Here is a 57,341-nt window from a genome sequence, read left to right on the forward strand (position 1 = left end):
GGCTACCAGGTCACCAACGTCGAGGCCTCCATGTCCTCGCCGTCGTCCCTGCTGCACTGGACCCGGCGCATGATCGAGATCCGCAAGCAGAATCCCGCCTTCGGACTGGGGTCCTACAGCGAACTGCAGTCCTCCAACCCGGCGGTCCTCGCCTTCCTCCGCGAGTACGAGGACGACCTGGTTCTCTGCGTGCACAACTTCTCCCGCTTCGCGCAGCCCACCGAGCTCGATCTGAGGGCCTACGACGGCCGGCATCCGGTCGAGCTGATCGGCGGGGTGCGGTTCCCCGCCATCGGTGAACTGCCGTATCTGCTCACCCTCGCGGGGCACGGCTTCTACTGGTTCCGGCTCTCCCGAGTCGCCTCCCGCATCGGCCGTCGGCGCTGAGCGTGCGGAGCCGAGGAAAGGACGCGTCAACGATGACGAAGACCGTTGAGCTGCCCCGGAGCACGGCGGCCGGACTCGACCGGCCACTGGTCTCGCTGGGCGGGCTGCTGCGCGACTGGCTGCCGCGGCAGCGCTGGTTCGCGGGCAAGGACCGGCCCGTCACCGAGCTGTCCGTGCTGTCCATGACCGAACTCTTCCCCGGCTGCCTGCACCTGCTGGTCCACGCCGACCACTCCCCCCACGGCGGCACCACCCCGTCCGGTGACTGCTACCAGCTCCTGCTCGGCGTCCGCGAACACCGCGCGCCCAGACTGGAGCGGGCCTACATAGGCCGGGCCGAGGAGGGCCCGCTGGCCGGACTCGCGGTCTACGACGCCCTGCACGACCCGCGCGCGGCCGAACTGCTACTGGAACGGCTGCGCATACCCGGCACGGCCGGCCCGCTGCGCTTCGAGACCGCCCCTCACGCCCGGATACCCGGCGGACTCGCGCCGCGCCTGCTGGACGCCGAGCAGTCCAACTCCTCCCTGGTGTACGGCGACTCCTACATCCTCAAGGTGTTCCGGCGGATACAGCCCGGCGTCAACCCGGACCTGGAGGTCCCCGGCGCGCTGGCCGCGCAGGGCTGTGCGCGGGTGCCGGCGCCGCTTGCCTGGTTCCGCACCACCGAGCCGAGCCCGGCCACCCTCGGGGTGCTGCAGCCCTTCCTGCCGGGCGCGGCCGACGGCTGGACCCTGGCCCTGCGGGCGCTCGCGGGCGGGGACGAGTTCACCACCGAGGCGCACGAGCTGGGGCGGGCCACCGCGGACGTGCATCTCGCGCTCGCCGCCGCCTTCCCGGCCGCCGTCCACGACGAACACAGCCGCACGGCCGATGCGATGTCGGCGCGGCTGGCCGAGGCCGCGGACGCGGTGCCGGTCCTGCGGCCCTTCGTCCCCGGGCTGCGCGGCGCCTTCGAGGCGCTCACCACCTGTGACGCCGGGCCGCTCGCCCAGCGGATCCACGGCGATCTCCATCTGGGGCAGGTGCTGCGGGCGGACCACGAATGGTTCGTCATCGACTTCGAGGGCGAGCCGTCCCGGCCGCTCGCCGAGCGGCGCAGCACCCAGTCTCCGGTACGGGACGTCGCCGGGATGCTGCGCTCCTTCGACTATGCGGCCCGCCAGCGCCGTCCCTGGCGCCCGGAGTGGGCCCGCCGCTGCCGGGAGGCCTACTGCGCGGGTTACGCTGCCCGGGCCGGCTGGGACCCGCGCAAGAAGCACGCACTGCTGCGCGCCCACGAGACGGACCGCGCGGTGTACGAGGTGGTGTACGAAGCCCGGCACCGGCCGGCCTGGCTTCCGGTTCCGATGGCCGCGATCGAGCGGCTCGCCCGCTGGAGAGGCTGACGTCATGGCACTGCGCGATTCCTCGCTCCCGGAGCCCTCCGGCCCCTCCCTTTCCACGGCCCCGGCCCTGGACGCCGCGGACCGCGGGCGCCTGCTCGCGGGCGCCCACCACGATCCGCACGCCCTGCTCGGCGCCCGCCCGGTGGAGGGCGGCACCCTCTTCCGCGCGCTGCGCCCGCACGCCCGTTCCGTGAGCGTGCTCGTCGACGGGGTGCGCAGCCCCCTGGCACCGGAGGACGACGGGCTCTTCGCGGCCGTGCTGCCCTACGCCGAGGTCCCGTCGTACACCCTGCTCGTCGAGTACGAGGACGGGGAGCACGAGGTCCACGACCCGTACCGGTTCCTGCCCGCTCTCGGTGAGTTCGACCTGCATCTGATCCGAGAGGGGCGGCACGAGCAGCTGTGGAAGGCGCTCGGGGCCGAGCCGATGACCCATGACGGCGTGGCCGGCACCCGGTTCACGGTGTGGGCGCCCAACGCCCAGGGGGTTCGGGTGGCCGGGGACTTCACGTGCTGGGACGGCACGCAGTTCCCGATGCGTTCGCTGGGCGCGGCCGGGGTGTGGGAGCTGTTCCTGCCGGAGGTGGGCGAGGGCGCCAGGTACAAGTTCGAGATCACCTCCCGCTACGGCGGCCGCTTCCTCAAGGCGGACCCGATGGCCCGGCGGACGGAGGTGCCCCCCGCGACCGCGTCGATCGTCACGGTGTCCCGGTACGAGTGGACCGACGCGGAGTGGATGGCGCACCGGGGCGACGTCCCGGTGCACGAGGCGCCCTTCTCGGTGTACGAGGTGCACCTGCCGTCCTGGCGGCCGGGCCTGAGCTACCGGCAGCTGGCCGAGGAACTGCCCGCGTACGTCAGCGACCTGGGCTTCACGCACGTCGAGTTCATGCCGGTCGCCGAGCATCCCTTCGGCGGCTCCTGGGGCTACCAGGTCACCGGCTTCTACGCGCCGACGGCCCGGCTCGGCACCCCCGACGACTTCAGGTTCCTGGTCGACGCGCTGCACCGGGCCGGCATCGGCGTGATCATGGACTGGGTGCCGGCCCACTTCCCGAAGGACGACTGGGCGCTGGCCCGCTTCGACGGCGACCCGCTGTACGAACCCGGGGACGAGCGGCGGGCCGAGCATCCGGACTGGGGGACCTACGAGTTCGACCTCGGCCGGGTGGAGGTGCGCAACTTCCTGGTCGCCAACGCCGTGTACTGGTGCGAGGAGTTCCACGTCGACGGGCTGCGGGTGGACGCGGTCGCCTCGATGCTCTACCTCGACTACTCGCGGGACTCCGGGCAGTGGACGCCGAACGTGTTCGGCGGGCGCGAGGACCTGGACGCGGTGGCGTTCCTCCAGGAGATGAACGCGACCGTCTACCGCCGGGCGCCCGGGGTGGTGACCATCGCCGAGGAGTCCACCGCGTGGGGCGGGGTGACCCGGCCGACCGACAGCGGCGGGCTGGGCTTCGGGCTGAAGTGGAACATGGGCTGGATGCACGACTCGCTGGAGTACATCCAGCACGAACCCGTGCACCGCAAGTACCACCACGACGAGATGACCTTCTCGATGGTCTACGCGTACAGCGAGAACTACGTCCTGCCCGTCTCCCACGACGAGGTCGTCCACGGGAAGCGGTCCCTGGTGTCCAAGATGCCCGGCGACTGGTGGCAGCAGCGTGCCAACCACCGCGCGTATCTGGCCTTCATGTGGGCCCATCCGGGCAAGCAACTGCTCTTCATGGGGCAGGAGTTCGCCCAGGGCGGCGAGTGGTCCCACGCCGACGGCCCCGACTGGTGGCTGCTCGACCCGGAGTACGGGGCCGAGGCCGATCACCGGGGTGTCCGGGATCTGGTCCGCGATCTCAACTCCGGGTACCGCGCGCACCCCGCGCTGTGGCAGCGGGACACCGATCCGGCGGGTTTCCAGTGGGTCGTGGGGGACGCGGCCGAGGACAACGTCTTCGCCTTCCTGAGGTTCGATGCCGAGGCCCGGCCGCTGCTGGCGGTCTCCAACCTCTCCCCCGTGGTCCGTCCCGGCTACCGGCTGGGCGTGCCCAAGGGGGCGCCGGTCTGGCAGGAGATCCTCAACACGGACAGTGCCCGGTACGGCGGCGGGGACGTCGTCAGCCGGGGGCCGCTGCTCGCCGACGACGGGGTTCTGCGGCTCACGCTGCCCCCGCTCGCCACGGTGTGGCTGGAGCCTGTCGCCCCGTAGCCCGCCGCGGACGGCGGCACGTGTTTACGCGGCCGGGTCCGGGCAGTCCGGGATGAAAGACCCCGCCGCGACCGGTCGCGGCCCGGCCGGAGGGCGGTTCCCCGTGCTGCGTACCGTCGGAGTGGAGGAAGAACTTCTGCTGGTCCACCCGGACAGCGGGGAGCCGATGCCCCGGTCGGCCGCCGTCGTCGACCGGGCCGCCCTGGACGATCCCGGGCAGGCCGTGTTCCAGACCGAACTGTTCGGGCAGATGCTGGAGCTCGCGACCAGTCCGCACCGGGACATGGCGGAACTCGGCGCCGAGATCGTCGGCTGCCGCAAGGAGGCGGGCCGGCTGGCCGGCGAGTTCGGCTGCGCGGTAGCGGCGCTCGCCACCTGCCCGCTGCCGGTCGACCCGGCGCTCACCCGGCACGAGCGGTACCACTGGATGGCCGGGCGGTACGGCGCCGCCATGGTGGACTGGTTCGTCTGCGGCTGCCACGTGCACGTGTCGGTGGAGTCCGACGAGGAGGGCGTCGCCGTCCTCGACCGGATCCGGCCCTGGCTCCCGGTGCTGCGCGCGCTGAGCGTCAACTCGCCGTTCTGGCAGGGCCGGGACTCCGGTTACGCCAGCTTCCGCAGCCGGCTGTGGGCGCGCGGCCCGTCGGCGGGGCCGACCGAGCTGTTCGGCTCGCCCGAGGGGTACCGGCGGCGGGTCGCGGACATGGTGGCCAGCGGGGTCATCCTCGACGCGGGCATGGTCTACTTCGACGCCCGCCTGTCCACGCGCTACCCGACGGTGGAGGTCCGGGTGGCCGACGTGTGCCTGCGGGCGGACACCACCGTCCTCCTCGCCACGCTGATCCGCGCGCTGGTGGAGACGGCCGCGCGTGACTGGCGGGCCGGGCGGCCGCCGCTCGACACCGGTGTGAGCATGCTGAGGCTGGCCTCCTGGCAGGCCGCGCGCCTCGGCCTGGAGCAGGATCTCCTCGACCCGGTGACCATGCGGCCGCGGCCCGCCGTGGAGGTGGTCCGGGCGCTGCTCGCGCACACCGCGGAGGCGCTCGCCGACAGCGGTGACACGGTGGGTGTCGAGGAGGCCGTCGCACAGTTGCTGCACAGGGGTACCGGCGCCCGCGAGCAGCGGTCTTTCCTGGAGCGCACCGGGAGTCTGCGGGACGTCGTCGTGGAGTGCGTGCGCCGCACCCAGGGCTGAACTCTGGGCTGAGCTTTGTCATCAGGTGGAAACGAGTTGACCGTTCCCGACACGAGCCGCACTCCCCTGGGCTAGATTCGACCCGCGTCGACAACAGTACCGATCGGGAGGGTAACCCTCCGTACATCCAGGAGCAGCGCATGCGCGACTACGCCCTCGCTCCGACGACCGCTTCGACCCTGGCCGGCGGGCTCGCCGACAGCGTCTTCGAGACGGCGGACCGGAACCCCACCCTGCCGGTGCTGGCGCGCCGGCCCGAGGGCGCCGCCGCGGGCTGGGAGGAGGTCACCGCGGTCGAACTGCGGGACGAGGTGGTCGACCTGGCCAAGGGGCTGATCGCGTCGGGGATCTCGCCCGGGCAGCGGGTGGCCGTGATGGCGCGGACGCGCTACGAGTGGACGGTGTTCGGCCTCGCGCTGTGGTCGGTGGGGGCGGAGGTCGTCCCGATCCACCCGACGTCCTCCCGGGACCAGGTCGAGTGGATCCTGCGGGACGCCCGTTGCGTGGCCGTGGTGGTCGAGGACGAGCAGGCGGTGATGACCGTCGGCACCGTGTGCGAGGGGCTGCCGGGGCTCAAGCACGTGTGGCAGCTGGACGCGGGGGCGCTGCCCGCGCTGGTGCAGAAGGGCACGTTCGTCCCGCTGACCACGGTGGAGTCGCTGCGCCGGATCGTGATGCCCGACTCGACGGCGGCCATCACCTACACCTCGGGCACCTCGGGGCGTCCGCTGGGCTGCGCGCTGAGCCACCGCGGGCTCGCCTACCCGTGCGACACCCTGCTGGCGGGCTGGGGGCACACCGCGGCACGCCCCGGCGAGCAGGCCTCCGTCCTGGCCTTCCTGCCGTTCTCGCACGTGTACGGCCTGATGATCATGGTGATCTGTCTGCGCGGCGGCATCCTGATGGGCCACGAGCCGGAGATGACCGAGGCCGCGCTGGCCACGGCGCTGGCCACGTTCCGGCCGACCTATCTGTACGCCGTGCCTTCGGTGCTGGAGAAGCTGTACAAGACTTTCCTGCGCACCTCCCAGCAGCACGGCCGGGGTGCCCTGTTCGAGCGGGCCGCGGAGACCGCGCGGGACTTCGCCGCGGCCACGGAGCGGCAGCGGCTGGGCACCGGGGCGGGCCCGGGCTTCGACCTGCGGCTGCAGCACGCCCTGTACGAGCGGACGGTGTACCGCAAGCTGCGCGGTGCACTCGGCGGGCGGGTGCTGCGAGCCACGTCCGGCGGCTCCTCGCTCAGCCGTGAACTCACCCTCTTCTACGAGGGCATCGGCATGTACGTCCATGACGGGTACGGCCTGACCGAGTCCAGCGGCGGGATCACCATGCAGCCGCTGGGCCGGGAGAAGTCGGGCACGGTCGGCCAGGCTCTGCCGGGCACCCAGATCCAGGTGGCCGACGACGGCGAGATCCTGGTGCGCGGTCCGTCGGTGTTCCAGGGGTACGTCGGCGACGACTACGCGACCCGGGCCGCGCTGCGCGGCGGCTGGCTGGCCACCGGGGACATCGGCCGGCTGGACCCGGAGGGCTATCTGACCATCACGGGCCGCAAGAAGGACATCATCATCACGAGCAGCGGCAAGAGCGTGGCCCCGGCCCCGCTGGAGCAGCGGCTGCGGATGCACCCGCTGGTGCACCAGGCGGTGGTCGTCGGGGACGACCGGCCCTGTGTGGGCGCGCTGATCACCCTGGACCCGGACTTCCTCGCGCACTGGCGGGGGGCGCTGGCGGTGCCGGGCGACTCGCCCGGGCGGGAGGCGCGCGAGGAGAACGCGCTGCGCGAGGAGATCGCCCGCGCCATCGCGTCCGCCAACAGCGTGGTCTCCCGCGCCGAGTCGATCCGGGTCTACCGGGTGCTCCAGGAACCGTTCGCCCCGGGCAACGGCATGCTGACACCGTCGATGAAGCTGCGCCGGGACGCGATAGCACGCCACTACGCGGCCGAGATCGACGCCATGTACCAGGCCCGCTCGCAGGCGGTACGCCGCCCGGGCCAGCCGGAACCGGCCGACTGGGACGATTCGGACAACGTGTTCCGGTGAACGGATCACGCTTATCCGCTGCCATGGTGGGAACTCGCCGCGAAGAAGAAGAGACCAGCGCGACGAGGACACCCTTTCGGGACTGAGAGAGACGAGATGGGGACCGGACCACGGCGGGACGACGGACGATCCGCGCAGGAGACCGACGGATGCACGGTCCCCTTCCCGGGCCGGCTGAGCGATGTGACCGGTGCGCGGCTCGCCGCCGACGGCTACCTGGCCGGTATCGCCCGCACCTCGCCGCCCACGCATCCGGACTGCTGGAACGACATTCTGCTGGTCGTGACGGAACTGGCCGCCAACGTCGTCCAGTATGCGCCGGGCCCCTTCGAACTGCGCATGCGCCGCACGTACGACGGCGTCCATGTCACGATGCACGACTCCAGCCGGGTCCGGCCCGAGCCGCGGCCCTTCCACCCGGACGGGGGCGGGGGCGGCGTCGGCTGGCACCTGCTGCACACGCTGTGCGACCAGGTCAGTGTGGTCGTCACCGCGGACGGCAAGGACGTCCACGCCTTTCTGCCCTGGTGAGGGCGGCCCGGTGCGGGCGGGTGCGGTCACCCGGGCAGGTGCGCGACCACCCCGAACATCGTCACCGACATGTGCACCGCGCCCCGCTCGGCCGCCTCGGCGAGATCGGCGTACAGGGTGTCACGCTGTTCCCCGGTGACGGCGCCGGTGCGCACGGCGGCCTCGGCGAGCATGCGGATCAGCGGCCAGGCGACCGAATCGTGGTCCTGGAGCAGGGCCTGCGACCCGCGGTCGTCCACCACGAACCCGGCCGCGCTCAGCTGGCCGACCAGGCGGCGCCCCGAGTAGGGGTTGGCGCCGTTGAGTGCGGCCCCGGTCAGGGCGCGTACCACCGCCGGGTCCCCGGGGTGCAGGAGGGTGGTCCCCCAGTCGGTGTCGAGCAGGGCCACCCGGCCGCCGGGACGCAGCACCCTGGCCATCTCGGCGATCGCCCGGTCGGGCTCGTGGAGGTGCTGGAGGACCCGCTCGCACCACACGACGTCCATCGAGCCGTCCGGCACGGGCAGCGCCTCCGCCTCGCCCTGCAGGAAGCGGGCCCTGCTGTCGGCGGACCGCTCCTCGGCGACCGCGCGCAGACTCGGGTTGACCTCCACGCCGACGGCGACACCGTCCGGGCCGAGGGCTGCGGCCAGTGCCCGGGTCTGCGAGCCGGTGCCGGACCCGACGTCGACGAGCCGCTCGCCGGGCCGCAGCGCCAGCGCCTCCTCGGCCCACGCGCGCAGCCGCCGTACCCCGGGGTTGGCGTCCTGGGAGTCCAGGGCGGCCACCAGCGGGGTGACGCGGTCGGGGTCGATGTGCCGCTTCTGGAAGCCCGTTCCGGGCTGGGTCTGCGCCATGGCGGGCACTCTACTGGCGCATGTGATCGCCGTGGGACGGCCTTTGACCGGACGGAAGTCCGGCGCATATCTGTGCGACGGCCGGTTTCTCCGTGTGATCCAGGGGCATGCTGGAGCCCACGCGTTCGTCTGCCTGCTCCGCCCGGCTGGCGGAACGGCGTCGGGCACGGTGGGATCGATGTGGTGCGAAGCAAGCGTTCCTGGGCACGCGGACGGCGTCGAGCCGAACGGCCTGGAGCAGCGGAAAGGGAAACACCGTGACACGACCCAGGATCCTGGTGGTGGGCGCAGGCTTCGCCGGAGTGGAGTGCGTGCGCCGCCTGGAGCGGAAACTCGCCCCCGACGAGGCCGACGTCACCCTGGTCTCGCCGACCTCCTACCAGCTCTATCTGCCCCTGCTGCCACAGGTCGCCTCGGGCGTGCTGACGCCCCAGTCGATCGCCGTCTCACTGCGCCGCAGCAAGCGGTACCGCACCCGCATCATCCCGGGCGGCGCCATCGGCGTGGACCTGAAGTCCAAGGTGTGCGTCGTCCGCACCATAACCGACCAGCTCGTCAACGAGCGGTACGACTACATCGTGCTGGCCCCGGGCAGCGTCACCCGCACTTTCGACATTCCCGGCCTGACCGACCACGCGTTCGGTATGAAGACCCTCGCCGAGGCCGCCTACATCCGCGACCACGTCATCGCCCAGCTCGATCTCGCCGACGCCAGCGACGACCCGGCCGAACGCGCCGCGCGGCTGCAGTTCGTGGTGGTCGGCGGCGGCTACGCGGGCACCGAGACCGCGGCCTGTCTGCAGAAGCTCACACACGCGGCCCTGACCCGCTACCCGAACCTGGACCCGAAGCTGATCAAGTGGCACCTGATCGACATCGCGCCGAAGCTGATGCCGGAGCTCGGCGACAAGCTCGGCCGCAGCGCCCAGGAGGTGCTGCGCCGCCGCGGCGTGGACGTCTCGCTCGGGGTGTCCATCGAGAAGGCGGGCCCCGAGGAGGTCACCTTCACCGACGGCCGGGTGGTGCCCACCCACACGCTGATCTGGACGGCCGGGGTGGTGGCCAGCCCGCTGATCGCCACCATGGGCGCCGAGACGGTACGGGGGCGGCTCGCGGTCACCGCCGAGATGACCCTGCCCGGCCACGACGGGGTGTTCGCGCTCGGCGACGCGGCGGCCGTACCGGACAAGGCGAAGGACGAGCCGGGCGCGGTCTGCCCACCGACCGCCCAGCACGCCATGCGGCAGGGCAAGGTGGTCGCCGACAACGTCATCGCGGCGCTGCGCGGCCAGGCGCTCCGCCCGTACGTGCACAAGGACCTGGGGCTCGTGGTGGACCTCGGCGGCAAGGACGCGGTCTCCAAGCCGCTCGGCATCGAGCTGCGCGGTCTGCCCGCCCAGGCGGTGGCCCGCGGCTACCACTGGTCGGCGCTGCGCACCAACGTGGCCAAGACCCGGGTCGCCACCAACTGGCTGCTGAACGCGCTGGCCGGTGACGATTTCGTGCGCACGGGGTTCCAGTCGCGCAAGCCGGCCCGGCTCAAGGACTTCGAGTACACGGACACCTATCTGACGCCCGAGCAGGTGCGGGCGCGCGCCGAGGGACCCGAGGACCCCGGCAGTTCGCCGGCGTGACGCAGAGCGCGGCGGGGTGAGCACGGCGGGGCGGTCGGCGTGGGCGGAGCTCAGGGGGCGGCTCTCGGCGGCCGACCCCGGCCTGCTCCGGTTCACCGCCGGTCTGCGCACCGTCACGTCGATCGCGCTCACGCTCGCCGTGCTGGCGGCGCTGCGGACCGGCGTGACCCATCTGGTCGCCGGGGCCATCACGGCGATGGTGGCCACCTTCGCGATCCGGGAGAAGGGGCGGCCGGAGCAGGCCGTCACGCTCGCGCTCGGCCTGCCGGTGGCGCTCGCCTCGATGTCGCTGGGCGCGTTGCTCAACACGCGGGTGGTGGCGGGCGACCTCTTCTTCGTGGCGCTCATCTTCTGCGCCGTCTACAGCCGCCGCTTCGGCGACCGGGGCACGGCGCTGGGGCTGATCGGCTTCCAGATCTACTTCGCCTCGCTGTTCGTGCACGCGACCGTGGCCGCGCTGCCCGGCCTGTACCTCACGATCACGGTGGCGTTCGGCTGTGCCGCCGTGGCGCGTTTCGTGCTGGTGCGGGAGACCGCCGCGGGCATCCTGGACCGGCTGCGGCGGGCCTTCCGGGCCCGGCTCGCCCAGCTGGTGTCCGCACAGGCCGAGCTGCTCGACGCCGGACCGGACGAGCTGGACAAGGCGGTGGAGGAGGTCCGGGTCAGGACCGCCCGGCTGCACGAGACCGCGCTGCTGATCCAGGGGCGGCTCGCGGACGGCACCTCCGACGAGGCGGTGGCGAGGCTGGTGCAGCGCCGGATCGCGGACGCGGAGATCGCCGCCGAGCGGCTCGGGCTGCTGCTGCTCACCGCGCGCGGCACCGAGCGGGCGGACACGCTCACCCTCCATCTGCCCGGTGCCCCGCTGCCGTCGGCCCTCGGGGAGCCGGTGCGGGACGAGGCGATGGAGCGGCTGCGGCTGGACCTGGAGGCGCTGCGGCTGCTGGTGCTGCGGCCGGGCGGCCCCGGGAAGGGGACCGCGCTGGCCGGGCTCCGCAACCGGCTGCTCGGCTACCGCGAGGGGGAGAACCTGCCGGCCGCCTCCCCCGCCGTCCAGGACGTCTTCCGGGGCATCGGCGAGGCCGGGCGGGCGGTGCTGGGCCTGCGAATCGCCCTGGACGGGCCGCAGGACGAGTCCGACGACACCCCGGCCACCTCCCGGTCCCGGGAGGAACTGGACGCCGAGGACGCGGCCATCGAGGGCGTCGGGGAGACCGACCGGCAGACGGTGGAGGCGACCGGGCTGCGCCGGCCCACCACGCGGGCGGCGGTGCAGGTGGCGGTCGGCTCGTCGCTGGCCGTCGTGGGCGGCGAGTTCCTGTCCGCCCAGCGCTGGTACTGGGCGGTGCTGACCTGCTGGATCGTGTTCCTCAACACCGCGTCCACCGGCGAGATCCTGGTCAAGGGCTACCGCCGGCTGCTCGGCACGGTGCTCGGCGTGGTGGCGGGCATCCTGCTCGCGGGACTGGTCGGGCACCACACGTGGACGGCGTTCGGGCTGGTGCTGCTCTTCATCTTCGCGATGTTCTACTCGGCGCCGATCTCGTACACCCTCATGTCGTTCTTCGTGACGGCGATGCTGGGTCTGCTGTACACGCTGCTCAACACCTACAGCCTGGACGTCCTGGTGCTGCGGGTGGCGGAGACGGCGCTCGGTGCCGTGTGCGGCGTGATCGCGGCCGCGGTGGTGCTGCCGGTACACACCGACCGCCGTACCGACGACCTGCTCGTGACGACGCTGGACCGGTTGGCCGACGTGACCCGGGCCGCCGCCGACCAGCTGGCCGGGGCGCCGCCGGTCGACCTGGTGGAGAAGGCCCGTGCCCTGGACCAGGCGCTGGCCGACCTGGCGGCGGCCGTCCAGCCGCTGACCCATCCGATCACCCCGCTGCGCTCCCGCCGGGACACCGCCCGCTACCTGGTGGCGCTCCTGGAGACCTGCGCCTACCACGCGCGGTCGCTGGCGGCCACGGCGGAGTTGCTGCCCACCCATCCGGCCATCGCGGCGGATCCCCGGCTGCGCGGGGCGGGACGGCGGATCGTGCACAACATCGAGACGATCGCCGCCCATGTCGCCGGCGGCGGGGCGGACGCGGGAATCGAGACCGGCCCCAGCATCGCCTCGATTCTGGAACCGGGCACGCTCCGCGCCCCGCGCTACGGCAGGGTGACCGACCGCGTGCTGCGCCACCTCCAGCGCCTGGACGAGTCGGTGACGGGCCTGGCCCGCCCCTTGGGCGTCCCCGTCCGGCAGCCCGCCCCCTGAGGCCGGGTCACTCCGCCACCGCGAGGGGGACGGACGCGCGCTCGCGCGCGTCCCCCAGAACCCCCGTGGCCGGTGCCGGAACGGTGGGCGTGGCGGGGATGGTGACGGGCGGCAGGCCGGCCGTCGCGTCGGCGGCCAGAAGGTGGCGGGCCTTCGCCAGGGCCGATGCGATGTCGCGGGTTCCGGTGATCACGCAGAGCGTGTAGGCCAGGTCGCCCGCTGCGGGGCCCGGTGCCGTCTCCGCGGCGCGTGCACGCTCGTAGTCGTCCACGAGCCGGCGCAGTGTGGCGGGGTGGGGCATCAGCACGGCTTCACTCCTCGGTCGGTCGGAAGTGGTTCCACGGCGGCCATGGGGGTTGTGGGGGTCATTCGGCGTTCCGGCCCAGCGCCTCGGCGCGGACACGGGCGCAGCTGCGGCTGATGAGCCGGGATACGTGCATCTGGGAGATGCCGAGCTTGTCGGCGATCCGGCTCTGGGTCATGTCCTCGAAGAAGCGCATGTAGAGGATGGCCCGCTCCCGTTCGGGCAGCCGGCGCAGCCCTTCCTTGGCCGCCTCGCGGTCCACGACGACCTCGTAGGAGCCGTCGGCCTCCCCGAGGGTGTCGGCGAGGCTGTAGCCGTCCTCTCCGGTGGAGAGTTCGGCGTCGAGCGAGAGGGTGCTGAAGCTCTCCAGGGCCTCCATCCCGGCGCTGACCTCGTCCTCGGTCAGCCCGGTATGGGCGGCGAGTTCGGCGACCGTGGGCTCGGCGGAGCCCGGGTTCTGGGTGAGTTCGCGGCGGGCCACCCGTACCCGGTTGCGCAGTTCCTGCACCCGGCGCGGGACGCGCAGCGCCCACATCCGGTCGCGGAAGTGCCGCTTGACCTCGCCGGTGATGGTGGGCACCGCGTAGCTCTCGAACGCGCCGCGCGAGGGGTCGTAGCGGTCGACGGCCTTGACCAGGCCCAGGGCCGCGACCTGGCGCAGGTCCTCGACGGACTCGCCGCGGTCGCGGAAACGGCCGGCGATCCGGTGCGCCATCGGCAGCCAGGCGGCGACCAGTTCGTCGCGCAGGACGTCCCGCTCGGGGCCGTCGTCCAGCAGGGCGAGGCGGGCGAACAGGGCCGCCGTGTCGGGGGCGTCGTCGTGAGTCCGGCGGGGCGCCGTACGGGTGGTTTCGGGCGTGTGGGAACGGCTGGTCGGCAAGTCGGTGGGCATGCGGATTCGCTCCTGAACTGTGGGTTTCAGGGCGTCGCCGGAACGTCGTCCCGGGACTGGGCCCGAACTGCGATGTCAGGGTTGCCGCGGAAGCACCACCCGGACCGCTCTGCGGGCCCGGGGGCTGTCGTACGACTGCTCCCACTGGCGCGCGCCTCCGGTCCGAAGCACGACACTCCGCCTGCCCCTTCGATCCGGGCCCAAACAACGTTGCCGGAACCGGTTCGTCCGCGAGCTCAGTTCAGGGGCACGACCGCGGTGATCCGCTTGCCTCCGCAGGGCAGTCCGGCGACCTCGACGTCCCGGGCCAGCCGGCAGACGATGGGCCAGCCCCGGCCGCCGGCCCGCCACCGGTGCCGTTCGTCGACGGCCCGTTCGGCTACGGGTACTTCGTCGCTGCGGTCGCTGACGGACACCCGTACCGCGCACCCCTCGACGTCGACGGCGAAGCTGGTGATCCCGCCGCCGTGCAGGATCGCGTTGGTGGCCAGCTCCGAGGTGACGAGCAGGGCGTCGTCGAGGGCTTCGGCGGGGCACGGCAGGGCTCGTCGCGCGACCGCGCCGCGTACCGCTCTGCGGGCGTCGGCCGGCCGCAGCGGCGGCCGGCGGGTCTCGGGTGGTGCCATGGTTGACTCGGTCCGGTACTTGTCGTACATCCTTTCGCTCCCTGGGTGGTGGACCGGTGGGTTGGCTCGGTCCCGTCCGTACGGGGCTCTTCCTTTCGGCTCACCGGTCCGTGCGCGGTCAAACCCGTTCGGTGGCGACAAGGGGCTCCCCAAAGTGAAACGGGTCACGTACCCTGTTCACGGCTACGTGAAATCGCACTGGATGGTTTATCGTTCATCCATAAGTGGTCGAGGAGTTGACAACAGGTCCTCCCGCGCCACCTCTGACGGCCCTGGCTGGCCTCCCCCGTCCAGCCAGGGCTTTTTCACGTCCGGACCGGTTCGCGACGGCGATTCTCACCTTCTTCGAGGTGCCTGGCGGGGCGGCAGCGGCTGAAATGGGCGTAGGGAAAGCACCCCGTACCCTCGCCGGCGAGGAGTCCCGTGCCATGACCAAAGCCATCAAACTGCTCACCGCCCTGCCCCAGGCCCAGCGCGAGCGCCTCATGGAACTGGCTCACGAGGTGTCCTTCCCCGAGGACTCCAGGATCTTCGAGGCCGGCGGCACCGCCGACCGGTTCTGGGTGATCCGCTCGGGCGCGGTCAACCTGGACCAGGAGGTGACGTCGCACAAGCGGGTCACCGTCGCCACCCTGGGCGCCGGCGACCTGCTCGGCTGGTCCTGGCTGTTCCCGCCGTACACCTGGGACTTCGGGGCGGTGGCCTTCAGCCAGGTGCGGGCCTACGAGTACGACGCCTCGGCCGTCCTCGCGCTGTGCGTGGAGGACCCGCTGCTCGGCCTGTCGCTGGTGCGGACCGTCGCCGAGATCCTCGCCAGCCGGCTTGAGGTCACCCGGGGCAAGCTGCTCGACGCGTACGTCGGGCGACGGCCCGCGTAGCCGCGCAGCCCGGTCAGACGCGGTAGCGGCGCAGGGCCGGGACGGCGACGGCCAGGGCCAGCATCACCGCGACCACCAGCAGCCCGCCGCCCGCGACCGCCGCACGCGGCCCGAAGACCGAGCCCGCGGTGCCGTGCAGCACGTCGGCCAGGCGCGGGCCGCCCGCGACCACCACGGTGAACACGCCCTGCATCCGGCCCCGCATCTCGTCGGTCGCCGCGGACAGCAGGATCGCGCCGCGGAAGACCATCGAGACCATGTCGGCGACCCCGGCGGCGGCCAGGAAGGCCACGGCGACCCAGAGGTTGCGGCTCAGCCCGAACCCGGCGACGGCAGCTCCCCAGCCGACCACCGCGCCGATCACCATCAGGCCGTGCCGGCGGGCCCGCGAGAAGGTGCCCGAGAGGAGCCCGCCGAGGACCGCGCCGACCGGGATCGCGGCGAACAGCAGGCCGAGCGCGAGCCCCTCGCCGTAGGGGGCGTAGGTCTGCGCGGCGAGCTGCGGGAACAGGGCGCGGGGCATGCCGAAGACCATCGCGATGATGTCCGCGAGGAACGACAGCAGCAGCACCTTGTGCAGGGAGATGTACCGGAAGCCCGCCACGATCTCGCGCACCCCGGCCCGGCGCGCCGTCGCGCCCGCGAGCGGCGGCAGCGCGGGCAGCCGGTAGACCGCCCACACCGTCACGCACAGCGCCAGCGCGTCGATCAGGTACAGCTCGGGCAGCCCGATGACGGGGATCAGGGCACCCGCGAGCAGCGGACCCACGACCTGCCCGGTCTGCATGACGGTCGACCCGAGGGCGTTCGCGGCGGGCAGCTGGGCCTCGGGGACCAGCCGCGCGATGGACGCGGTACGGGCGGGCGCGTTCAGCCCCCAGAACGCCTGCTGCATCGCGAGCAGCACCATCAGCGCGGCCACGGACTTCATCCCGGTGGCCGCCTGGACGAAGAACAGCAGCGAGGTCACGCCGATACCGATGTTGGTGATCAGCAGGAGCCTGCGGCGGTCCATGGTGTCGGCGACCGCGCCGCCCCACAGCGCGAACACGATCAGCGGCAGCAGTCCGGCGAGGCTGGCCGCGCCGACCCAGGCGGACGACCCGGTGATGTCGAAGATCTGCTTGGGCACGGCGACGGCGGTCAGCTGGCTGCCGACCGAGGTGACGATGGTCGACGTCCACAGCCTGCGGTAGGCCGGGATGCGCAGCGGGCGGGTGTCCATCGCCCAGCGCCGCCAGCCGCTCCGGGGCGGGGCGGCCGTGGTGTCGTCGGGGGTCTGTATGTCGGACTGGGTGCCGCTCTCGCTGGTGTCCACGGAGTTCCTGGTGTCCTGCTCTTCTCGATGCCCGCTACATCTTTTCTGTTGCAGGTTCACTATCGCAGCAACTTCGGCGGCTGCCGAACCGGTTGTCTCAGGATGCGGCACCGCGGGGATCCGGGCGCCTCAGGATCCCGCCACCAGCATGAGGCCGAGCCCGATCATGGTGAGCGCCACCAGCCCGTCCAGCACCCGCCAGGCGGCGGGCCCGGCGAGGTACCGGCCGAGCAGCCGGGCGCCGAAGCCGAGGGCGGTGAACCAGCAGAGGCTGGCGAGGGCGGCGCCGAGGCCGAAGGTCCAGCGCAGGTCGCCCCGGTCGGCGGCGAGAGAGCCGAGCAGGAACACGGTGTCCAGGTACACGTGCGGGTTGAGCCAGGTCATGGCGAGGCAGGTGAGCACCGCCCGCCGCCGGGACCCGGCCGCCTCGCCGTCGGCGCGCAGGCCGCCGGTGCCGGGCCGCAGGACCCGGCGGGCGGCCAGGGCGCCGTAGCAGAGCAGGAAGGCGCCGCCGATCAGCCCGACCGCCCGTACCGCGCCCGGCCAGGCCACGACGATCGCGCCCACCCCGCCGACGCCGAGCGAGATGAGGGCGGCGTCGGAGAGCGCGCAGATACCGACGACCACGAGGACCGCGTCACGGCGGACGCCCTGACGCAGCACGAAGGCGTTCTGGGCACCGATGGCGACGATGAGCGAGAGGCCGCTGCCGAAACCGGCGGCAGCGGCGGCGAGAGAGCTGGACATGCCCTCGACGCTACGGAAGCGATCACTGTGCGTACAGCTAAAGATTTTTACGTACCATTAACGCAGCTGAAGGTGGCAGAAGACGGGGAAGACGGGAGTGGGACGGTGGAGCTTCCGCTCGACCAGGTGCGGACGCTGCTGGCGGTGGTGGACGAGGGCACGTTCGACGCGGCGGCCGCGGCCCTGCATGTGACGCCGTCGGCGGTCAGCCAGCGGGTGAAGGCGCTGGAGCAGCGCACCGGCCGGGTGCTGCTGCAACGGTCCAAACCGGTGCGGCCGACGGAGTCGGGTGAGGTGCTGGTCCGGTTCGCCCGCCAACTGGCGCGGCTGGAGCGGGACGCGCGCGGCGAGCTGGGCATGAGCGGCGCCGGGGAGCCGACCCGGGTGTCGGTCGCGGTGAACGCGGACTCGCTGGCGACGTGGTTCCTGCGGGCGCTGACCGGGCTGCCGGGCGTCTACGTCGAGTTGCGGCGGGAGGACGAGGACCATACGGCCGCGCTGCTGCGGGAGGGGCTGGTGATGGCGGCGGTGACGTCGTCGCCGGATGCGGTGCCCGGGTGTTCGGTGCGGGCACTGGGGCGGATGCGGTACCTGCCCGTGGCGGCGCCGGAGTTCGCGGCGACGCGTCTGGCGGGGGCGCTGCCGGAGGCGCTGGCCGGGGCGCCGGTGGTCGTGTTCGACCGGGTCGACGACTTCCAGGACGGGTTCGTACGGCGGCTGGGCGGTGCGGGGGCGAGTGCGCTGCGGCACTACGTGCCGACGTCCGAGGGGTTCGTGGACGCGGTGACGGAGGGGCTGGGGTGGGGGATGGTGCCGGAGCCGCAGGCGGTGCCGCGGTTGCGGGAGGGGCGGCTGGTGCGGCTGGGAGAGCGGCGGGAGCTGTGGGTCGACGTGCCGTTGTACTGGCAGCAGTGGAGGTTGGACTCGCCGGCTCTGGGGGCGGTGGCGGAGGCGGTTCTGCGGACGGCGGGGGGTGCGTTGCGCCGGCCGTGAGGGGGCGGCCGGTTGTCGTGCGGGTGCGGGTGGGTGGGGGCTTGTCGCGCGGTTCCTCCCCCAGCCTTCGGCCGGGGGCGCCCCGAGCGCCCCTGAAGGGGCGCTCGGGGCGGGGCGGTCACAAGGACCGTTCCGCGCTGTCCAGGAGCATGTCCAGGGCCGTTGGGTATGCGCTCGTCACCATGCGTTTCGCCAGCAGGCGGGACGCCTCCGCGATGCGTGGGTGGGTCGTGTGCGGGAGGTGGGCGTAGGTGGAGCGCCATTTGTCCTCGTCGGCGCGCTGGGAGTCCTTCGGGAGGGCGAGGGAGGCCGCGTCGAGGGCGGCGAAGGCGAGGGTCTGGTCGATGAAGGCGTGGTAGATGCGGACGGTGTCGGGCAGTGAGAAGCCTGCCGTGCGCAGGATGTCCAGGACGGCCTCGTCTGCGGCCAGTTCGTGGGCCCGGCCGGTCACGCGGTTCGTCGTCAGCAGGGCGGCCTGCGGGTGGGCGACGTACTGCGCGTGGATGCGCAGGCCGATGGTCCGCAGATCCGTCCGCCACTCCCCTGCCGGGGCCCAGCCGGCCAGCGCCTCGCCGATGAGGGCGTCGCCGATCGCCAGGGTCAGGTCGTCCATGCCCCGGAAGTAGCGGTACAGGGTGCTGGGGTCGCAGTCGAGGGCGAGGCCGAGGCGGCGGGCGGTCAGGCCGGCGCTGCCGTGCTCGCGCAGCAGGCGCAGCGCGGTCTCCACGATCAGCCGCTCGGAGAGCACCGTGCCGCTGCGGGTGGGGCGGCGCCTGCGCCGCTTGTCCTCCGGTACGACCGTTTTGGGCATCGCGTACTCCCCGCCGTCCTTATGCCAACGCCATTGACCTTACGCGACGGCCCGGCGTTTCATTCCGGCCAAGGCGCCCCGTACCCGACCCAGCTCTCTGTCCGAGAAGGAGATTCCGGCATGCGTGTACTGCTCGTGGGAGCCGGTGGTGTGGGCACCGCCGTCACCCGGATCGCGGCCCGGCGGCCGTTCTTCGACCTGATGGTGGTCGCCGACTACGACCGGGCCCGCGCCGAGGCGGCGGTGGCGGCCGTCGGCGACGACCGGTTCCGCGCCGAACGCGTCGACGCCGGCGACGAGGCGGCCGTGGCCGCCCTGCTGGCCCGGCACGGCTGCGACGTGCTGCTCAACGCCACCGACCCGCGCTTCGTCATGCCCCTGTTCCGGGCCGCCCGCAAGGCCGGCACGGACTACCTCGACATGGCGATGTCACTGTCCCGGCCCCATCCCGACCTGCCGTACGAGGAGTGCGGGGTCAAGTTGGGCGACGAGCAGTTCGCGCTGGCCGGGGAGTGGGAGCGGGCGGGCGCGCTGGCGCTGGTCGGGATGGGGGTGGAGCCCGGGCTTTCGGACGTGTTCGCCCGGTACGCGGCCGACGAGCTCTTCGACGGGATCGAGGAGATCGGCATCCGCGACGGCGCGAACCTGACCGTGGACGGCTACGAGTTCGCGCCCTCCTTCAGCATCTGGACCACCATCGAGGAGTGCCTCAACCCGCCCGTCGTGTACGAGCGGGAGCGCGGCTGGTTCACCACCGCGCCGTTCAGCGAGCCCGAGTTGTTCGACTTCCCGGACGGGATCGGGCCGGTCGAGTGCGTGAACGTCGAGCACGAGGAGGTGCTGCTGGTGCCGCGCTGGGTGGACGCGCGGCGGGTCACCTTCAAGTACGGGCTCGGACGCGAGTTCATCGAGACGCTGAAGACGCTGCACCTGCTGGGGCTGGACCGCACCGCCCCGGTGACGGTGCCCGGCGCCGAAGGGCCGGTCGAGGTCTCGCCCCGCGACGTGGTCGCCGCGTCGCTGCCGGATCCTGCGACGCTCGGCGAGCGCATGCGCGGCAAGACCTGCGCGGGCACCTGGGTGCGCGGTGTGAAGGACGGGCAGCCGCGGGAGGTGTATCTCTACCACGTCGTCGACAACGAGTGGTCCATGGCGGAGTACGGTTGTCAGGCCGTGGTGTGGCAGACGGCCCTCAACCCGGTCGTCGCCCTCGAACTCCTGGCCACCGGCGCGTGGTCGGGCTCGGGCGTCCTCGGTCCGGAGGCGTTCCCGGCCCGCCCGTTCCTCGACCTGCTGACCGAGTACGGCTCCCCCTGGGGCCTGCGCGAGCAGTGACCGCCCGCGAATCCTGCGGGACTTGCCCGTTTCAGCCGTGCCCGGACCGGTGACCCGGACCCGAGCAACGCACACGAACGGCAGAATCGACTTGGATCGCAGGTGACATCGATGGACGACTGGCGAGACCACGCCGAGTGCCGCAACGAGGACCCCGACCTCTTCTTCCCGATCGGCACCACCGGCCCGTCATTGCATCAGACGCGACGCGCGAAAGCGGTCTGCGAACGCTGCCCGGTGCAGGAATCCTGTCTGAACTGGGCGATGGAGTCCGGGCAGGCCGTCGGCATCTGGGGCGGTACCACCGAGGCGGAACGCCGGCTGCTGGCCCGCCGCCGGCAGCGGGCGGAGCGCCGGTTCAGCTGACGTCGGCCGGGGCCGGTGCGGCCGGCAGCCGCAGGGTGAACTCGGCGCCCTTGCCGGGTTCGCTGCGCGCCTCGGCGGTGCCGTCGTGGGCGGCGAGCAGATGGCGCACGATCGGCAGGCCGAGGCCGCTGCCTCCGGTACGGCGGCTGCGGGACTTCTCCGCGCGCCAGAACCGCTCGAAGACGTGCGGGAGATCGTCGGCCGCGATGCCCGGCCCCGTGTCGGTGACGGTGAGAACGACGTCGTCGCCGGCCCGGCGGGCGGACAGGGTCACCGTGCCGTCGACGGGGGTGTGCCGGATCGCGTTGGAGACCAGGTTGCCGAGGGCCTGCCGCATCCGCACCGGGTCGGCGTCGAGCCAGGCGGTGCCGTCGGTGTCGGTCAGCAGGGTGACCCCGGCCGCGTCGGCGGCGACGCGGTGGGCGGCGGCGGCCTGGTCGACCAGGTCGGCGGCGCGCACCGGTTCGCGGTGCACGCGCAGGGTGCCGGCGTCGGCGGCGGCCAGGTCCTGGAGGTCGTCGATGATCCGCTGCAGGACCAGCGCCTCCTCGTGCAGGGAGCCCAGCAGGGCCGGGTCGGGGTCGACGAGACCGTCCCGGGTGACCTCCAGCCAGCCGCGGATGTTGGTGAGGGGGCTGCGCAGTTCGTGGGCGATGTCGCTGACCATCGCTCTGCGCTGTTCCTCCAGGCGTTCCCGGCGTTCGGTGAGGTCGTTGAACGCCTCGGCCAGCAGCCCGGTCTCGTCCCGGGTGCGCACCGGCGCCCGGGCGTGCAGTTCGGGCGGCTGCTGCGCGGCGGCGGTCAGCGCGCGCAGCGGCCGTACCAGGCGCATGGCGACGACGGCGGTGACGGCGACCGTCACGGCGAGGACCAGACCGGCCGCGCCGACGATCTTCGCCTTGTTGGCCCGGGACATGTCGAAGCGGGGCGCGGTCTGGTCGCCGATGCCGAGGAAGAGTTCGGCGGCCGGGGCGACGTACGGTTCGAGCTGGGTGCGCCGGGCGTCGGCGATGCAGTTCTTCGCCGTCCGGTCGGTCCCCCGCCGCACCACCTTCTTCTTGGTGACGAGGAAGGCACCGGAGACCGGGTCGCGGCCCGTCGTGTCGTAGGTGAGGGAGAGCGGACCGCCCAGGTCCATGTCCTTGGCCCGGAGGCAGGGGCGGGCCAGGTCCGTCAGTGCCGCGAGGGCCTTGGTCTCGGTGCGGGTCGGGTGGGCGAGCGCCGCGTTCATCTCGGTGGCCGGGTCGGCGTAGCCGTCGCCGCAGGGGGACTTGCGGTACAGGAGGTCGTCCGTGCCCTCGTCGGCGACGAGGTAGGGGCGCCCGCTCGGGGTGTGCCGGACGGCGGTCGGAGCGGCGACACGGTCGAAGCAGTACTGCAGCTTCTTCGCGATCATGTCCAGTTCGTCGCGCTCGCTCGCGGTGAGCCGGAACGGGCCGACCGCGCGCGGGTCGATGCCGCTGAGCTGGGCGCCGAACTCGGTGTAGGTGTCGGTGTGCAGCGGGTCCACGGCGGCCGCGGGCCGAGGGGGCAGCGGGGTGTCGTGGGACGCCGAGTCGGCGATCAGCGTGCGGTCGGCGGTGGTCAGCGCGATCCGGCGGCCGGTCTTCGCGGCCAGCGCCCGCACGGTGCCCTGGACTCCGGCCCAGTCGGGGTGGTCCGCCGCGTACCCGCTGAGTTCGGCGAGGATCTTGTTGTCGGCGGCCAGGTCCTGCCCCTGTTCCTCCTCCAGCGCGCTGGTGGTGGTCGTCACGGCGAGCCAGGCGGTGGCGGCGACGGAGCAGACGGCGATCAGCACCGAGGTGAACAGCAGCCGGACCAGCAGCCGTTTGCGCCACGGTATCCGGGGCTTCACGGCCGCCCGCCGCTCAGCTTGTAGCCGACGCCGAACACGGTCACCAGCCGTACCGGCCGCCGGGGATCGGCCTCGATCTTCCGGCGCAGGTTCATCACGTGGACGTCCACGGCCCGTTCGGTGGAGGACCGGTCGAAACCCCGGGTGCACTGCAGCAACTGCCGACGGGTGAAGACCCGGTCGGGTTCCCCGGCCATGGCGAGCAGGATCTGGAACTCGGCCGGGGTCACCTCCACCGGCTCCCCGTCGCAGCGCACCGTGTGCCGTACGGGATCGACGCTGATCCCGGCGGCGGTCACGGCGGGTTCCTCCTCCCGGGCGGGGGCGGCCCGTCCGCTGCGCCGCAGGACCGTCCGGATCCGGGCCATCAGCTCGCGCGGGCTGTACGGCTTGGTCATGTAGTCGTCGGCACCCAGCTCCAGGCCGAGCAGCACGTCGTCCTCGTCGGAGCGGGCCGTGAGCATCAGCACCGGGATCTCCGGGTCGCCGCCGCGCAGCACCCGGCAGACGCCGAAGCCGTCGATGACCGGGAGCATCAGGTCGAGGACGACCAGGTCGGGGCCGAGCCGCCGGGCCGCGTCCAGCGCGGCGGCCCCGTCGTGGACCACGGTCGCGCTGTGCCCCTCGGCGAGCAGCGATCTCCGGATCAGCTCGGCCTGCATCTCGTCGTCCTCGGCGACCAGCACATGCGCACACACGAGTTCGAACCCTAGCCGTCTACCGCGCGAGCCAGGCGGAGTGCCCCATGACGACCACCGGATGCCGTGCCGGGTCGAGGGTGCGCAGCAACTCCTTCATGTGCGCCTTGGCGACACTGACGCAGGCGTGCGTGGGGCCGCCGTGGTCGACGTGCAGCCAGACGCCGCCGCCCCGCTTCGCACCCATCGGCCGGGTCCAGTCGAGCGGTGAAGTGCCCGGCTCGCGGTTGTAGTTGATGGCGATCACATAGTCGAAGGAACCGTCCAGCGGCTCGCCCTCGAACCCGGTACCGGGCGAGGTGAAGCCGTAGGAGTGGTGGTACGGCAGCCTGGTCCCCGGGTCGGCGAGCAGGCCCCCGGCGTCGGTGAGCCCGTACACGCCGACGGGCGAGCGCAGGTCCCCGGCCATGTGGTGCTCGCTCCAGCCGTCCCTGCCGTTGTGCGCGGGCCAGACGGCGCCGGGCTGCCAGACGTCGTCGTCGCGTTCGTACAGGACGACGGTGGAGAGCGGGGAGTCCTTCCCGCGCCCGGAGGCGACCACGACCTGCTCCGCCCGCCCGGGTATCGCGGCCGTGGTCCTCGGCCCGAGCCCGGATATGCCGCCCGGCCGCGGGCTGTTGCTCTCGGGTGCGGGGGAAGCCGTCCCCTGTGCCGGCCGGTCGTCCCCCGACCGGCTCGGCGCGGCCTCGGCGCCACCCCCGCACCCGGAGAGCAGGAGGGGGGCGGCGGAGAGGAGGGCGACAGCTGTTCTGCGATGGATCATGAGACCGACCTTGGCCGACGAATGTAAGAAACTCGTCAGCTTTCAGTGCCCCGTCAAGGGCGCGGGGAACTCCGCGAAAAGCTCCCACCGGCCGTCACCCGAACGACTGCTACGGCTTGCCCTTCTTGTACAGCCACGTCTGGAACAAGGAACCGAGGTCCTTCCCCGCCTCCGCCTCGGCGAGCTTCACGAACTCCGCAGTGGTCCCGTGCCCGTACCGGTGCTCCGCGGCCCACGCCCGCAGAATCCGGAAGAACACCGGGTCCCCGACCGTCTTCCGCAGCTCGTGCAGAGCCATCGCGCCCCGCGCGTACACCGGCTCGCCGAAGATGTTCTTCCCGCTCCCCGGATCCCCCGGCGGATACGCCCACAACTCCTCGCCCGCCGGCTTCGCGTACAGCGCGTCGAAGCTCTTCTGCGCGCTGTCTCCCCCGTGCTGCTCGCTGTACAGCCACTCGGCGTACGTGGCGAAGCCCTCGTTGAGCCAGATGTCCTTCCAGGCGGTGAGGGAGACGGAGTCGCCGAACCACTGGTGGGCGTTCTCGTGCACGAGCGTGCTCAGGTCCGGCGCCGAGTCGTAGACCGGCCGGCCCTGCGTCTCCAGCGCGTACCCGACGTCAGGCGCGTGGTCGACTATCGACCCGGCGGACCGGAACGGGTAGGGCCCGAACAGCTTGCTCTCCCATTCCAGCACCGACGGCAGCTTCTTCAGCACGGCGGCCGACGCGCTCGCCTCGCGCGGGTCGACCGCGTTGTAGACCTTGATCCCGTCCCGGGTGGTGTACTGCTGCACCTTGAACTTGCCGACGGTGGCGGTCGCGAGGTACGCGGCCATCGGCTCGGTCTGCCGCCAGCGGAAGGTCGTGCGGCCGCCCGAGGTGTGCTGTCCGAGGAGGACGCCGTTGGCGACGGCGGTGCGCCCCTTGGGGACGGTGATCGTGAAGTCGTACGACGCCTTGTCCTTGGGGTGGCTGTTGGCCGGGAACCAGGTCATCGCGCCCTGCGGCTCCCCGGCGACGAACGCGCCGTCGTCGGTGCGGATCCAGCCGTCGGCCGAGCCGTCGGGGTCGGTGACCTGCTTGGGCGTGCCGTTGTACGCCACGGTGACCCGGAAGTCGCGGCCCTTCGCCAGTGCCCGCGCCGGTGTGACGACGAGTTCCTGTCCGCTGCGGCTGAAACGGGCGGTCCGGCCGTCGACGGTCACCCGGGTGACCTTCAGGCCGCTGAGGTCGAGGTCGAAGCGGGTCAGCTTCTCGGTGGCGCGGGCGGTGAGGACCGCCGTGCCGTCGAGGTGCCGGGAGGAGGTGTCGTAGCGGAGCGTCAGGTCGTAGTGGCTGACGTGGTAGCCGCCGTTGCCGCTGAGCGGGAAGTAGGGGTCGCCCGCGCCGGCGGCGCCGACCGTGCTCGCCGAGGCCGTTCCGGCGGCGGCGAGCAGGGCCGCCACGGCGACCGGGACGGTGCCGAGGACGGCTTCGCGGCGGAGGACTGCGGTACGTCTGCTTGCGCCCTGCACATGGACTCCTTCGGGGGGTGGCCGATGATCAATGGCCCACAGACTAGGCGCGCGGGGGTCCGCGTTTCCCCCTCATTCTGGTCAAGCTGCGCCGCGTCGGCAGCCCGTGGGCCGGGGCCGCCGTCTACGCTCACGGCACCGTCAGCGAGCCGAAGGGAGCATCGACCGTGAGCGTGCGCGTGCGCAGGATCTATGAGTCGCCCGAGCCGGCGGACGGGGTGCGCGTCCTGGTGGACCGGCTCTGGCCGCGCGGGCTGTCCAAGGAGGTCGCACACGTGGACGAGTGGCCCAAGGGGCTGACACCGTCGGACGAACTGCGCCGCTGGTTCCACGCCGGCGGTTCGTACCAGGAGTTCGTGCACCGTTACGAGGCGGAGCTGGCCGCTCCCGAGGCCGCCGAACTCCTCGACGGCCTGCGGAAGTCGGTGCACGAGGGGCCGGTGACCCTGCTCACCGCGTCCAAGACCCCGGCCGAGAGCCACGCCACGGTACTGGCACGGCTCCTGGCCGACTGAGAGCCCGTAAGGGGCTCGGCGGACGGCACCCCACGGCCCTGCCGGCGCTCAGCCGGTCTGCTTCGCCGCCGCGCGCCCCGCCGCCCGCCCCGAGAACAGGCAGCCGCCGAGGAACGTGCCCTCCAGCGCGTTGTAGCCGTGCACGCCGCCGCCGCCGAAGCCGGCCACCTCGCCGGCCGCGTAGAGCCCGCCGATCGGCTGCCCGTCGGCGCCGAGGGCCCGGGAGTCCAGGTCGGTCTGGATGCCGCCGAGGGTCTTGCGGGTGAGGACGTGCAGCTTGACGCCGATCAGCGGTCCGGCGGCCGGGTCCAGGATGCGGTGGGGGGTGGCGACCCGGCCGAGACGGTCGCCGATGTAGCGGCGGGCGTTGTGGATGCCCTGGACCTGGGAGTCCTTGCTGTAGGAGTTGCCGATCTGCAGGTCGCGGGCGACGATCTGGCGGCGCACCTCCGCCGCGTCCAGGAGCGCCTTGTCGGTGAGGCCGTTCATCTTCTCGACCAGCTGCTCCAGGGAGGCCGCGGTCACGAAGTCCGCGCCGTGGTCGAGGAAGGCCTGGACCGGGCCGGGGGCGCCCTTGCCGAGCAGCCGGTCGCGCAGCACGGCCTTGCGGTCCTTGGCGGTGATGTCGGGGTTCTGCTCGGAACCGGAGAGCGCGAACTCCTTCTCGACGATCTTGCGGGTGAGGACGAACCAGGAGTGGTCGTACCCGGCGATGTCCTCGGTGGTCCGCAGGTGCCGGAGGGTGCTGAGGGTGTCGTAGCCCGGCAGGCACGGGTCGGGCAGGCGGCGGCCGAGGGCGTCGAGCCAGATGGAGGAGGGGCCGGGCAGGATGCGGATGCCGTGGCCGGGCCAGATGGAGTTCCAGTTCTGGATGCCTTCGGTGTAGTGCCACATGCGGTCGCGGTTGACCAGGCGGACGCCGGCCTCGGCACTGATGTCGAGCATGCGGCCGTCCACGTAGGCGGGGACGCCGGTGACCATCTCGGCGGGGGGCGTGCCGAGGCGTTCGGGCCAGTAGCGGCGGACGATGTCGTGGTTGGCGCCGATGCCGCCGGTGGCGACGACGACGGCCTGGGCGGTGAGTTCGAAATCGCCGATACGCTCGCGGTTGGAGGCGACGCCGCGCGCCGAGTCGTCGGGGGCGAGGACGGTGCCGCGGACGCCGCGCGCCTTGCCGTCCTCGATGACGAGTTCGTCGACCTGGTGGCGGTGGTGGAAGGTGAGCAGTCCGTCGCGGGAGGCCTGCCTGGCGTACCGGACGAAGGGTTCGACCACGCCGGTGCCGGTGCCCCAGGCCACGTGGAAGCGGGGCACGGAGTTGCCGTGGCCGTCGGCGCGCAGGTCGCCGCGCTCGGCCCAGCCGACGGTCGGCAGCAGGGAGATGCCGTGGCTCTGCAGCCAGGGCCGCTTCTCCCCCGCCGCGAACTCGACGTAGGCCCGGGCCCAGCGCACCGCCCAGGAGTCCTCGTCGTCCTTGCGGTCGAACTGGGCGCTGCCCTGCCAGTCGTTCCAGGCCAGATCGAGGGAGTCCTTGATGCCGAGGCGGCGCTGTTCGGGCGAGTCGACGAGGAAGAGCCCGCCGAAGGACCAGAACGCCTGGCCGCCGAGGTTCGCGGCGTTCTCCTGGTCGACCAGGGCGACGCGCCTGCCCCTGCTGGTGAGTTCGTGCGCCGCGACCAGGCCGGCCAGGCCGGCTCCGACGACGATGACGTCCGCGTCCATGGCGACGCCTTTCTTGTCCGAGTGTTGTCCGATGTCTTGGCCGATGTCTCAGCCGACTTGTCCGGGGTCTCGTCCGAGTCGGGTGCTGCCGTCGGTCAGCAGCGCGGTGAGCAGTTGCCCCAGCCAGGCGCGGGCCCGGTCCACGTCCTTGTCGAGCAGCAGCTGGACCGTGACCCCGTCGTAGGCGGCGACCACGGCCTGGGCCGCGCCCTCGACGTCGCCGAGCACGGCGGGGATCGGCGTGTGGCCGCGGGCCCGCAGCAGCCGGTCGGCGACGGCCTCGCGCAGCCGGGCGCGGTGGTCGAGGAGGAGTCCGGCGACGGCCGGGTCCCGGGCGGCGTGCACCAGGAAGTCGGTCTTCACCAGCAGCCAGTCCACGTCGAGGAGCAGTACGTCGGTGACCCGGTCCACGGCGGCCGGTACGTCCAGGTCGGGTCCGTCGCCGGCGAGGGCGTCGGCGACCTGCTGGGCGATGAGGTCGGCGCGCTCCCGGTAGAGGGCGAAGAACAGCTCGTCGAGGGTGGCGAAGTTGGAGTAGAAGGCGCCCCGGCTGAACCCGGCGGCCTCGCAGACCTCCTCGATGGAGACCCGCCCGAAGCCCTTGGCCGCGAACACGGTGAACGCGGCGTCGAGCAGCCGGGTGCGGGTCTGCACCCGCCGCCGGGTCACGCGCCGGTGCGTGCCGCCGTCCACTGTCATGGGCCGACCTCCGTTCGATACGTGAATGTATCGAATACATCGCTGTATCGAAAGAGGCCCGAGCGCACGTCCACGTCGCAAACCCGCCGGAGATCAAATAGGAACAGATTTTCGATTACGGAGTACGCTTGCCTCATGGCCACGCACCTCCAGGGCTCCCTGTTCGACCAGACCGACGAACTGCGGCTCGGCACCCTCGACGGCATCGGCCGGACCGTGCTCGGTTCCGGCGCCTGGATCGACGTGCTGCCCGGCTGGCTGAGCGGCGCCGACGCGCTGTTCGAAGAGCTGGCGGCGGACGTCCCCTGGCACGCCGAGCGCCGGCAGATGTACGACAACGTCGTGGACGTACCGCGCCTGCTCTCCTTCTACGGCGCCGGCGACCCGCTGCCCCACCCCGTCCTCACCGAGGCCCGCGAGGCGCTCACCCGGCACTATGGCGATGAGCTGGGCGAGCCGTTCACCACGGCCGGGCTCTGCTACTACCGCGACGGCCGGGACAGCGTGGCCTGGCACGGTGACCGGATCGGCCGGGGTGCGCGGGAGGACACCATGGTCGCGATCCTCTCCGTGGGCGCGCCCCGCGATCTGCTGCTGCGGCCGCGGCGCGGCGGCCCCTCGGTCCGGCGTCCGCTCGGCCACGGCGACCTGATCGTGATGGGCGGCTCCTGCCAGCGGACCTGGGAGCACTGCGTTCCGAAGACGGCCCGGGCCGCCGGGCCGCGGATCAGCATCCAGTTCCGGCCACAGGGCGTGCGGTGACCCGGGCCTCGGCAACGGGCCGCCCGGCGCATGTGGTTGGCTGTCCTCCGTTTCGATCGGCACGAACGGGCAAGCCGGAGTGATCATGCGGGCAGAGGTACACGAAGTCGGCAAGGGCGCCTATCTGGTGCACGGCCAGCACACCAACTGGGTGATCCTCAAGGACGGCGACGCCGTCACGCTGGTGGACACCGGCTACCCCGGGGACCGGCAGGGGCTGCTCGACTCCCTCGCGGAGGTGGGCAGTTCACCGGAGGCGGTCGCGGCCGTGCTGATCACGCACGCGCACAACGACCACCTCGGCTCGGCCGAGTACCTGCGCGACGCCCACGGCACGCCGGTCTATCTCCACGAGGCCGAAGTCCCGCACGCCCGGCGGGAGTTCCTCCAGCAGGTGTCGGTGGGCGAGGTGGTGAGGAACGCCTGGCGGCCGGGTGTGGTGCCGTGGCTGGTCCACGTGCTGCGGGTCGGCGGCACCGAGCAGCACCCGGTCAAGGCGCCCGAGGCGTTCCCGGTCGCCGACGGCCCCCTCGACCTGCCGGGCCGCCCGGTCCCGGTGCACACCCCCGGCCACACCGACGGGCACACCGTCTACCACCTGCCCGAGGCCGGTCTGGTGATCTCCGGGGACGCGCTGGTCAGCGGCCACCGCACCTCGCGGATCCAGGGCCCGCAGCTGCTGCCCGACATGTTCCACCACGAGCGGGCCCGGGCCGTCGCCTCGCTGGAGCTGATCGGCGCCCTCGACGGCGACGCGCTGCTGCCGGGACACGGCCCGCTGCACCGCGGCTCGGTGCGGGCGGCCGCCGACCGGGCCCGGGAGCTGGCCTCGTGACGCACCGGCCTTAAGGTTCGTCCCATGGCCTTGCAGATCAACGCCACCAACCCGGAGCACCCCGCGCTCCTGCTCGAACTCCCCTGGGACGTCCCGCTGGAGGAGTGGCCCGAGGAGTACCTCGTGCCGCTCCCCCGCGGCATCTCCCGGCACGTGGTGCGCTACGCGCGGGCCGGCGACGAGGTCCTGGCGGTGAAGGAGCTGGCGGAGCGCCCGGCGCTGCGCGAGTACGAGCTGCTGCGCGACCTGGACCGGCTCGCCATCCCCGCGGTCGACCCGCTCGCGGTGATCACCGGCCGCACCGACACGGAAGGCGAGCCGCTGGAGTCGGTGCTGGTCACCCGGCACCTGGGCGGCTCGATGCCGTACCGCTCGATGTTCGAGACGACGATGCGCCCGGCCACCATGCACCGCCTCATGGACGCCCTGGCGGTGCTGCTGGTCCGCCTGCACCTGGCCGGGTTCGCGTGGGGCGACTGCTCGCTGTCCAACACCCTGTTCCGGCGCGACGCGGGCGCGTACGCGGCGTACCTGGTGGACGCCGAGACCGGCGACCTGCACCCGCAGCTGAGCAACGGGCAGCGGGAGTACGACCTCGACCTGGCCCGGGTGAACATCAGCGGGGAGCTGCTCGACCTGGAGGCCTCGGGGGCGCTGCACCCGTCGCTGGACCCGGTCGAGTTCGGGTTCGAGATCTGCACCCGGTACGGCGAGCTGTGGGAGGAGCTGACCCGGACCTCGGTGTACCCGGCGGGCAAGTACCACTACATCGAGCGCCGGATCCGGCGGCTCAACGACCTCGGTTTCGACGTCGCGGAGATGCAGATCCAGCACTCCTCCAACGGCGACACGGTCACCTTCGTGCCGAAGGTCGTCGACGCCGGCCACCACCAGCGCCAGCTGCTGCGGCTGACCGGCCTGGACGCCGAGGAGAACCAGGCGCGGCGGCTGCTGAACGACCTGGAGAGCTGGATGGCCACCCAGGACGACTACGCCCCGGGCGACCCCCTCGCCGCCCGCCCCGAGGTGCTGGCCCACCGATGGGTGCGGGACGTCTTCCGCCCCACCGTGCGGGCCGTGCCGCTGGAGCTGCGCGGTTCCATGGACCCGGCCGAGATCTACCACGAGCTGCTGGAACACCGCTGGTACCTGTCCGAGCGGGCGCAGCACGACATAGGCCTGGACAACGCGGTCGAGGACTACATCGAGAACGTGCTGCCCAAGGCACGGGAGACGCTGGAGCCGGTCACTCCGGAGTGAGGCCCGCGCCGGGTCAGCCGTGCGGTACGACGGCCACCGGGCAGCCGGCGTGGTGCAGCACCCCGTGCGCGACCGAGCCGATACGGGCGCCGACCGCGCTCTGGTGGGCGCGCCGCCCGACGACCATCAGCTGGGCGCGTCCGGCCACCGAGAGCAGCACCTCCCCCGCGCTGCCCATCTCCACGTGCTCGGCGACCGGCACGTCCGGGAACCGCTCGCGCAGCGGCCGTACCGCCTCGGCCAGCGCCTTCTTCTCGTAGGGCTCCATGCCTCCGGACTCGTCCAGCAGTTTCAGTGAGCCGGGGCTGTAGGCGAAGACCGGCGGCAGGGTCCAGGCCCGCACCACCCGGACCGTCGCGCCACGGGCCGCGGCCGTCTCGAACGCGAACTCCAGCGCGGCCGCGCTGTCCTCCGGGCCGTCCTGCTGGCCCACGACGACCTCCCGCCCGGCGGCCTCGGCGGTGGCCCGGTCACCGGCGCGCACCAGGACGACCGGGCGTGCGGTCCCGGCGATCACCTGCTGCCCGACGGAGCCCAGCAGGAACCCGACGACCCTGCCGTGCCCGCGCGAACCCAGCGCCAGCAGCTCGGCCCCGCCCGCCGCCTCGACCAGCACCTCGACCGGGCCGCCCTCCACCACGTCGACGGCCACCGCGAGCTCCGGGTACCGCCCGGTGACGGTCCGCACCGACTCGGCGACCCCGTCGGACACCCACCCGCGCTGGGCCTCCCGGTCACCGCCGAGCGACTCGTGCTCCTCGTACCGCCAGGCGTGCACCACCCGCAACGGCAGCCCCCGGCGGACCGCTTCGCGGGCCGCCCAGTCGAGAGCGGCGAGGCTCTCCTCCGTACCGTCGACCCCTGCCGTGATCGGGCGTGTCATGCGCCGGCCTCCTCGTCGGTTCCGCTTCCGCGTGATCAGTCTTCCGCACTGGCGGGTGCCCGCTGTACACCGTCGTACAAGAGCGAAGGCCGGCGATCGAACATACGATGGCCGGGAACCGGTACGGCGGTCACGCTCCTCGCGGAGGGTGCGCCGTCCCGTGGAACCAACGGCTCGGGGTGGGAGACGTATGGCACAGGCTGCCGACGCAGCACGGACCGTCATCATGACCGTGGACGACGACCCGGGGGTCTCCCGTGCCGTCGCCCGGGACCTGCGGCGCCGGTACGGCGCGTCGTACCGCATCGTGCGCGCGGAGTCCGGGGAGTCGGCACTGGACGCGCTGCGGGAGCTGAAGCTGCGCGGCGACCTGGTGGCGGTGATCCTGGCCGACTACCGGATGCCGCAGATGAACGGCATCGAGTTCCTGGAACAGGCCCTGGACGTGTACCCGGGCGCGCGGCGCGTGCTGCTGACCGCGTACGCGGACACCAACGCGGCGATCGACGCGATCAACGTCGTCGATCTGGACCACTATCTGCTGAAGCCCTGGGACCCCCCGGAGGAGAAGCTCTACCCGGTCCTCGACGACCTGCTGGACGCCTGGCGGGCCAGCGACTACAAGCCGGTGCCGGCCACCAAGGTCGTCGGGCACCGGTGGTCGGCGCGCTCCTCGGACGTGCGGGAGTTCCTGGCCCGCAACCAGGTGCCGTACCGCTGGTACTCGGTGGAGGAGCCGGAGGGGCAGCGGCTGCTGGCCGCGGCGGACGCCGACGGGACGCGGCTGCCGCTGGTGATCACGTCGGACGGCACGCCCCTGGTGGAACCGGAGGCGCCCGAGCTGGCCGCGCACGTGGGCCTGGCGACGACCCCGACGGCGGACTTCTACGACCTGGTGGTGATCGGCGGCGGCCCGGCCGGGCTCGGCTCGGCCGTGTACGGGGCGTCGGAGGGGCTGCGGACCGTGCTCGTGGAGCGGTCGGCGACCGGCGGGCAGGCCGGGCAGAGCTCGCGGATCGAGAACTACCTGGGCTTCCCGGACGGCGTGTCGGGTGCCCAGCTCACCGACCGGGCCCGGCGGCAGGCCGCCAAGTTCGGCGCGGAGATCCTGACCGCCCGCGAGGTCACGGGCCTAGAGATCAACGGTGCCGCGCGGGTGGTGCGGTTCGCGGACGGCTCGGCGGTCGCGGCGCACAGCGTGATCCTGGCGACCGGGGTGCAGTACCGGCAGCTGGAGGCCGAGGGCTGCACCGACCTGACCGGCTGCGGGGTGTTCTACGGCTCCGCGCTCACCGAGGCGACCTCCTGCCAGGGCCAGGACGTGTACATCGTCGGCGGCGCCAACTCGGCCGGCCAGGCGGCGATGTACCTGTCCCGGTTCGCCAAGTCGGTGACCCTGCTGGTCCGGGGTGCCGACCTGTCGGCGTCGATGTCGTACTACCTGATCCAGCAGATCAACGAGGCCCCCAACATCGCCGTGCGCAGTCACACCGTGGTGGACGCCGCGCACGGCGCCGAACGGCTGGAGCAGCTCACCCTGCGCCATGTGCAGAGCGGGGACCGGGAACAGGTCGACGCCCAGTGGATGTTCGTCTTCATCGGGGCGGCACCGCTCACCGACTGGCTCGGCGACACGGTGCTGCGGGACGAACGCGGGTTCATCCTGGCCGGGCCGGACCTGACCGTCGGTGGACGGGCGCCGGCGGGCTGGGAGCTGGACCGGCCGCCGTACCACCTGGAGACCAGCATTCCCGGCGTGTTCGTGGCGGGCGACGCACGCGCCGAGTCCGCCAAGCGTGTCGCGTCCGCCGTCGGAGAAGGAGCCATGGCAGTGATGCTCGTCCACCGGTACCTGGAGCAGTCATGAGCGGGCAGCCGATACCGTGCAGCCCGCAGGAGATCGGCGCGCTGTTCCTGTTCGAGAAGCTGGAGCCGGAACAGCTCGGGCGGCTGTGCGCGGCGGGCCGGGTGGAACTGTTCCAGCCGGGCCCGGTCTACACCGAGGGTGAGCCGGCCACCTGCTTCTACGTGATGATCGAGGGCACGGTGGTGCTCTCCCGGCAGGTCGGCGGGGACGACGTCGAGGTGACCCGGACCTCGCAGTCCGGCGTGTACGCGGGCGCCATGCAGGCCTACCTCGGGGACCGGGTGCGGCAGGCGTACAACAACTCGATGCGGGTGACCGAGCCGACCCGGTTCTTCGTGCTGCCGGCCGACACGTTCGCGGACATCATGCGCGAGTGGTTCCCGATGGCCGTACACCTGCTGGAAGGCCTGTTCTTCGGTTCGAAGAACACCCAGGCGGCGATCGGGCAGCGCGAACGGCTGCTCGCGCTCGGCTCGTTGTCCGCCGGGCTCACCCACGAGCTCAACAACCCGGCCGCGGCGGCCGTGCGCGCCACGTCCACGCTGCGCGAGCGGGTGGCGAAGATGCGGCACAAGCTCGCGATCATCGCCGGGAGTCCCTTCTCGCGGGAACAGCTGGCCGGGCTGATCGAGATCCAGGAGCGCACCGCCGAGCGGGTCGCCAAGGCGCCGGCGCTCAGTCCGCTGGAGGCCGCCGACCGCGAGGACCTGCTCACCGACTGGCTGGAGGACCACGGCTGCGACAACGCCTGGCAGATCGCGCCGACCTTCGTACAGGCCGGTCTCGACGTCGACTGGCTGGACCAGGTCGCGGTGGCCGTGGACGAGGAGATCCTGCCGAACTCGATCGGCTGGCTCAACTACACCATCGAGACCGAGCTGCTGATGAACGAGATCGAGGACTCGACCACCCGGATCTCGAACCTCGTCGACGCGGCCAAGCAGTACAGCCAGCTGGACCGGGCGCCGTACCGGGTGGTGGACGTGCACGAACTCCTCGACAGCACCCTGCTGATGCTGTCCGCGAAGATCGGGCAGGACATCCGGGTGGTCAAGGAGTACGACCGTACGGTTCCGCCGGTCCCCGCCTACCCCGCCGAGCTCAACCAGGTGTGGACCAACCTCATCGACAACGCGGTCTCCGCGATGAAGGACGGCGAGGGCTCGGGCGACGGACACGGCACGCTGACCGTGCGGACCGCGCTCGACCACGAGCAGCTGCTGGTCGAGTTCCGGGACACCGGGACCGGGATCGCGCCGGAGATCAAGAACCGGATCTTCGACCCCTTCTTCACGACCAAGCCCGTGGGGCAGGGCACGGGTCTCGGTCTGGACATCTCCTGGCGGATCGTCGTGAACAAGCACCACGGCAGCATGCGGGTGGAGTCGGAGCCCGGCGACACCCGGTTCCAGGTGCTGCTTCCGCTGACCGCCGAGACGCCCGAGGAATCCGAGACACCTGTGGAGGCAGTATGAGCGGCGACACCGCGATAGACCCGAATGTTCCGCCGAGCGGCGCCGGGTGTGTGGAGTGCGACGCGACGGGGGGCTGGTGGTTCCATCTGCGGCGGTGCGCCCAGTGCGGGCACATCGGGTGCTGCGACGACTCGCCCGCGAAGCACGCGACGGCGCACTTCCACGAGTCCGGGCATCCGGTGATCCGTAGTTACGAGCCGGGAGAGGGCTGGTTCTGGAACTACGAGACGGAGGAATTGTTCGACGCCGGCCCGGAGTTGGCGCCGCCGGTGAGTCATCCTGCGGAGCAGTCCGTGCCGGGGCCCGCGGAGCGGGTGCCGGCGGACTGGGCTCGGGTGCTGCGGGGTTGAGCTGAGTGCCTGCGGGGGTGGGGGGTTCTGTGGTGACGGCGGCTGCGGTTCCGTCGTGGCCGGTCGCGCAGTTCCCCGCGCCCCCGGCGGGCTCCGCATGGCGCTTCTTGCGAGGATGAGGGCGTGTCGCAGAGATCTTTTGGCAGCCCTCTGATCGGGCGGGACGACGAACTGGACCGCCTTGCCTCGGTGCTGGAGCGAGCTCGGAACGGCAGTGGGCAGGCCGTGTTGATCGCCGGAGACGCCGGGGTCGGCAAGACCCGGCTGCTGGACGAGGTCGCGGCTCGGGCCGCCGGCGCGGGGGCCACCGTCGTCACCGGGCACTGTGTCGATCTCGGGGACGTGGGGCTGCCGTATCTGCCGTTCACCGAGATCCTCGGGGTGCTGGCGGGGGACGGGCGGTTCGGGGACGTTCTCGCCGCGCATCCTGTCGTCGAGCGGTTGCTCGGGTCCGGGCCGGATTCCTCGCGCGACGCCGACGCGCGGCTCAGGCTGTTCGAGGGGGTCGCCGGGCTGCTGGGCGAGCTGGCGGCTGCCGCACCGCTGCTGCTGGTCCTGGAGGATCTGCACTGGGCCGACCAGTCGTCGCGAGACCTGCTGCGGTTCCTGCTGAGCCGGGGGGTGCTCCCCCGGCGGTTCGCCGTGCTGGCCTCCTATCGGGCCGACGATCTGCACCGGCGGCATCCGCTGCGTCCGCTGCTCGCCGAGCTGGTGCGGCTGCCGGGTGTGGAGCGGCTCGAGGTGCGGCGGCTGGCCGACGCCGAGGTGACCCGGCTGGTGCGGTCGCTGGAGGAGCGGCCGCTGTCCGAGGCGACGGTGCGGGACATCGTCGAGCGGGCGGAGGGCAACGCCTTCTACACGGAGGAGCTGGTTGCCGCCGCCGACACGGACGGGATCCCCACCGGGCTCGCCGATCTGCTGCTCATCCGGGTCGAGCAGCTGTCGGAGACGGCCCAGCAGGTGCTGCGGACGGCCGCGGTGGCCGGGCGCCGGGTGGGGCACGACCTGCTGCGGGACGCGGTCGGGCTTCCGGAGGAGGAGCTGGAGTCGGCGTTGCGGGAGGCCGTGGGGCGGCAGTTGCTCGTCGCCGGGGACGGGGACACGTACGCCTTCCGGCATGCCCTCGCGCGCGAGGCCGTCTACGGCGACCTGCTGCCCGGGCAGCGGGCGCGGCTGCACGGCACGTACGCGAGGCTGCTCGCCGCGCGCGGGGGCGGGGCGGAGACGGCGGCCGAGCGGGCGCACCACTACCGGGAGAGCCACGATCTGCCCGAGGCGCTGGCCGCGTCGCTGGAGGCCGCGGACCACGCCCGGCGGGTGGGTGCCCCGGCGGAGGAGCTGCGGCAGCTGGAGACGGCCCTGGACCTGTGGACGGCCGTGCCCTGCGAGGCGCGGCCCTCGGGTGAGGGGCTGGACCCGGTGTCCTTGACGCTGCGGGCGTCGGCGGCGGCAGCGCACTCCGGCGACGCGCACCGGGCGGTGTCCCTGACCCGGGCCGCGCTGGCCGGCACCGGGCAGGACGCGGATCCGGAACTCGCCGCCCGCGTGCGGTACACCCTCGCGGGGAACCTCATGACCGTCGACAACCTCGCCGCCGCGTTCGCCTACAGCAGCGAGGCGCTCGCGATGATCCCCGCCGAACCGCCCTCCCGGACCTGGGTGTGGGCGGCTGCCACCCATGTCATGGCGGCCCGCCAGATCGGCGACGACGACACGGCGTTGCGGGTCGCGCGGCAGGCCCTTGAGGTCGCCGAGCGGATCGGCGCCACCGCCGCCCGGGCCGACCTGCTGATCTCCCTGGCCCGGCTGGAGGGCGGTGGGCGCCGCACCCGGGAGGGGCGGGAGCGGCTCCGGGAGGCGCGGGAGCTGGCCCGGTCTGCCGGGGACACGCCGGTGGAGATGCGGGCCCTGTTCAGCCTGGCCATCGGCTGCTTCGAGTCGGGTGAGCTGCGGGAGTGCCTGCCGTGGATCACCGAGGGGCTCGACCGGGCCCGGCGTGCGGGGCTGATGTCCTCGCCGTACGCGCTGGAGATGCGGTATCTGCGGCTGCTGGTGCTCTTCACGCTGGGGCAGTGGGACGAGTGTGTGCGCGTGGCCCGCGCGGATCCGGCGCCCGGTTTCGCCGAGGGGCCCGTGCTGTACATCGCGCTGGCCCGGGGCGAACCGGATGTCGAGGACCGGGCGAGGGTGCTGCTCGGGGAGCCCTTCGACTGGATGGGCACGTTCGTCGGCGGGATCGTGCTGACCGACGCGGCCGGGTTGCGGGGTGATGCGGAGGAGGCCGTGGCCAGGGCGCGGGACGCGGTCGCGGTGCTCTCCGACGAGCTGGGGCGGGCGCCGCACGTGACGGTCCGGCTCGCCGCGCTCGCGCTGGCGGCGGTCGCGGACCGGGCGGCGGCCGAGCGGCGCGGCGGTGGGAACGCCGAGCGCTGGACCGGTGTCGCCGGTGAACTGGTGGAGCTGGCGCGGGCGACGGCGGCGGGGCAGGGTCCGGAGGGGCAGGCCTGGCTGGCGCGTGCGGAGGCCGAGTGGATCCGGGCGGGGGCCGGGCCGGACATCGTGGCCTGGGAGAAGGCGGCGGCCGCGTTCACGGACGGCGACGTGTACGAGGCGGCCCGGGTACGGCTGCGGTACGCCGAGGCGCTGGCGGCCGACGGCCGGCGCGCGGAGGCCGGGGAGCAGGCGCGGTCGGTCCGGGAGACGGCGGCGGCCCTTCGCGCCGCGCCGCTGCTGGAGCGTGCGGAGGCGCTGCTGCGCCGGTCGGCGGCGGAGGGCTCGGCGTCGCCGCTGACCGCACGCGAGCAGGACGTGCTGCGGCTGCTGGCGCTGGGCCGCAGCAACCGGCAGATCGGCGAGGAGCTGTTCATCACCGGCAAGACGGCGAGCGTTCATGTCTCCAACATCCTCGCCAAGCTGGGCGCGGCGAGCCGTACGGAGGCGGTGGCGATCGCCTACCGGGAACGCCTGATCACCCCCGAGCCGACGGCCCAGGGGTGATCGGACGGGTGATCCAGGGGTTTCAGTGGTCGCAGTCGAGGCTCGCCAGGTCCACGGAGTCGGCCAAGGCCTGCATGCCCTTGTCGTTGGGGTGGAGGTGGTCGCCGCTGTCCAGGAACGGCAGCAGCCTCGCCTGGTCGTAGGGACTGCGCAGGATCCGGTCGAAGTCGGCGATCCCGTCGAACTCGCCGCTGGTGCGGATGTACTGGTTGACCTGCCGGCGTACGGCGTCGCCCGCCGCGTCCCACTCCGGCCAGCCCTCGAACGGCCCGACGGTCGAGGCGACCACGCACTTCCCGGCCGCGTGTGCCCGCCGGACGATCTCCTGGTAGCCGGCGATCAGGTCGGCCGCGGTGACCCCGGTGTGGGCCTTGATGTCGTTGATCCCCTCGAAGAGGAAGACGGTACGGACCCCGGGCTGGGTGAGGACGTCGCGGTCGAGGCGGTTCAGGGCCGCCTGTCCGGCGCCGTCGGTGAGGACCTGGTTGCCGGAGATCCCCTCGTCGGCCACGCCCTTGACCTCGGTGTCCGCCTTCTGGAGCCGGCGGGCGAGGTAGTCGGGCCAGCGCCGGTTCTGGTCGCTGGTGGACGCCCAGCCGTCGGTGATGGAGTCGCCGAGCGCCGCCACCGCCCCGGTGTTCCGCTTCTTCGGCCGTACCGAGACCGAGTCAAGGTACCACCAGGAGCCGATGGTGCCGGTCCAGTTGGCGGCGCTCTCCTCGGCGGTGTGGTCGCCCTGGGTGACGTAGGAGGTCTGCATGGCCATGCCGTGGCCGGTGGCGGGGCCGGCCGCGTCGGGGCTGTGCAGGCTGACGACCAGGTTGCTGCCGGCGGGCAGGGTGCCGGGCAGCGGGTCGCTCCACGCGGTGGCGCCGGCCGGCACGGTGACCGTGCCGGCGCCGTCGAAGGTCAGCCGCCTGTTGCTGCCCGGCTCGAGGGCGGCGCCCGCGCGCTGGATTCCGGCGTAGACGCTGTCCAGGGTCAGGGTCCGGTCGCCGAAGGCGTTGGAGACACGGACCCGCAGTCCGGTGCCGGCGGCGCTGGTGTGCACGACCAGCCGGTAGCCGCGGTCGGGGGTGCCGTCTCCCATCCTGTCGGCGGCTGCGCCCCAGGTGACGACGTCCGGGCGGGCGGAGGCCGCCTGGACGGCGGCCTCCCGTGCGGGCACGGTCGGGTCGGGGCCGGTGCCGGTGGCTCCGGCGGACCCGGTCTGGCAGACGGCCCCGACCATCAGTAAGGCGGCCAGGCGGCCACCGGCCCGTGCGAGCCCGGTCACCGCACCAGGTCCCTCAGCGTGACGGACTGGCCGGGCTTCAGCGTCACCGTCCGGGACGTCCCGCCGTAGGCGACCGTCGTGGTGCGGCCGCCCACGCTGCGGATCCGGGCCCGGGTCGGCTTGCCGTCCCGCCAGTCCAGGTCCACCACGAAGCCGCCGCGGGCGCCCGCCCCGGTGATCGAACCGGCGGCGGCCCAGGCGTCGGGCAGTGCGGGCAGCAGTTCCAGGTGACCCGGCCGCGAGTAGAGCAGCATCTCGGTAATGGCGGCCGGCGTGCCGAAGTTGGCCTCGATCTGGAAGATGCCCCGGCCTTCCTCGACCTGGTAGATGTCGAAGAGGTTGGGTGACGTGCCGTTGCTGCCGTTGCTGGACGGCCGGAGGTTGCGGACGACGAGCTGGTAGGCCTTGTCGGCGTCCTTCAGCCGGGACCAGCACAGCGAGCGCCAGGCGTTGGCCCAGCCGAAGCTGTCCATGCCGCGTGCGGTGAGCAGTGCGGCGGCGCCCTTGACGATGTCGGCGGGGGTCGAGCCGTCGGGGCGGATCCGGTCGCCGGGGAAGAGGTTGATCAGCGGCGAGAGGTGGCGGTGGGTGGTCTCGCCGAGGTTGTCCGGGGACATCCACTCCTCCAGCCAGCCGGTCTTGGGGCTCACCACCGGCAGGTAGAGGCGGTCGCGGAGCTTGCCGATGGTGCCCGCGTATCCAGCATCCCTCTTCAGCTCGGCGGCCGCAGTCCGGAAGTTGCCGAACAGCATCCACACCTGTTCCTGGGAGTAGGTGTTGCCCTTGGCGTCCTGTGGCCCCTGCTCGGGTGACCAGTCGCTGTCCGCGATCAGCACCTCCTTCCCGTCCTCCAGGGTAGTGGTCACCAGCCGTTGCTCCCAGAACTGGCAGGCGCCCTTGAGGAGCGGGTAGATCTTCTCCAGGTGGGAGCGGGACAGTGTGAACTCGTAGTGCTCCCAGAGGCTGTTGCACAGCCAGGCGTTGCCGGTGGGGTGCCACCACCAGCCGAGTCCGCCGTAGGGGTTGGTGGAGTAGGCGACGGTCCAGCCGGCGACCTTCCCGCTGGAGTTGCGGTAGCGGTTGCGGGAGTCCTGGAACAGCCGCTGTGTGACGTCCGTCCAGGACGGGAGCTGGTTCACGCAGTAGTCGGTGAAGGCGTCGAAGCACTGCGACAGGCCGAGCCGGTCGGACATCCAGTAGTTCATCTGGATGTTGATGTCGGTGTGGTAGTCGCCCATCCAGTCCGGGTCGTTGCCGTCCAGCCAGTTGCCCTGCAGGCCCATCGGAAGGCTGTCGCGCGATCCGGCGATCATCAGGTAGCGGCCGAACTGGGCGTAGGCGGCCTCCAGTTCCGGGTCGGGGTCGCCGGTGTCGGCGCGGGCCTGGATGCGCGCCCAGGTGTCGAGCTCGCGCTGCTCGGCCGTCGAGGTGCCGAGCGAGAGGTCGAACTGGCCGAACAGCGCCCGGTGATCGGCCGCGTGGGTGCGCAGCAGCGAGTCCGCCGAGTGCCGGGCGGCCGCCGTGACCTTGGTGCGGGCGAGCGCCACCGGGTTCACGGAGGGGTCGCGGTAGTGGGCGGCGGCGTCCGGTGCGTAGTCCGTGCCGCCGCTGAGGACGACGGTCAGCTCACGGCAGTCGGTGAAGGTGATGTGCGGGCCGCTCACCCGCACGCTGCCGCCGCTGCCGTACGCCTTGACGGCGGCCCCGTACTTCAGTCCGTTGGCGAAGGACCCGGCGAACGACTCGGCCGTGCCGCCGGTCTCCCCGTGGGTGCCTTCCAGCGTGATGGTGCCGGTGTAGCGGCCGCCGCCGTCCTGGCCGAAGTGCAGCACGATCACGTCGTCCGGGCGGCTGGCGAAGACCTGCCGCCGGTACGTCACTCCGGAGCGGACGTAGGAGGCCGTCACCACGCCGTTGTCGAGGTCGAGGGTGCGGCGGTAGCCGGAGACGGCGCCCAGGTCGTGGTCGGGTATCTCGACGGTGAGCCGGGCGAGGAGGGTGAGGGAGCCGAAGTCGGCACGGCCGTAGGGGAACTGGCCGTCGGAGTCGAGGGTGTCGTTGAGCCCGCCGGTCCACAGCGTGGCGTCGGTGACCAGGAGGAGCTCACGGCCGGAGTCGTTGCCCGCGAGAGCACCGAGCCGGCCGTTCCCGACGGGAAGGCCCTGCGTGATCATCGAACTGTCGTCGGCGGGTGCCTGCCACCAGAGCCGGTGCCGCGCAGCGGCGAGCGGCGCGGTGGACCGCACCGGGGCGGCGGAGGCGGTGAAGGCGGGGAGCCCGGCGAGGGCTCCGGTGGCGGCGGCGAGGGTGAGGAAGCTTCGTCTGCTCGGGTGATTCCGCATGACGGTCCTTTTGCAGTATGGGGGGATACGACGCGCCCCCTTGGGGGCGCGGGGAACTGCGCGACCAGCCCCCACCGGCCGGCAGTTCCCGACGACGCACGTACCGAGGCGACTTACCGGGGCGGCTTACCGGGGCGACTTGGGCACGTCGATCCGGTCGATGTCCGGCGCGTACCCCGACCCGCTGTCGAAGCTGATCGTGTTCGCCCCGGCCTTCAGCGTCACCGGCACGCTCACGCTCGCCACCGTCCCCCAGTCCCCGGTGGACGGGAACTTGTGGCTCGTGCCGCTCCCGGCGTTGGCCGAGACGGTGGCCGGCCGGGAGTCACCGCTGACGTAGGCGACCTTGACCAGGTAGGTGCCGGCCTTGTCGACGACGACGTTGTTGAAGGTCAGCTTGCCGCCGAGGTAGAGGTTGCCGACCTTCTTCGCCCCGGAGCACGCGTCGCACCCCGCGACGGACGCGTTGCCGCTCAGCGTGTTGCCGCTCGCCTCGGCCTCGTAGCCGGTGGAGGCGAGCGCGCTGCCCCTCGGCGTCACGGTGAACAGGCGCGAGCCGTGCGCGGGCAGCGCCTCGGTGATCTTGTTCTGGAAGCCGCCGAGGTCCTCGTGGTTCCACAGGTCCCGCACCGACGCCTTGCCGGTGAAGCCGAGCGCCGTCCAGTCGGCCGTGACCGCGGCGGGCGAGGACCCGAGGTTGAAGAGGGCGACCGTGTACGTGCCGTCGGCGTTCTTCGCGGCCCAGACCTGCTGCGGGTCGGAAGCGGTGACCGGGCGGGCCGGCGGGTTGTCGCTCTGGTCGACGCCGATGACCTCGCTGTTGGTCAGCAGGGAGAGGCCGTAGTCGTCCAGCTTGGTGATGTCGTCGCCGGTGAACAGCGGCGACTTGGCGATGGCCCACAAGGTGGCGTAGCTCTGCCGTTCGGCCTTGGTGAGGCCGTCCATCGCGCCGTTGCCGACGTCGAGGGAGTCGAGGTCGTTCCAGCCGCCGGGGCCCGCCTTGCCGGTCCAGGCCGGGGTGTCGTCCCAGCGGTCGTTGACCGAGTTCTCCCAGCTGACCAGGGTGTTGCAGTAGCACTCGACGTCGGTGTCGATGCGCCAGCCGTTGGTGTACTTCTGCCAGTCGGCGGCGTGCCCGTAGTCCAGGGACCAGGAGGCCTCCAGGTGGATGGGGCGGCCGGTGGCGGCGATCGCCTGGTGCCAGGCGGCGACGTCGGCGACGTTGTCGTACTGGTCGCCGCTCTTGCCGGAGCCGGGGCCGACGCCGTCGAGCTTGAGGAAGTCGTAGCCCCAGCCGGCGATCAACTGTGCCTGGGAGTCTATGTACTTCTGCGCGCAGGGCCTGTCGAAGTCGATCTTGTACGAGCTGTCCCAGCCGTTGGTGGTGCGCAGGTCGGGGTAGACGATGTCGGCGGTGGTGCAGCCCTCGGCGTTGAAGACCGGCGTCTTCCCGTCGCCGTACGCGCCCTTCTCCAGGCCGACCGGGAGGTAGATGCCGGCCTTGAGGCCCTTGGCGTGGATGTGGTCGGCGACGGCCTTCATGCCGCTGGGGAAACGGGCGGGGTCGGCCTTCTGGCGGCCGTACTGGTCGTAGCCCTGCTTCCAGTTCCAGTCCATCCACCAGCCGGCGTCGATGTTGACGTAGTCGTAGCCGTACTTCTTCAGCTTGCTCGCCAGGGCGTCGGTCTGCTTGAGGACGTTGGCCTCGGTGAGGTAGCTGTAGTCGCCCTGGTCGTTGAGGCCGGGGTACTTGGACGACTGCATGCTCCAACTGGACCAGCCCATGTAGGGCTTGGCGGCGATCGGGGCGGGTGTCTGGGCCTCGGCGGCGGGCACGGCGGCGGCGAAGGCCGCGGTGAGCGCCAGTACGAGAACGGCTCTCAGCCCGTGTGCGGGCAGGTGGGGGTACGACGGTGACCTCATGGGCCCTGCTTCCTGGGTTCGGGGTCGTGGGCGGCTCAGCCCTGGGGAGTGGGGGTGATGAAGGAGTGGATCGCGGTGGCCGCGGCCCCGCGTGCCCACTCCTCGAACGGGAGCGGGCGGGTCTGGACGTCGCACCGCGCGGCGGAGCCGAAGGCGGCCGCGGTGAAGGCGTCACGGATGTGCCCGGCGAACAGGTCGTGGGCGGCCAGGCCCTCGCCGGAGATGATCACGCGCTCGGGGCCGAACAGGTTGGCCACGGTCGCGATGCCCCGGCCGATGGCCTCGCCGGCCCTGGCGTACGCCTCCCGCGCCCCTGCCACGCCCGCGTGGGCGAGGGCCGCGGCCTCGGCCGGGCCTGCGACCTGGCGTCCCGTCACCTGCCGGACGCGGGCGACGATCGCGGCGTCCCCCGCGATCGCCTCCACGCAGCCGCGGTTGCCGCAGTGGCAGAGCGGTCCGGCCGGGTCGACGGCCACGTGCCCGATCTCGCCGGCCACGCCGTGGGCACCGGCCACCAGCCGGCCGTGGACCACCAGTCCGCAGCCGATGCCCGCCCCGACGGTGACCACGGCGAAGTCCGAGAGCCCGACGCCGGCGCCGAACCACTGCTCGGCGACGGTGAGCGCGCGCACGTCGTTCTCGACGACGACCGGCAACCCCGTGGTCAGTGAGGCGAGTTCGGCGAGAGGAACGCCGCACCAGTCAAGGAACGGCGAGTAGCGGGCGACCCCTTCGGCCCGGTCCACGTCTCCGGAGACCGCGATTCCGAGGCCGAGGACCGGGGCGCCGAAGTCCTCGGCCTCGACGCGCAGTCCGTGCGTGAGTTCGGCGATGGAGGTGAGGACTGCCCGCACCGCGCGGTCGGTGACCGGCAGCCGCCGGGCCAGCCGGATCCGGCAGCACAGGTCGGTGAGGACGGCGATGACCGCGTCGCCGGTCACCTTGACGCCGATGAACAGGGCGCGCCCGCCGTCGACCCGCACCAGGTTCGCGGGCCGTCCGAGAGCGGGCCTGCCCCCGTCGTCGGCGTCCTCGGCCAGGTATCCGGCCGCCAGCAGCGGCCGGACCGCCTTGGTCACGGCGGCCGGGGACAGCCCGGCCCGGCGGGCCGCCTCCAGTCGGGTGAGGGGGCCGTGGGACAGGACCGTGGTGAAGATCTGGGAGGCGGCCGGCGTGGACACCGGAAACGTTTCGCCACGGGTGGTCGAGCGCATGGCCGGGAACCTATGGCCCTTAATTTCCGCTGTCAATAAAAGAAACAGGAATCACCTGAAGATTCTCTGTGAGGCTGTTGGGACCTTCGAATGACGAGCGGGGCACGGCCGTTGCCCGCCGGATCATGCGGGCGTCACCCTCGCGAGGTCGAGCAGCAGGGCCTGACCGGGGTTGAGGTTCGGCAGCGGCAGTCCCGCGACCGTGAGGACGGAACCGGGCAGGGTCAGCCGGCCGCCGAGAGCCGCGGCCAGCCAGGCCGGCCCCGCCACCTGGTGGAAGGACGGCAGGCCCAGCTCGGTGCGCACCCGCACCCGGTAGGTCTCCCCCGGAGCCAGGCCGGGCAGCCGTACCCGCCCGTACTGGCCCTCGGGAGAGGTCGCGAGCCGTGCCCAGCAGTAGAGGGCGGCAGAACCGTCGTACGCCACGACCCCGTGCAGCAGCGTCGAGTCGTCGGCGAGGTCGGCGCGGACCGTGCGGCCGCCGTGCAGCAGCGGGCGCAGTTCGCGGTGGAGGGCGGTCCAGGCGGTGAGACGGGCGAGTTCCTCCGGCGAGCAGCGGGTGAGGTCCTGTTCGATGCCGGCGTGCCCGAACAACGCAGTGGTCAGCCTGAGCGGGTCGGAGCCGACCCGCTCGGTGGTGTGGCTGGTGCGCGGGCCGACATGGGTGCCGACCAGTTCGGGGGGCAGCAGCTGCCCGGTCCAGCGCTGGATGGCCTGGCGTTCCACCGGGTCGTTGCAGTCCGAGGCCCAGACCCGGTCGGTGCGCTCCAGGATGCCGAGGTCGATCCGGCCGCCGCCGGCGGCGCAGCTCTCGATCTCCAGCGCGGGGTGCCGCTCCTTGAGGGCGTCGATCAGCCGGTAGAGGGCCACCACCTGGGCGTGCGCCACGGGACGGTCGGCGGTGCCGTGCACGCTCTCGTGGAGTTCGCGGTTGTGGTCCCACTTGAGGTAGGCGATCCCGTACTTCTCCACCAGGGCGTCCAGCGAGTCGAGCAGGTACTGCCAGGCGCCGGGGTTGGCCAGGTCCAGGACGTGCTGGTGGCGGGCGGCGGGGCCGACCCCGCGGGCCGGGCCGAGTACCCAGTCGGGGTGCTCGCGGGCCAGGTCGGAGTCGAGGTTGACCATCTCCGGCTCCACCCACAGCCCGAACTCCATGCCGAGCGAGCGCACGTGGTCCACCAGCGGGGTCAGCCCCTCCGGCCAGACCACGGGGTCGACGGTCCAGTCGCCGAGCCCGGCGTCGTCCGAACGACGGCCCCGGAACCAGCCGTCGTCCAGCACGAACCGTTCGACGCCGACCTCGGCGGCCTTGTCGGCCAGCCGCAGCAGCCGGTCCAGGTCGTGGTCGAAGTACACCGCCTCCCAGCTGTTGAGGATCACCGGGCGGGGCCCACGCGGATGGGCGGGGCGGGCCCGCAGCAGGGTGTGGAAGCGGTCGGCGAGACCATCCAGTCCCTGGCCGGACCAGGCGAAGTGACAGACCGGGGCGGTGTACGTGTCGCCGGGGGCGAGCCGGATCTCCCCCGCCCGCAGGAGTTCGCCGCCGCCGAGCACCCCGGCATGGGTGCCCGCGCCCTCCGGCAACTGCTCGGCCAGATACCGCTGGTCGCCGCTCCAGGCCACGTGCACGGCCCAGACCTCCCCGGCGCCGAAGCCGAACCCGGGCACGCCGGCCGCCATGAGGTACGGCGAGTCCAGGCCGGGCTTGCCGCGCCTGACCTCCCGGCTGTGCGTGCCGAAGCCCAGCGGCCGCCGCTGGGGGGAGCGCTCCCGGCTCCACTTGCCGGTGAAGTCGAGGATCTCCGCGGCCCGCCGGGGCAGCGGCAGCAGGGTCGTGACCTGCGCCAGGTCGTACGGCTCCGGGTCGGCGTCCGGACGGCGGGTGAGCGTGGTGCGCACCCCGAGCACGCCCGAGGGTTCCAGCCGGTAGGTGACGGTGGCGTCGAGTCCGGCGCCGGGGTCGGTGAGGTGCAGGGACAGCTCCCCGCCCGCCGCCCCGGGGTGGTACGAGCTGCCGGCCAGGGTCAGCCGGGGCGCGGCGAAGGCGCCGGCGAGATGGCCCTCGTGGGCCGGGGTGCCGGACCAGCCGTCGGCCTCGGTGGGCCAGACGGTGAACCGGCGGGGGATGTCGATGGAGTTGTTGAGCACGGCGGGTTCACCGGTCAGGGCGAGCGCGGCCAGGGCGTCCTGCGACAGGTCGCCGAGGTCGGCCCCCCAGTGCAGGACCCTGGGCACCGGTTCCGTGAGCTCCACGACGAGGGCGGTGCCCGCCGCGCGCAGGATGTGGATCCGCGCCGTGCTGTCCGACATGCAGAGTCCTTTCGGATCGTCCGGCCCCCGCCGGACGGGCCCGGTTCAGGCGGGCCCGTCCGGCGGCCGGACGGGGGTTGGGCGGGGAGGGTCACTTCTTGGCGAGCAGAGCCTTGCTCTGGTTCTGCATGTCCGTGAAGACGGAGTCGCTCTTCTGGCCGGCGAAGTAGGCCTGGAACAGCGGCTGGAACGCGTCCTGGAGGGCGGCGCCGTTGCCGTAGACCGGGGACGGGTAGAGGACCTTGTCCTTGATCATGTCCGTGAAGACGGACAGGTCCACGCCCGTCTTGGCCAGCGCCTTGGCCGAGGCGTCCATGGACGCCGGGATCGACGGGAAGAAGGTGCCGGTCAGGGAGGCCTTCGACTGGCAGGCCTCGCTGCCCATGTACGAGACCCACTTCCAGGCCAGGTCGGGGTTCTTGGTGCCGGCCCAGATGTTGTTCCCGTTGGAGTTGCTGAGCACGGACCTGGTCTTGCCGTCGGGGCCGTACGGGGTGGGCGCGATCCCGACCTTGACGCCGGGGACCTTCACGAAGGTCGAGGCCTCCCACGAACCGCCGGTCTCCATGGCGACCTTGCCGGAGGAGAGCAGGTCGACGTCGCTGACGCTGTCGTTGAACTGCCCGATCTTGGGCGCGTAACCCTTGTCGGTCAGGGAGCGGATCCAGTCCATGGTCTTCACGAACCGCGGGTCGGCGTAGTTGAACACCGTCGGCCAGGTGGTCTTGTCGCCCAGCCGCCATCCCGTGGTGCTGACCAGCGGGTTCCAGGTGAACTGGCCGATGAAGTCCTTCGACGCGACCTGCCCGTAGCCGTAGGTCCTGATGTGGGACTTGTCGAAGCCCTTCTCGTCGCCGCGGCGTCCCTTGGTGTCGATCGTCAGGTGGGCGATCATCTTGCCCAGCGTGCCGCCGTCGTCCGGGTTCCAGGTCAGCGACTTGACGTCCTGGTCGGTGTACCCCGCCTTCTTGACGGCGTCCTCGTTGAAGTAGACGCCGGACGCCGCCCAGTCCAGCGGCAGGGCGTACTGCTTGCCGTCGGTGTACTTCCAGGCGTCCACGCCGACGGAGAACCGGGACAGGTCGAACTTGTCCTTGGCGATGTAGTCGTCCATCGCGAGCAGCTGGTGCTGGGAGGCGTACGCCTGGAAGAACTGGACGCTGTTCTGGAAGGCGTCGGGCGCGGTACCGGCCACGAACCCGGCGGTCAGCTTGGTGAAGTAGTCGTTGACGTTGTACTGCGTGATCTTCACCGTGGTGCCGGGGTTGGCCTTCTCGAAGTCCGTGGCACAGACCTTGTACGCGGCGGCCTGCTTGTCGTCCCAGGTCCACCAGTTGACGGTCTTGGAGCCGCCGGCCGAGGACGAGCCGTTCGAGCAGGCGGAGAGCACGGCGGCCAGAGTGAGCGTGGCGCCCAGCGCGACCGTCTTGCGAACTCTCTTGTTTGTTCTCATCGTTCCTTCTTTCGGGAGGACGCGGTGGGTGCTGGGGACGGCAGCACCGCGGGGTGGGACGACGTCTTGAGGAGCGCGCCGAACGCGCCGAGGGCGACGGCCAGGTCGTCGGGTCCGCCGGCGTCGTGGCCGTTGAACTCCCACAGCCGCAGCTCCTTGGGGCCGGCGTAGGCGTGGTACACGGCGATCGCGGTGACCGGCGGGCACACCTCGTCGCGCAGTCCGGCGGAGAACCAGGCCGGGGCGCTCGCGCGGCGGGCGAAGGCGAGGCCGTCGAAGTAGCCGAGGGTGGCGAAGGTCTGCTCCACCCGGTCCCGGCGGGCGGCCAGGTACCCGATGATCTCGGCGTAGGGCTCGGCGGAGGTGAGCCGGGTGGCCTGCCGGATGTCGCAGAGGAACGGCGCCTGGAAGTGGGCGGCGGCCAGTCCGGGCACGAGTCCGGCCACCGCGAGGGCGATGCCGCCGCCCTGGCTCGGGCCGACGAGGGCGACCCGGTCCGGGTCGACGAGGTCGGTGCGGGCGCGCAGGGCGTCGACGGCACGGACGGCGTCGGTGAACACCCGGCGGTAGACGTAGGTGCTCCTGTCCTCGATGCCGCGGGTGAGGAAGCCGGGGTGGGCGGGGCCGCTGCCGACCGGGTCGGGGGTCGCTCCGCCGCCGGCCCAGGCGCCGCCCTGGCCGCGGGCGTCGACCAGCAGGTGGGCGTACCCGGCGGACGCCCACAGCAGGTCGTCGAGGGGGGTGCCGCGCCCGCTGCCGTAGCCGTGGAACTGGACGACCGCGGGCAGCGGTCCGCGGCGGTGGCGGGGCATCCGGAGCCAGGCACGGACCGGATGGCCGCCGAAGCCGGGCAGTTCGGCGTCGAAGACGTCGACCGTCTCCAGGCCGGTGGGGACCGCGGTGAGTTCCAGGTCGGGCTCCCGCTCGGCGCGGGTCTCGGCGAGGGTGCCCTTCCAGAAGGTGTCGAAGTCCTCCGGTTCCCGGTAGGCGCTGCGGTAGGCGAAGAGTTCGGGGACGTCCTGTTCGGTCAGCACGGCACCGGTTCCCCTCGGGGGCGCAGCGCGGCGTCCAGCTCGATCCGGTGGCCGGCCGGGATCCGCAGTCCGGTCTCGTCGTCCCGGTGCCGGATCCGCACGGTCTCGGCGGCGTCACCGGTGAGCCGGCGCACGGTGGCACCGGTCAGCGCGCCGCCGGTCCAGGCGAAGTCGACGGCGAGGCCGCCGCGGCAGCGCAGGTGCCGGGCCTCGCCGTCGGCCCACTGCGCGGGCAGGGCGGGGAGCAGGTGGAGGGTGCCGGTGTGGCTCTGCAGCACCATCTCGGCGATGGCGGCCATGAGTCCGTAGTTGCCGTCGATCTGGAACGGCGGGTGGGTGGAGAAGAGGTTGGGCAGCAGGCCGCCCCAGCGGGAGCCGTCCACGGGGGCGTCGACCGCGGAGTCGCCGTCGAGGGGGCGGGCGGCTTCGAGGAACAGCGAGCGGGCGGTCGCCGCGTCGTGCAGCCAGGCCCGCAGGGCGATCTTCCAGGACCACGACCAGCCCATCGCGCCGGGTCCGCGGCGGTCCATCGACCTGCGTGCCGCGGCGGCGAGTTCGGGGGTCGTGTCGGGGTCAACCAGGCCGAGCGGGTGGACGGCGATCAGGTGCGAGAGGTGACGGTGGTGCGGGTCGGCCTCGGTGTGGTCCTCGGCCCACTCCTGGAGCCGGCCCGCGGCCGAGACCGGCAGCGGGCGCAGCCGGGGCAGCGCGGCGCGTATCTCGCCGGTCAGCGGGGTGTCCAGGCGCAGCAGGCCGGCTGCCTCGAGGGTCCGTTCGAAGGTGGCCCGGATCAGCGCGAGGTCCATGGTGGCGGACCGGGTCAGGGACCTCGGGGTGCCGTCGGCCAGGAAGAGGTTCTCCGGGGAGGTGGACGGCAGGGTGTCCAGGTGGCCGGTCCCGTCGTCGACGAGCCAGTCGAGGAGGAACTCGGCGCATCCGCTGAGCAGCGGCCAGGCCCGCTCGCGCAGGAACTCCGGGTCGCGGGTGAAGTCGTAGTGGTCCCACAGGTGCTGGGACAGCCAGACGCCGCCCATCATCCACAGCGCCCAGGAGGGGTTGCCGTGTCCCATGCCGACCGGCAGCGCCCATCCCCACGGGTCGGTGTTGTGGTGCGCGACCCAGCCCCGCGCGCCGTACAGCTGCCGCGCCACCTGCGTGCCCTGCACGGCCACCCGGTCGAGCAGGTCGAACAGCGGCTCGTGGCAGGCGCCGAGGCCCACCGCCTCGGCGCCCCAGTAGTTCATCTGGGTGTTGATGTTGATCGTGTAGTTGGAGGACCAGGCGGGCCGCAGGTCGGCGTTCCAGATGCCCTGGAGGTTGGCCGGCGGCCCGGTGTGCGGGCGGGAGGCGGCGGCCAGCAGGTGCCGGCCGAGCTGGAACAGCACGGTGGCGGTGAGGAGTTCGTCGCCGCCGCCGAGGATGTCGCGGGCGACGTCGTAGGTGCCGGAGCGGCGCGGCCCGATGCGCAGGCTGGTGGTGCCGAGCAGGCCGCGTACGTCGGCCTCGTGGTCCTTGAGAAGGCGGTCGGCGCCCTGGGCGGCGGCCCGCGCGGCGACGGCCCGGGCCGCGCCCAGGTGGGCGGCCCGGTCGACGGCCGGGGTCCCGCGCCAGTGCCGGTCGGCGGCGGTGGAGCTGGCGAGGGTGAGCAGGACGTGGGTGGCGCCGGTGACGAGCAGGCCGCCCTCGTCGTCCAGGGTCGTGGTGCCGTCGGTGTGCAGGGTGAGGGCGAGGGCGCCGAAGGGGTCGTGGCCGTCGACGGTTCCGTCCGCGTAGTACAGCGGCTCGGCGACCTCGGGTTCGTGGGCGGGGGCGCCGTCCACCGGTATCTCGATGCCGAGGGTGATGCCGTCGACGGCGACCGTGCGCAGCACCTCGCGCAGCGGGGTGCACAGTTCGACGGACAGGCCCACGGTGCCGCCGGCCGCGTCCAGCGTCGTGCACAGGGCGCCGGTGACGGCGTCGGCCCAGACCCGGCGGCGGACGGCGGTCCCGTCGAGGGCGAAGCCGTCCTCGGCCACCGCGGTGTCGAGGTCCAGTGTCCTGCCGTGATACTCGGCGCGCTCGCCGCCCGTCACGGTCAGGTACAGGTCGGCGTACGGCAGGTACTCCTGGGTGTAGGGCCCCTCGAAGGTCATGAGCAGGGACTCGGCCGTGTCCTGGTCGCCGGCGCGGAGCGCGGCGCGGACCTCTTCGAGCCGCTGCGGGCCGGCCCCCTGGGCGCGGAGCGCGGCGAGGGCGGCCGCCGGTCCGCCGGGGGTGCCGGACCAGACGGTGGAGTCGTTGATCTGGATCCGGGACCGGCCGGTGCCGCCGAAGACCATCGCGCCGATCCTGCCGTTGCCGACGGGAGCGGCCTCGGTCCAGCCGGCCGCGGGCGCGGGCCAGCTCAGCACCAGGTCGCTGGAGTGCATGACGGTGTCGTCCAATCGCGGTGTGCGGGCGGTCACTTGAGGCCGGAGAAACCGATGGAGTTGACGATGCGCTTGCCGAAGGCGACGAACAGCAGCAGCATCGGCAGCGCCGCGACCAGGGCGGCGGCCATCAGGCCCGCCCAGTCGGGGGCGGCCTGCGGCGAGGACTGCTTGAAGACGCCGAGCGCGAGGGTCAGCGGCTGCACGTCCTGACTGTTGGTGATCAGCAGCGGCCAGAAGTAGTCGTTCCAGGCGTTGACGAACATCAGCAGCGAGACGGTCGCGATCGGGGCGGACGACATCGGCAGGATGATCCGGAAGAAGATCCGCAGCGGGCCGGCGCCGTCGAGGATGGCGGCCTCTTCGACCTCGGTGCTCAGGCCGAGCATGAACTGCCGCAGGAAGAACAGCGTGAACGCCTGAAAAAGCGCTCCGGGCAGGATCAGTCCGGCGAAGGTGTTGGTCAGTCCGAGGTCTTTGACGAAGACGAAGTTGGGCAGCAGCGTGAAGACGCTGGGCACCATCAGCGCGGTGATGAGGATGTTGAAGACCAGGTTGCGGCCGCGCCAGTGCAGCCGGGAGAACGCGTAGGCGCCGGCCGCGGAGAACAGCACGATCAGCACCGTCTGCACGGACGCGTAGATCAGTGAGTTGCGCAGGTAGAGCGCGATGTCGAGGGTGGCGCCCGAGCCGCCCTGGGCCTGGGCCTCGGCGGTGGAGGCGGTTCCGAGGACGCGTTCGAAGGCGCCCCAGGTGAAACCGACCGGCAGCGGCGAGGAGGGGTGTGTCGCCAGCTTGTAGTTGTTGGACAGCGCGGTGCGCAGGATCCAGTAGAACGGGAAGAGCGTGACGAGGACGACGATGCCGAGGTAGGTCCAGGCGACGATCCGGCCGGGTGAGAGGCGCCGCGGTTTCTTCGGGGACCGGGGCTGTGCGGTGGCCGTCCGGCCGGGGGCGAGGGTGACTGCCATGACGGGCTCCTTCAGCTCAGGTCGGATTCGCTCGCGCGGGCGAGCCGCAGCTGGGTGAAGGTGACCGTGATGAGCAGGGCGAACAGGGCCAGCGAGAGGGTGGCGGCGTAGCCGAAGTCGAACTGCCGGAACGCCTTGCTGTAGATGTACATCTGCAGGACGTTCGAGGCGTTGGCCGGGCCGCCCTGGGTGGTGACCTGCACGATGTCGAACACCTGGAAGGAGTTGATCACCGTGAGGACGACGACCATGACCAGGATCGGCCGCAGCAGGGGCACGGTCAGCCGGCGGAACATCTGCACCTCACTGGCGCCGTCGACGCGGCCTGCCTCGTAGATGGTGGCCGGGATGGTCTGCAGTCCGGCGAAGATCAGCAGGGAGTAGTAGCCCATCCACTTCCAGATGCTGATCGCGGCGAGAGACGGGACGGCCCAGCCGCTGCTGCCGAAGAAGAGGATGGAGTGGCCCGTCAGGTGCTGGAGGACGAGGCTGATGACACCGAGGGACGGGTCGAGCATCCACTGCCAGACCAGGGCGGCGATGACGTTGGAGATCAGGAACGGCAGCAGGATGACGCCGCGCAGCGTCGACGACTTGGTCACCCGGTGCAGGACCACCGCCGTCACCAGTGAGGCCAGGGTGCCGAAGACGACCGCCAGGATCACGAAGTAGACGGTGACGAGCAGCGAGTGCCAGAAGACGTCGTCGCCGAACATCTCGTGGAAGTTGGCCAGTCCCACCCAGTTCGGCGGGGTGAGGACGTGGAAGTCGGTGAAGCTGAGGTAGATGCCGCGCAGGGTCGGATAGGCGTAGAAGATCGCGAACCCGACGACGGAGGGAATGATCAGCAGGAGGGCGACCGGCAGGTCGCGGCGGCGGGCCGCCGCGGACCTGGTCGGTGTGGAGCGGCCCGGCCTGCGGGGCGTACGGGTCGGGTGGACGTGCGGGGCCGGGCCGGAGGCGGTGGCCGTGGTGGTCACCGCGGCTGACGGCGGTGCGGCCGGCCGCTCGGGCTTGCCCTGTGATGTGACCACCACGGCACTCTCCTCGGATGTCAGGCAGGTGGAACGTCGGTAGGGGGCAGCGTCGGACGGAGCGTCAGAGGACGATCCGGTCCACGTCGGAGGCGTAGTCCGAGGCGTTGCCGAAGGTGATCGTGTTGTCGCCGGCCTTCAGCTGGACGGGCACGGTGACGGAGTTCGGCCGGCCCCAGTTGTTGTCGTTGCCGCCCGGCAGGAACTGCTGGAAGGAGGTGCCACCGGCGGTGATGATCATCGTGCGGCCGGTGGACCCGTCGGTGTAGTCGAGCTTCATCAGGTAGGTGCCGTCCCGGGGCGCGGTGACGTGGTTGACCGCCACGGTTCCGGTGCCGCCCAGGTTGCCGACCTTCTTGCCGCCCGAGCACGCGGAGCAGTCGTTGACGGAGGCGTTGCCGGTGAGCGTGTTCGCGGCGGCCTCGGCCTCGTAGGCGACCGGTCCGCCGGCCGCGGGCGTGGTGACGGGGACCGCCTTGCTCGCCGGGGACCTGCGGCCCTTGGCGTCATGGGCGACCACGGTGAAGGAGTAGCCGGTGCCGGCCTTGAGGCCGCTCACGGTGGCGGAGGTGCCGGTGACGGTGGCCGCCTTGCTGCCGTTCGCGTAGACGTCGTAACCGGTGGTCTTCGTACCGGTGTTCACCTTGCTCCAGGCGAGCGAGACGCTGTCGGCGGTCGACGCGGTGCCGTGCACGTTCAGCGGGACGCCGGGGTGCGTGCCGGTGGTGGCGGGCGTGACGCGCAGCAGACGCGAGCCGTGCGGGGCCAGGTTGGCGGTGAACCCGCCGCTGGCCGAGCCGAGGTTCTTGTGGCTCCACAGGTCGCGGATCCTGGCCTTGCCGCTGATGCCGAGGTCGCTGAAGTCGGCGGTCACGTCGGAGTAGCCCTTGCCCAGGTTGAACAGGGCGACGGTGTAGCTGCCGTCGGCGTTGCGGGTGTACCAGGTCTGCTGCGGGGTCCGCTGGCTGACCGGCCTGGCGGGGGTGCCGGCCTGGTCGACGGCGATGACCTCGTCGTTGGTGAGCAGCTTCAGGCCGTACTTGTCGAGCTTGGTGAGGTCGTCACCGATGTACAGCGGCGCGGACTCGATGGCCCACAGCGTCATGTAGCTCTGGCGTTCGGTGTGGTTGATGCCGTCCATGACGTCGGAGCCCACGTCGAGCGAGTCGAGGTTGTTCCAGTGGCCCGGTCCCGCGTCGTCGATCCACGGCACGACGTCGTTCCAGCGCGCCTTCACGGAGTTGTTCCACGTGACCAGCGTGTCGCAGTAGCACTCGACGTCCGTGTCGATGCGCCAGCCGTTGGAGTTGGCCTTCCAGACGTCGGCCTGGTTGTGGCTGAGCGACCAGGACAGCACGAACTCGATGGGGCGGCCGGTGTTCTTCAGCGCCGTGTGCCAGGCCTGGATGTCGGGGACGTTGTTGTGCGCGTCGTCGCCCTGGTTGGAGCCGGGGCCCACTCCGTCGATCTTGAGGAAGTCCACGCCCCAGGAGGCGAGCTGGTCGGCCTCGGACTGGATGTACTTGGTGGTGCAGGGGCTGGAGAAGTTCAGCTGGTAGGAGACGTCGTCCCAGCCGCTGGTCTTGCGCAGGTCCGGGTAGACGATGTCCTTGGTGGTGCAGCCGGGGGCGTTGTAGATGGGCGTCTTGCCGTCGTTGTACGACTGCTGGTAGAGGCCCACGGCCAGGTAGAGGCCGAACTTCAGTCCCTTGCTGTGGAGTTGGTTCGCAAGGTACTTCATGCCGTGCGGGAACTTGGTCAGGTTCGGGGTCGGCCGGGCGTAGGCGTCGCCCTTGGGGTCGTTCCAGCCGGCGTCGACGTTGACGTAGTCGTAGCCGTGGGACTTCAGCTTCGAGGAGAGCACGCCGGCCTGCTGGAGGACGTGCGACTCGGTGAGCCAGTCACCGCCGTAGCCGCCGAAGTTGGTGGATTCGACGCTCCAGGTGCTGTAGCCCATGTACGGCTTGGCGGCCACGACGGGCGAGGCCGTCGCGCCGGACGCCGGGGCCCCCGAGGCGTCCGCGGTGGTCGCGGCCCGCGCCGAGGCGGGCACGACGAGTGCCGCCAGGAGCGCGGAGAGGCAGGTGATGGTTCTCAGACGTGCGGGCAGAGCTGGACGAGCCATGGATGTACTCCGTCTGGGCGCGGCTGCAGGCGGGCTTCCGCCTGGGGTGTGGTGGTGCGGGGAGCCTCTCGGTGTGGTCGTCCCGGGACTTCACCGAGGGGTTCGCTGGGACCAACGGGCACGTGGGTGGGGGCCACGCTCCTCACCGGTGCCTGACCGTCCCGTCCGCCCCGACGAGGAGTGCGGCGAATGTAGGCGCAGTTTCCTTCCAACGTCAACATAGTCGGCGGGGCAGAGAACTCCGACCTTTAGGGAAGCACCACCTGGGTTTCAGCCAGCCACCCTCGCATGAC

45 protein-coding genes are annotated in these 57,341 nt (G+C 72.2%); 20 read left to right on the forward strand and 25 right to left on the reverse strand.

The features are described 5' to 3' along the window. The 6 genes from ACFY0K_RS40850 to ACFY0K_RS40875 form a co-directional block, all read left to right on the forward strand. On the forward strand, positions 1-387 hold a 387-nt coding region (locus tag ACFY0K_RS40850; protein ID WP_390644125.1), incomplete at its 5' end, for an alpha-glucosidase C-terminal domain-containing protein. A 32-nt stretch (positions 388-419) separates the two neighbouring features. After that, complete coding sequence (locus ACFY0K_RS40855) at positions 420-1,775, forward strand: maltokinase (RefSeq protein WP_390644126.1); 1,356 nt, start codon at positions 420-422, stop codon at positions 1,773-1,775. Positions 1,776-1,779: 4 nt separating this feature from the next. After that, on the forward strand, positions 1,780-3,984 hold the full coding sequence (gene glgB, locus ACFY0K_RS40860) for a 1,4-alpha-glucan branching enzyme (RefSeq protein WP_390644127.1): 2,205 nt from the start codon (positions 1,780-1,782) through the stop codon (positions 3,982-3,984). A gap of 106 nt (positions 3,985-4,090) precedes the next feature. Next, positions 4,091-5,179: a glutamate--cysteine ligase gene (locus ACFY0K_RS40865; RefSeq protein ID WP_390644319.1), complete on the forward strand. Its 1,089-nt coding sequence runs from the start codon at positions 4,091-4,093 to the stop codon at positions 5,177-5,179. Between the two features lie 140 nt (positions 5,180-5,319). Further along, complete coding sequence (locus ACFY0K_RS40870) at positions 5,320-7,224, forward strand: AMP-dependent synthetase/ligase (RefSeq protein WP_390644128.1); 1,905 nt, start codon at positions 5,320-5,322, stop codon at positions 7,222-7,224. A 96-nt stretch (positions 7,225-7,320) separates the two neighbouring features. Then, the gene (locus tag ACFY0K_RS40875; protein WP_382724559.1) at positions 7,321-7,755 is read left to right on the forward strand and encodes an ATP-binding protein; all 435 of its coding nucleotides are present in this window, start codon (positions 7,321-7,323) and stop codon (positions 7,753-7,755) included. A gap of 26 nt (positions 7,756-7,781) precedes the next feature. On the opposite strand, the gene ACFY0K_RS40880 is transcribed toward ACFY0K_RS40875, so the two are convergent. After that, positions 7,782-8,591, reverse strand: a complete 810-nt coding sequence (locus ACFY0K_RS40880; RefSeq protein WP_390644129.1) for a methyltransferase domain-containing protein — start codon at positions 8,589-8,591, stop codon at positions 7,782-7,784. A gap of 257 nt (positions 8,592-8,848) precedes the next feature. On the opposite strand from ACFY0K_RS40880, the gene ACFY0K_RS40885 reads away from it, so the two are divergent. Both ACFY0K_RS40885 and ACFY0K_RS40890 read left to right on the forward strand, forming a co-directional pair. Beyond that, positions 8,849-10,225, forward strand: coding sequence for an NAD(P)/FAD-dependent oxidoreductase (locus ACFY0K_RS40885; RefSeq protein ID WP_390644130.1), 1,377 nt, complete (start codon positions 8,849-8,851; stop codon positions 10,223-10,225). 16 nt (positions 10,226-10,241) lie between these two features. Continuing rightward, on the forward strand, positions 10,242-12,491 hold the full coding sequence (locus ACFY0K_RS40890) for an FUSC family protein (RefSeq protein ID WP_390644131.1): 2,250 nt from the start codon (positions 10,242-10,244) through the stop codon (positions 12,489-12,491). Positions 12,492-12,498: 7 nt separating this feature from the next. Here ACFY0K_RS40890 and ACFY0K_RS40895 read toward each other — a convergent pair whose 3' ends face one another. The 3 genes from ACFY0K_RS40895 to ACFY0K_RS40905 all read right to left on the reverse strand — a co-directional run bounded on the left by ACFY0K_RS40895 (position 12,499) and on the right by ACFY0K_RS40905 (position 14,343). Continuing rightward, a complete protein-coding gene (locus ACFY0K_RS40895) occupies positions 12,499-12,792 on the reverse strand; it encodes a DUF5133 domain-containing protein (RefSeq protein WP_390644320.1) in 294 nt (97 codons plus the stop codon). A gap of 64 nt (positions 12,793-12,856) precedes the next feature. Beyond that, positions 12,857-13,687, reverse strand: coding sequence for a SigB/SigF/SigG family RNA polymerase sigma factor (locus tag ACFY0K_RS40900; protein ID WP_390644132.1), 831 nt, complete (start codon positions 13,685-13,687; stop codon positions 12,857-12,859). A 236-nt stretch (positions 13,688-13,923) separates the two neighbouring features. After that, positions 13,924-14,343: an ATP-binding protein gene (locus ACFY0K_RS40905; RefSeq protein ID WP_390644133.1), complete on the reverse strand. Its 420-nt coding sequence runs from the start codon at positions 14,341-14,343 to the stop codon at positions 13,924-13,926. Between the two features lie 398 nt (positions 14,344-14,741). On the opposite strand from ACFY0K_RS40905, the gene ACFY0K_RS40910 reads away from it, so the two are divergent. Next, positions 14,742-15,191: a cyclic nucleotide-binding domain-containing protein gene (locus tag ACFY0K_RS40910; RefSeq protein WP_351962084.1), complete on the forward strand. Its 450-nt coding sequence runs from the start codon at positions 14,742-14,744 to the stop codon at positions 15,189-15,191. Positions 15,192-15,204: 13 nt separating this feature from the next. Here the strand turns inward: ACFY0K_RS40910 and ACFY0K_RS40915 are convergent, their stop codons facing one another. Further along, positions 15,205-16,509 carry an MFS transporter gene (locus tag ACFY0K_RS40915; RefSeq protein WP_390644134.1) on the reverse strand — a complete coding sequence of 435 codons (1,305 nt, stop codon included), beginning with the start codon at positions 16,507-16,509 and terminating at the stop codon, positions 15,205-15,207. 129 nt (positions 16,510-16,638) lie between these two features. Next, positions 16,639-17,256, reverse strand: coding sequence for a LysE/ArgO family amino acid transporter (locus tag ACFY0K_RS40920; RefSeq protein WP_390644135.1), 618 nt, complete (start codon positions 17,254-17,256; stop codon positions 16,639-16,641). 105 nt (positions 17,257-17,361) lie between these two features. Here ACFY0K_RS40920 and ACFY0K_RS40925 point away from each other — a divergent pair, with 105 nt between their 5' ends. Next, entirely contained in the window at positions 17,362-18,249 is an 888-nt protein-coding gene (locus ACFY0K_RS40925) for a LysR family transcriptional regulator ArgP (RefSeq protein ID WP_390644136.1), read from the forward strand. A gap of 118 nt (positions 18,250-18,367) precedes the next feature. On the opposite strand, the gene ACFY0K_RS40930 is transcribed toward ACFY0K_RS40925, so the two are convergent. Beyond that, positions 18,368-19,060, reverse strand: a complete 693-nt coding sequence (locus tag ACFY0K_RS40930; protein ID WP_390644137.1) for a TetR/AcrR family transcriptional regulator — start codon at positions 19,058-19,060, stop codon at positions 18,368-18,370. Positions 19,061-19,180: 120 nt separating this feature from the next. On the opposite strand from ACFY0K_RS40930, the gene ACFY0K_RS40935 reads away from it, so the two are divergent. Continuing rightward, positions 19,181-20,395 (forward strand): saccharopine dehydrogenase C-terminal domain-containing protein, encoded by a 1,215-nt coding sequence (locus ACFY0K_RS40935; protein WP_390644138.1) that lies wholly within the window; start codon positions 19,181-19,183, stop codon positions 20,393-20,395. Between the two features lie 111 nt (positions 20,396-20,506). Beyond that, positions 20,507-20,761 carry a WhiB family transcriptional regulator gene (locus tag ACFY0K_RS40940; RefSeq protein ID WP_390644139.1) on the forward strand — a complete coding sequence of 85 codons (255 nt, stop codon included), beginning with the start codon at positions 20,507-20,509 and terminating at the stop codon, positions 20,759-20,761. Here the strand turns inward: ACFY0K_RS40940 and ACFY0K_RS40945 are convergent. The 4 genes from ACFY0K_RS40945 to ACFY0K_RS40960 all read right to left on the reverse strand — a co-directional run bounded on the left by ACFY0K_RS40945 (position 20,754) and on the right by ACFY0K_RS40960 (position 25,590). Next, positions 20,754-22,616, reverse strand: coding sequence for an ATP-binding protein (locus ACFY0K_RS40945; protein WP_390644140.1), 1,863 nt, complete (start codon positions 22,614-22,616; stop codon positions 20,754-20,756). The genes ACFY0K_RS40940 and ACFY0K_RS40945 overlap by 8 nt on opposite strands. Next, positions 22,613-23,314: a response regulator transcription factor gene (locus ACFY0K_RS40950; protein ID WP_390644141.1), complete on the reverse strand. Its 702-nt coding sequence runs from the start codon at positions 23,312-23,314 to the stop codon at positions 22,613-22,615. The genes ACFY0K_RS40945 and ACFY0K_RS40950 overlap by 4 nt, the downstream gene beginning before the upstream one ends. Before the next feature lie 19 nt (positions 23,315-23,333). Next, positions 23,334-24,077 carry a L,D-transpeptidase family protein gene (locus ACFY0K_RS40955; protein WP_390644142.1) on the reverse strand — a complete coding sequence of 248 codons (744 nt, stop codon included), beginning with the start codon at positions 24,075-24,077 and terminating at the stop codon, positions 23,334-23,336. 109 nt (positions 24,078-24,186) lie between these two features. After that, the gene (locus ACFY0K_RS40960) at positions 24,187-25,590 is read right to left on the reverse strand and encodes a M1 family metallopeptidase (RefSeq protein ID WP_390644143.1); all 1,404 of its coding nucleotides are present in this window, start codon (positions 25,588-25,590) and stop codon (positions 24,187-24,189) included. A gap of 167 nt (positions 25,591-25,757) precedes the next feature. Here ACFY0K_RS40960 and ACFY0K_RS40965 point away from each other — a divergent pair, with 167 nt between their 5' ends. Next, entirely contained in the window at positions 25,758-26,105 is a 348-nt protein-coding gene (locus tag ACFY0K_RS40965) for a DUF488 domain-containing protein (protein ID WP_390644144.1), read from the forward strand. A 48-nt stretch (positions 26,106-26,153) separates the two neighbouring features. Here ACFY0K_RS40965 and ACFY0K_RS40970 read toward each other — a convergent pair whose 3' ends face one another. Then, entirely contained in the window at positions 26,154-27,827 is a 1,674-nt protein-coding gene (locus tag ACFY0K_RS40970; RefSeq protein WP_390644145.1) for an FAD-binding dehydrogenase, read from the reverse strand. Between the two features lie 48 nt (positions 27,828-27,875). Continuing rightward, on the reverse strand, positions 27,876-28,526 hold the full coding sequence (locus ACFY0K_RS40975) for a TetR/AcrR family transcriptional regulator (protein ID WP_390644146.1): 651 nt from the start codon (positions 28,524-28,526) through the stop codon (positions 27,876-27,878). Between the two features lie 135 nt (positions 28,527-28,661). Here ACFY0K_RS40975 and ACFY0K_RS40980 point away from each other — a divergent pair, with 135 nt between their 5' ends. The 3 genes from ACFY0K_RS40980 (at position 28,662) to ACFY0K_RS40990 (ending at position 31,383) form a co-directional block, all read left to right on the forward strand. Then, on the forward strand, positions 28,662-29,288 hold the full coding sequence (locus tag ACFY0K_RS40980) for an alpha-ketoglutarate-dependent dioxygenase AlkB (RefSeq protein ID WP_351962098.1): 627 nt from the start codon (positions 28,662-28,664) through the stop codon (positions 29,286-29,288). Positions 29,289-29,373: 85 nt separating this feature from the next. Beyond that, the gene (locus ACFY0K_RS40985; RefSeq protein WP_388720361.1) at positions 29,374-30,123 is read left to right on the forward strand and encodes an MBL fold metallo-hydrolase; all 750 of its coding nucleotides are present in this window, start codon (positions 29,374-29,376) and stop codon (positions 30,121-30,123) included. Positions 30,124-30,147: 24 nt separating this feature from the next. After that, a complete protein-coding gene (locus ACFY0K_RS40990; RefSeq protein WP_390644147.1) occupies positions 30,148-31,383 on the forward strand; it encodes a DUF4032 domain-containing protein in 1,236 nt (411 codons plus the stop codon). A gap of 13 nt (positions 31,384-31,396) precedes the next feature. Here the strand turns inward: ACFY0K_RS40990 and ACFY0K_RS40995 are convergent, their stop codons facing one another. Continuing rightward, the gene (locus tag ACFY0K_RS40995; RefSeq protein WP_390644148.1) at positions 31,397-32,266 is read right to left on the reverse strand and encodes a universal stress protein; all 870 of its coding nucleotides are present in this window, start codon (positions 32,264-32,266) and stop codon (positions 31,397-31,399) included. 190 nt (positions 32,267-32,456) lie between these two features. Between ACFY0K_RS40995 and ACFY0K_RS41000 the strand changes: the two genes are divergently transcribed. The 4 genes from ACFY0K_RS41000 to ACFY0K_RS41015 all read left to right on the forward strand — a co-directional run bounded on the left by ACFY0K_RS41000 (position 32,457) and on the right by ACFY0K_RS41015 (position 38,955). Then, entirely contained in the window at positions 32,457-34,133 is a 1,677-nt protein-coding gene (locus tag ACFY0K_RS41000; protein WP_390644149.1) for an FAD-dependent oxidoreductase, read from the forward strand. Continuing rightward, entirely contained in the window at positions 34,130-35,608 is a 1,479-nt protein-coding gene (locus ACFY0K_RS41005) for an ATP-binding protein (RefSeq protein WP_390644150.1), read from the forward strand. Before ACFY0K_RS41000 ends, ACFY0K_RS41005 begins: the two co-directional genes overlap by 4 nt. Beyond that, entirely contained in the window at positions 35,605-35,958 is a 354-nt protein-coding gene (locus ACFY0K_RS41010) for a UBP-type zinc finger domain-containing protein (RefSeq protein WP_390644151.1), read from the forward strand. The genes ACFY0K_RS41005 and ACFY0K_RS41010 overlap by 4 nt, the downstream gene beginning before the upstream one ends. A 123-nt stretch (positions 35,959-36,081) precedes the next feature. After that, positions 36,082-38,955: an AAA family ATPase gene (locus ACFY0K_RS41015; RefSeq protein WP_390644152.1), complete on the forward strand. Its 2,874-nt coding sequence runs from the start codon at positions 36,082-36,084 to the stop codon at positions 38,953-38,955. A 22-nt stretch (positions 38,956-38,977) separates the two neighbouring features. Here ACFY0K_RS41015 and ACFY0K_RS41020 read toward each other — a convergent pair whose 3' ends face one another. From ACFY0K_RS41020 to ACFY0K_RS41070, 11 genes are all read right to left on the reverse strand, one after another. Then, on the reverse strand, positions 38,978-40,186 hold the full coding sequence (locus tag ACFY0K_RS41020; protein WP_390644321.1) for an SGNH/GDSL hydrolase family protein: 1,209 nt from the start codon (positions 40,184-40,186) through the stop codon (positions 38,978-38,980). A gap of 41 nt (positions 40,187-40,227) precedes the next feature. Next, on the reverse strand, positions 40,228-42,573 hold the full coding sequence (locus tag ACFY0K_RS41025; protein ID WP_390644153.1) for a glycoside hydrolase N-terminal domain-containing protein: 2,346 nt from the start codon (positions 42,571-42,573) through the stop codon (positions 40,228-40,230). A 126-nt stretch (positions 42,574-42,699) separates the two neighbouring features. Further along, entirely contained in the window at positions 42,700-44,496 is a 1,797-nt protein-coding gene (locus ACFY0K_RS41030) for an alpha-galactosidase D (RefSeq protein WP_390644154.1), read from the reverse strand. A 35-nt stretch (positions 44,497-44,531) separates the two neighbouring features. Continuing rightward, on the reverse strand, positions 44,532-45,710 hold the full coding sequence (locus tag ACFY0K_RS41035) for an ROK family protein (RefSeq protein WP_390644155.1): 1,179 nt from the start codon (positions 45,708-45,710) through the stop codon (positions 44,532-44,534). Between the two features lie 123 nt (positions 45,711-45,833). Next, on the reverse strand, positions 45,834-48,020 hold the full coding sequence (locus ACFY0K_RS41040; RefSeq protein ID WP_390644156.1) for an alpha-galactosidase: 2,187 nt from the start codon (positions 48,018-48,020) through the stop codon (positions 45,834-45,836). Between the two features lie 91 nt (positions 48,021-48,111). Further along, a complete protein-coding gene (locus tag ACFY0K_RS41045) occupies positions 48,112-49,473 on the reverse strand; it encodes an ABC transporter substrate-binding protein (protein WP_390644157.1) in 1,362 nt (453 codons plus the stop codon). Continuing rightward, positions 49,470-50,507, reverse strand: a complete 1,038-nt coding sequence (locus ACFY0K_RS41050; RefSeq protein WP_390644158.1) for an acetylxylan esterase — start codon at positions 50,505-50,507, stop codon at positions 49,470-49,472. Before ACFY0K_RS41050 ends, ACFY0K_RS41045 begins: the two co-directional genes overlap by 4 nt. Then, positions 50,501-52,918 carry a glycoside hydrolase N-terminal domain-containing protein gene (locus ACFY0K_RS41055; protein ID WP_390644159.1) on the reverse strand — a complete coding sequence of 806 codons (2,418 nt, stop codon included), beginning with the start codon at positions 52,916-52,918 and terminating at the stop codon, positions 50,501-50,503. Before ACFY0K_RS41055 ends, ACFY0K_RS41050 begins: the two co-directional genes overlap by 7 nt. Before the next feature lie 32 nt (positions 52,919-52,950). After that, positions 52,951-53,889, reverse strand: coding sequence for a carbohydrate ABC transporter permease (locus ACFY0K_RS41060; protein ID WP_390644160.1), 939 nt, complete (start codon positions 53,887-53,889; stop codon positions 52,951-52,953). Between the two features lie 11 nt (positions 53,890-53,900). Then, on the reverse strand, positions 53,901-54,926 hold the full coding sequence (locus ACFY0K_RS41065; protein WP_390644161.1) for a carbohydrate ABC transporter permease: 1,026 nt from the start codon (positions 54,924-54,926) through the stop codon (positions 53,901-53,903). 61 nt (positions 54,927-54,987) lie between these two features. Beyond that, positions 54,988-57,048 carry a fibronectin type III domain-containing protein gene (locus ACFY0K_RS41070; RefSeq protein WP_390644162.1) on the reverse strand — a complete coding sequence of 687 codons (2,061 nt, stop codon included), beginning with the start codon at positions 57,046-57,048 and terminating at the stop codon, positions 54,988-54,990. Between the last annotated feature and the right edge of the window lie 293 nt (positions 57,049-57,341).

The organism is Streptomyces sp. NPDC001507 (genome assembly GCF_042894765.1).
Taxonomy (GTDB): Bacteria; Actinomycetota; Actinomycetes; order Streptomycetales; family Streptomycetaceae; genus Streptomyces.

What these genes read in the sequence shown, in the direction of transcription:
- ACFY0K_RS41010 (WP_390644151.1), top strand. Translation starts at nt 35,605, where the DNA reads ATGAGCGGCGACACCGCGATAGACCCGAATGTTCCGCCGAGCGGCGCC.
- ACFY0K_RS40970 (WP_390644145.1), bottom strand. Translation starts at nt 27,827, where the DNA reads ATGGACGCGGACGTCATCGTCGTCGGAGCCGGCCTGGCCGGCCTGGTC.
- ACFY0K_RS40905 (WP_390644133.1), bottom strand. Translation starts at nt 14,343, where the DNA reads ATGTACGACAAGTACCGGACCGAGTCAACCATGGCACCACCCGAGACC.
- ACFY0K_RS40940 (WP_390644139.1), top strand. Translation starts at nt 20,507, where the DNA reads ATGGACGACTGGCGAGACCACGCCGAGTGCCGCAACGAGGACCCCGAC.
- ACFY0K_RS40880 (WP_390644129.1), bottom strand. Translation starts at nt 8,591, where the DNA reads ATGGCGCAGACCCAGCCCGGAACGGGCTTCCAGAAGCGGCACATCGAC.
- ACFY0K_RS41040 (WP_390644156.1), bottom strand. Translation starts at nt 48,020, where the DNA reads ATGTCGGACAGCACGGCGCGGATCCACATCCTGCGCGCGGCGGGCACC.
- ACFY0K_RS40995 (WP_390644148.1), bottom strand. Translation starts at nt 32,266, where the DNA reads ATGACACGCCCGATCACGGCAGGGGTCGACGGTACGGAGGAGAGCCTC.
- ACFY0K_RS41055 (WP_390644159.1), bottom strand. Translation starts at nt 52,918, where the DNA reads ATGCACTCCAGCGACCTGGTGCTGAGCTGGCCCGCGCCCGCGGCCGGC.
- ACFY0K_RS41060 (WP_390644160.1), bottom strand. Translation starts at nt 53,889, where the DNA reads ATGGCAGTCACCCTCGCCCCCGGCCGGACGGCCACCGCACAGCCCCGG.
- ACFY0K_RS40920 (WP_390644135.1), bottom strand. Translation starts at nt 17,256, where the DNA reads ATGTCCAGCTCTCTCGCCGCCGCTGCCGCCGGTTTCGGCAGCGGCCTC.
- ACFY0K_RS40895 (WP_390644320.1), bottom strand. Translation starts at nt 12,792, where the DNA reads ATGCCCCACCCCGCCACACTGCGCCGGCTCGTGGACGACTACGAGCGT.
- ACFY0K_RS41020 (WP_390644321.1), bottom strand. Translation starts at nt 40,186, where the DNA reads ATGGTCGGGGCCGTCTGCCAGACCGGGTCCGCCGGAGCCACCGGCACC.
- ACFY0K_RS41070 (WP_390644162.1), bottom strand. Translation starts at nt 57,048, where the DNA reads ATGGCTCGTCCAGCTCTGCCCGCACGTCTGAGAACCATCACCTGCCTC.
- ACFY0K_RS40955 (WP_390644142.1), bottom strand. Translation starts at nt 24,077, where the DNA reads ATGATCCATCGCAGAACAGCTGTCGCCCTCCTCTCCGCCGCCCCCCTC.
- ACFY0K_RS40980 (WP_351962098.1), top strand. Translation starts at nt 28,662, where the DNA reads ATGGCCACGCACCTCCAGGGCTCCCTGTTCGACCAGACCGACGAACTG.
- ACFY0K_RS40935 (WP_390644138.1), top strand. Translation starts at nt 19,181, where the DNA reads ATGCGTGTACTGCTCGTGGGAGCCGGTGGTGTGGGCACCGCCGTCACC.
- ACFY0K_RS41035 (WP_390644155.1), bottom strand. Translation starts at nt 45,710, where the DNA reads ATGCGCTCGACCACCCGTGGCGAAACGTTTCCGGTGTCCACGCCGGCC.
- ACFY0K_RS41000 (WP_390644149.1), top strand. Translation starts at nt 32,457, where the DNA reads ATGGCACAGGCTGCCGACGCAGCACGGACCGTCATCATGACCGTGGAC.
- ACFY0K_RS40870 (WP_390644128.1), top strand. Translation starts at nt 5,320, where the DNA reads ATGCGCGACTACGCCCTCGCTCCGACGACCGCTTCGACCCTGGCCGGC.
- ACFY0K_RS41005 (WP_390644150.1), top strand. Translation starts at nt 34,130, where the DNA reads ATGAGCGGGCAGCCGATACCGTGCAGCCCGCAGGAGATCGGCGCGCTG.
- glgB (WP_390644127.1), top strand. Translation starts at nt 1,780, where the DNA reads ATGGCACTGCGCGATTCCTCGCTCCCGGAGCCCTCCGGCCCCTCCCTT.
- ACFY0K_RS40855 (WP_390644126.1), top strand. Translation starts at nt 420, where the DNA reads ATGACGAAGACCGTTGAGCTGCCCCGGAGCACGGCGGCCGGACTCGAC.
- ACFY0K_RS40875 (WP_382724559.1), top strand. Translation starts at nt 7,321, where the DNA reads ATGGGGACCGGACCACGGCGGGACGACGGACGATCCGCGCAGGAGACC.
- ACFY0K_RS41025 (WP_390644153.1), bottom strand. Translation starts at nt 42,573, where the DNA reads ATGCGGAATCACCCGAGCAGACGAAGCTTCCTCACCCTCGCCGCCGCC.
- ACFY0K_RS40910 (WP_351962084.1), top strand. Translation starts at nt 14,742, where the DNA reads ATGACCAAAGCCATCAAACTGCTCACCGCCCTGCCCCAGGCCCAGCGC.
- ACFY0K_RS40900 (WP_390644132.1), bottom strand. Translation starts at nt 13,687, where the DNA reads ATGCCCACCGACTTGCCGACCAGCCGTTCCCACACGCCCGAAACCACC.
- ACFY0K_RS40975 (WP_390644146.1), bottom strand. Translation starts at nt 28,526, where the DNA reads ATGACAGTGGACGGCGGCACGCACCGGCGCGTGACCCGGCGGCGGGTG.
- ACFY0K_RS41030 (WP_390644154.1), bottom strand. Translation starts at nt 44,496, where the DNA reads ATGAGGTCACCGTCGTACCCCCACCTGCCCGCACACGGGCTGAGAGCC.
- ACFY0K_RS41045 (WP_390644157.1), bottom strand. Translation starts at nt 49,473, where the DNA reads ATGAGAACAAACAAGAGAGTTCGCAAGACGGTCGCGCTGGGCGCCACG.
- ACFY0K_RS40990 (WP_390644147.1), top strand. Translation starts at nt 30,148, where the DNA reads ATGGCCTTGCAGATCAACGCCACCAACCCGGAGCACCCCGCGCTCCTG.
- ACFY0K_RS40985 (WP_388720361.1), top strand. Translation starts at nt 29,374, where the DNA reads ATGCGGGCAGAGGTACACGAAGTCGGCAAGGGCGCCTATCTGGTGCAC.
- ACFY0K_RS40930 (WP_390644137.1), bottom strand. Translation starts at nt 19,060, where the DNA reads ATGCCCAAAACGGTCGTACCGGAGGACAAGCGGCGCAGGCGCCGCCCC.